Raw genomic sequence first — 57,671 nt, forward strand, 5'->3', positions numbered from 1 at the left:
AAGACAGAGGATTACCTTGAAACCAAATTAAAAGAGTTTGAAGAATCTGATCTGTTTTTAGATAAGAATATGTCTTTACCTAAATTGTTGGGCTTGTTAAATATCAATTCTAAATATTTTAGAAGGTTTCTTAAGAATAACAAAAACACAGATTACAATAATTATATTATTAGGTTGAGAATATATTACATTAAAGAAAAACTAATAACGGATAAAGAGTACTTGAATTATAAAATTAGTTATTTAGCGGAAGAGTGTGGTTTTTCTTCTCATAGTAAGTTCTCTGCAAGTTTTAAAAGTGTTCTTGGTGTCAGTCCTTCAGAATTTATTCATAATCTTAAAGATGATACTATTTCATCTTAAAAAAGTGTTTCAATTAATCTAGTTACACAAGTTGTTTTTATGCTAATTTTAGATAGAAGCAATTTTTCTGGTTTGCTTTGGTTTTTAGAATTCTTAATCGTCATTTATTGTGCTATTTTTTCTTTTAAATAATGGTTAGCTATTTAGTTATTGCTACGTTATTTAATTTGTCTTTTTAATCTTAGAAAAGATTCAAGTCTTCATTTTTTTATAAATAAAATAGCGATTAATAGTGCTGTAGTTAATTTCTAACTACAAATAGGTAATTACTTGTTTATTAATTGTTTGTATGGTGTCCGTTTTACGGAAAACAGCTATTCTGTAGGTTTGTAACAAGCATATGGTGCTATACTTTTGCGGAAAGTTTTTTTTAGAAGTAATTAAAAACAAAAATTTATTACCCCTTCAGCCCCATGGTATTTATGCAAGCAAACGAAGTGTTGTTTCATTTTAAAATGCTATAGGGGTTGTTTGGAGTGGAAATCAGAATAAAAACACAAGAACAGAAAAATCGCAATTTCATTTTGTGATCTAAATTTTACTATTGAATTAAAGAATAAGTTTTATGAAAAATAATTACGCAATACTTTTTTTTACGTTTTTAATAGCTTTTACCTTTTCACAAGGAGCCTATGCACAATGTAGTAGTTGTGATGCCGCTAATACTAATAGTAATAACCCTAATTTTATAGCAAATGAAGCTAGGTGTTTTACTACAGGTACTAGAACAATTTCTTCAGATATTACATTTGAAGGTGGTGGTTCTATATGTGTCGCTGCAGGTGCTACATTAAATTTAGGGGCTAATAATTATTCTGCATCTGGTTCAGGTACTTTTACAATATACGTAGAAGGTACATTAAATGTTCAGCAAAACCCAACTTGGGCAGGTAATATGGATATTACCATTGCCAATGGAGGAACCATGACCACCAATACATTAACCTTAAATGGTGGTGTAATGAATATAACCAATAATGGTACCTTTAACCCAGCAACATTACAATTTAATAATTCTAGTGCAGTAATTACCATTGAGAATAATGGAAATATAACCGTTGCTAATAATTTTAATATAGGTAATGGAACTGCACAATTTGTAAATTCTGGAAATCTTACTATAACGGGTAATTATAATTCAAATAGTGAATCTATATATATTAATTGTGGAATATATAATGGGAAATTTAATTTAAATGATGGAGGAGAGGTAATAAATACAGGAACCTTTACTACTGGTCAAATTGATTATGGAGGTGGAAAATCTAAAGTTAGCAACTACGGTACTTTTAATATTACAGGAAGTGTTAATTTAGGTAATGGTGGTATATTTTATAACCAAGGAGAGGTTTTGCTAACTAGTTCAGGAAATTTTACTTCTTTTGGAAGTCTTGTAGGGCCTTCAGATTCTAGTCTTCAAGGGTATTTTGAATGGGAAAATAATAATCAAGGAAACCTTGGGAATAGTACAATTGGGCCGAATTTAAATTTTACGGATCCAGTTGAAGGTGCAAGTACCGATCAAAGCAATATGTTTCAAAATTTTAATGGATCAATAGATTCTAGTGTTACTTTTGGAGGGGTAGCTCCAACAATAAATGCAATGAATTGTCCAGATGCAGATGGAGGTGTCACGTATTCTGGTACTATTTTTAATGACACGAGTGATAATGATACTGTAGATGGTACGGGTGTGGGGGCGCCTGTTACCACACAGTTATATCTAAATGTAGTTGATGAAACTAATAATGTAATTGGTGTTGCTACTGTAGAAAGTGATGCTACGTACACAATAACTCTAGGTGATGCTTTAGTAGATTATACGTTTCAATTAAGTACAAACCAAGGAACAATAGGTAGTACGGCTCCTGCAATTGCTTTACCAAGCGGTTGGGGATACAGAAATGAAGGTTTTGGTCCAGATGCAAGTAGTGATGGTGTTGCTAATGGAAGTTTATTTGTACCTAGTTTAAGTTCTGGTTCGCTAGATTTTGGTATTAAAGAAACTGTAGGCCCTTGTAATGATCCGGCTGGAGTAGACACTGATGGTGACGGAATAAATGATATTTGTGATTTAGATGATGATAATGACGGTGTTTTAGACATAGATGAAGATGGATGTGCTACTGAAAGTAAAGTAGATGTAGACGTGATATATTCTGAAGATTTTGGTACAGGTAATACGAGAACAAGTGATTCTAATGTTTCAAATCATGTTTATAAATCATCAGGTTCAATTGGAGATGGGTATTATGCAGTAGTATCATCAAATACTCCAGGTTTGAATCAACATTATAATAGAACAGATTTAATTGGACATATAGATGCAAATTTTGATGGACTAAATGGTCCTGCTGGTGGTTCAACTAATGGAAGGTACTTAGCTATTAATATGGATGGGAAGGGAAATTCTAATTATAACGGTCCAAGTGATTATATTTTTGAATTTTATAGAATAGACGGGTTAACAACTCAAGTAGGTGCCGATTATAGATTTAGAGTAGATTTAGCAGGGTTGTGTAATGGATGTAAAGATGTTCCTGAGTTTACTTTGCAAATCCAAGATGCTGGTGGTACTGTTTTAGCAACTACTAGCTCTGAAGATATTGGTGTAGCTAACGATGACATATGGAGACGTGTCACTCTTGATTTTACTGCAACTACAACAAGTGTTAGTATAGTACTTATAAATTCCCAACCTGAGGGTAAAGGTGGAAATGATGTTGGCGTTGATAATATTGTTTTAGCTTCAATTGGATGTGATACCGATTTAGACGGTATTCCTAACCGTTTAGACTTAGATTCAGATAATGATGGTATTCCAGATGTAACAGAAGCAGGAGGAACAGATGCCAACAATGACGGAAGAGCGGATGATGATAATGATAATGCAGATAATACAGGTTCAAACGGTATTCCAACTTCAGCAGGTACAGGTACTATTGTACCAACTAGCACAGATGGTGATGGTATTTCAGATTACTTAGACTTAGATTCTGATAACGATGGTATACCAGACAATATAGAAGCACAAACTACAACAGGTTATGTGGCTCCTTCAGGAAAAGATACTGATAACGATGGTTTAGATGATGCTTACGATCCAGATTGTACCGGATCAAACTGTTCTGGGGTTACCGGAGTTCTTATTGTACCGGTAGATACAGATGGCGATGATACAGCAGATTATTTAGATTTAGATTCAGATAATGATGACGTTTTTGATGTTATTGAATCTGGTAGTGGATTGGCGAATGATGGTGATGGAGTTGTTACAGGTGATGTAGACAGTAACGGATTGGTAGATGAAGCAGAAACCGGTGATACAGATCAAGGGTATAGTGATGTAAATGGAGAATATGACAATACACAAACAGATAATTTTACAGATAAAGATGAAGATGTACTTACTATTGGAGATGTAGATTATAGGGATACAGAACTTAATGGAACTCCAATGATTACACAAGTATATCAATTTGGAGCAGAAAGATGGATTGAGATTACCAATATTGGCGATTACGACATTTCTGCAAATTCTATTAAAGTGCAATTTTATAAGAATTTAACAGGAGATCAAACGGGTGTTGTTCCAGATGCTACTTATACAGTTGGTATCATATTGGAAGCAGGTAAATCGGTTTTATTTAAAAATTCTAATAATTCTATTATTAATAGTACAGAAATAGCATCAGATGCAACATCTGTAGAGGATAATAACTTAACTGATTTCTCTAGAGGAGATGATATGATTACGTTGTCAACAACAGAAGACGCTACCTCGTACGCTAATAGATATGATGTTATTGCATCTTTTTCAGACAATGCCTCTTATGTAAGAATAGATGAAACCTTAATGCCTAATAAAGACTATGAAGCTGATGAATGGGTGATTTTTATAGATGATGCAATTGAATCCTATTCTAATCCATCCGATACAGACCCAAATAATGAACGTCATGCACATGCACCTTTAATTTCTGAGATTAAAAATGCAAATACAGAAGCAAATATTAGATTAGGCTTACATAGAATTAAATTAACTGATAGAATTACTAAGTCAGGTACAAGTGTTTGGTCTAATGGATATCCTGATAGATCTAGAAATGTAAAGGTTTCAGAAGATTATAATCACAATGATAATGTCTTAAATAAATTAAGTGCAAGAAAGTTAGAGGTAAGAAACGGAAGTACACTTAGTGTTACGGATAATTTATTAGTAGTTACTAATAACATAGTAATAGCAACGGCTAATGATGAAATTAGATTAATTAGTTCTGATGATACTAACCTAGCTCAGTTAATACAAACGCATACAACTGCGTCTCAAGTAACAGGTGATGGTAAATTGTTGGTAGACCAAAACTCTACAATACCAAGTAGATACAGATATAACTATTTAAGTTCTCCTGTAAATACTATCGGAGTTACAACCTACTCTATAGAAGATGTTTTAAAAGACGGAACAACACCATTAAGTGCTACTTCTGCGATTACAGACATTACTTTTGTAGCTGGTTATGATGGAGATTATACAAAATCTCCTATAGAAATTGCAGATTACTGGATTTATAATTACACAGCATCTTCAGATGGAAGATCGAATTGGAACCACATGTATAAATCTGGGGATATCAAACAAACAGATGGATTTATCTTTAAAGGACCAGGGAGTTTAAATCAGAGTACAAATGGGCAAAACTATACGTTTGTAGGTACGCCAAAAGACGGTACTTTAAAAACTACTATTGGTACAGGAGAATCTTATTTGTTAGGAAATCCGTATGCATCTGCTATAAGTGTTAAAAAGTTTATAGAAGATAATTTAGACACAAGTACTGGTAGTTTATATTTCTGGGAGCATGAACAAAGTGTTTTAGGGGATAACGATATTAGAGGTCATTATTATGGTGGTTATATTGGAGGTTATGGAGTAAGAAACCTATCTATGGGAACTGCGGCTAATAATGTATCGATAAACGCTGATGACCCTAACGATGGTGCTCCGAGTTTAGGGAGTGGTTCTTATACAGCGCCAGAAGCTTTTATTGCTATCGGCCAAGGATTCTTTATAGAAGGAGATGATGCGGCCTCTATAGGTGTAGATAATATTAAATTTAACAATAGCCAAAGAGAGTATATACAAGAAGGTACAAATTCTCATTTCTTTAAAAGTGAAAACAAGGAATCTAGTGCCAAAACAACAACTTATCAAAATACGTTACCTATTATTAAATTAGGAATGGATTATGTTAATGATGATAATTTAGGACTGCATAGACAATTAGGTATTTCTTTTAAAAATAACAATTCATTTGAGTTTGATAAAGGATATGATACCGGAATTTTTGATATCGGAACTACGGATCTTTATTGGAAGTTTCCAGGTGATGATAGTAAATATGTAATTGCTGGTGTAGAAAGTATTTCTGATGATTTAGAAGTGCCTTTAGAATTGCTAATGTCTAAAAACGGAGAAGTAACGTTTGGTATAGATGAATGGAATGCAATTAATAAAAATGTTTATATAATAGATAAATTAACCAATACCTCTTATAATATTACAGATGGAAAAGTTACTGTAGCCATAGAAAAAGGTATTTATTCAGATCGTTTCGTACTTGCTTTTAGAGAGATTGGTGTGCTTGGTTTAGAAGGAAATGTTTGGTCCAATGGTCTTCATATTTATTCGGATAATAAGAACCATAGTATTGTAATTTCTAAAAATCTAGACTTAAACCTTCACAAAGTAGAATTGTTTGATATTCTAGGTAAAAAAGTAAGCTTTTGGAATATTAATGAACAGAAAACGTCTTACCAATTAGAGATTGAAAAGCAAATTCCAACAGGTATTTACATCGTAAAAATAAACACGGATAATGGTATCATAAATAAGAAAGTTGTAGTAGAATAAAAAAGTAGAGATAGTTTTTCTAAAAATACAAAAAACGAATAGAAATAAGGCTATAATAGAAAAGATTAATTAGAGAGGTTTTAAGTAAGTTTCTCCTTTTAATTGTAATTTTTAGTTCAATCCCCATAGAACTAAACTCTTTTCTATTTAGCCTTTTTAAAAAAAGAAGAATATATGATTTTTTTACAAGTACCACCACCAATGGGACCACCACCACCTCCAGGACTTCCTATTGATTCAGGGGTAATTATATTACTAAGTATAGCTGTTATTTATGGAATACTACTTATTAGGGCAAAATCCAGTAAGTACCATTCAAAAAATTGCCCTATTTGTAATTCAAAAAAAATTAATCGTTTACACAAAGGTTATTTTTATAAAGGAATACCTATTCTTACTAAAAGATATGCGTGTAATGAATGTAAAAATGTATTTGTAGTACTGCTGTTTTCTAAAGTAAAGCGTAAGGTTGTTTTTACAATTCAAAATAATAACAAAGTTAATTTTTAACTGATATAAAACAACATTGATGAGAAGTTTTTTATATATTCTATTTAGTGCTTTTATTATTACACAATCCTTCGGTCAATCTACCGAAAAAAACATCATAAACACAGACAGTACCGAAGTAAAAGGTAAGGACATTATTAAAGACAATAACACCTGGGCAATTGGTGGTGGGTTTAGTAATTTTATCATGCATGGAGATCTACGTTCTATAAGCGTTGCTGATGATTCTAATTATTGGAATTTCGGTGGTTATATTTATGTAGATAAAATGTTCAACCCAATCTTAGGTTTAGAGCTTAAAGCTACATATACTAAAATGTCTGGAGGAGTACAATCATTCTCAAACGGATATTCTCTTAGATATGTACCAAATAATGTTATTAGTGATGCTGATTTTCGCTTTGAAGGTAGATCTTACGGTGCTGAGTTAAATTTAATCGTAAGTTTTACAAATATGTTTAAAAGAGAGTCTACTAAATGGCATGCTGCTGGATATTTTGGAGTTGGATATCATCAATATGATTCTGCTCTTTATAAAACGGATCCAACAGGAGCAACTCCAGATGAACTTTTAGTTGACTTTGGTTACAACCGTGATAGAAATAGTGTAAATGAAGCAAGTTCTATCTTTTTATCTGCACAACTAGGGGTAAAAAGAAAAATAAGTAGAAGATTAGATCTAGAATTTAGAACAGGTATGTACTTTAATAATGAAGATCATTTAGACGCAGCTGTTTCTGATAAACAAACTTGGGAAAGCTTTTTTGTGACTAGTTTAGGAGTTGTTTTTAAATTAGGAAAGAAAAAAGAATACATTATATGGGCTGCTGAAGAAGCTCCTGGAGCACAATTTAAAATTGTTGACACAGATAACGATGGTGTAATGGATGAATTAGATGTAGAGCCAAACACTCCAAAAGGTGCAATGGTATATGGTAACGGTCAGGCTGTAGATACAGACGGAGATGGTTTACCAGATTACAAAGATAAATGTCCTTTAGAATATGGACCACTATCAAATGAAGGTTGTCCTTTAAATATAGATACAGACGGAGACGGTGTAATGGATGCAAAAGATTTATGTCCTAATACTCCAGGTCCAGTAGAAAACAGAGGTTGTCCTAAACAAGAAGCAGTAGCTCCTGTTAACATTACACAACAAATTGGATTGTTAGCTACTAGTATTTACTTTGATACCAATAAAGATGTAATTAAGTTAGTGTCTTATAGTACTATTGATGAAATCGTAGGACTAATGAAACAAGTACCAGATGTAAGATTTGTTATTGAAGGTCATACAGATGATAGAAATAGTGATAGATACAACTTATATTTATCTCAAAGAAGAGCAGAAAGTGTAAGAAAATACATGATCAAACAAGGTATTGCTAACGAAAGATTAGAACCTAAAGGTTATGGTGAATCTAGACCTAAATTCTCTAACGAGAATGCTGGAGGTAGACAATTAAATAGAAGGGTTGAAATTAAACCAATAAATGCGACAGTACCAGTAAAAAGAATTGATTGAAATAGATGAAAACTAAATGTTGTATCTAGTGAAAAAGGTAGTGTTAAAAAAGATTTTATTAAATGCTACCTTTATTTTGAAAGTGAGTAGGTGTTTTAGTAACAAAATTAATTAAATTATAAATTTAATGATGATAAGCTTAATAACTCCTAAAAGTGAAGTTTCTGGGAATTTTGGAATTATATTATTTTTTGTAATCATGTTAACTATATTGTTACTGTTTCGGAAAATATATGACAAAAACAAATAAAAAGGCAATATTAAATAAGAAATCTAGCGTTGTGTACTAAAATTACTTAAAAGGATTTAGAACGTATTTAAAATAAAAACTCCTAACAATTTAAATTGTTAGGAGTTTTTATTTTTATAAAAGGAACTTATTTGATTATTTCATCAAATAAGCCTTTAAATCTTCATAGCTAGAAGCTTTTATAGCAACTTTAGTATTGTTGATTACTTTTTTAATTTGTGCTGGTATTTCTACTTTAACGGGTAAGGTTTCTTCTACAACATCTAAAAACTTTACTGGATGAGCTGTTTCTAAGAAAACACCAAATTCGTTTTCTTTTAATCCATGTTTTTTTAATCCTAAATAACCAACGGCTCCATGAGGATCTGCAACATAACCAGAGTTTGAATAAATTTCTTTCATAGTAGCACGCGTTTCATCATCAGAAAAACTATACGAAGAAAAAGCACTTTTAAGAGCTTCTAAATCATTATTGAATAATTCTTGTATTCTGATAAAGTTACTTGGGTTACCAACGTCCATAGCGTTAGAGATGGTTGCTTTAGATGGTTTTGGTTTGTAAATTCCGTCTACTAAATAATTAGGTACGGTATCATTTACGTTTGTAGAAGCTACAAAGTGTTTGATAGGTAAACCTAATTTTTGAGCCATAATTCCTGCACAGATGTTTCCGAAGTTTCCGCTTGGTACAGAAAAGATTAAATCTTTGTGTTTTTTGTGTAATTCTTTATAAGCAAAGAAAAAGTAAAACATTTGTGGTAACCAACGTGCAACGTTTATAGAATTTGCTGAGGTTAATGTTTTTGTAATTTCTTCATCTAAAAAAGCAGTTTTTACCATTTCTTGACAATCATCAAAAACTCCATCAACTTCTAAAGCAGTAATATTCTGACCAAGAGTTGTTAATTGTTTTTCTTGAATGTCACTTACTTTTCCTGAAGGATATAAAATAACAACGTTTACGCCTTTTGCGCCTAAAAATCCGTTTGCAACTGCACCACCAGTATCTCCAGAAGTTGCTACTAAAACAGTAACTTCATCGTCATTATCTTTATTAAAATACTCTAAACATTGTGCCATAAATTTTGCGCCAACGTCTTTAAAAGCCATGGTTGGACCATGAAACAATTCTAAAGAAGCAATATTATCATCCACTTTTACCAAGGGAAAATCGAAAGAAACCGTTTTTGCAACAATGTCTTTTAATTTTTCAGCAGGAATTTCATCTCCTACAAACTGTTTAATTACTTCATAAGCAATTTCATGATTCGAATAATCAGAAATGTTTTCGATAAAATCTTTTGAAAGCTGTTGAATATTATCAGGAAAATAAATTCCTCTATCTTTTGCTAAGCCTTCTACAACTGCGTTTTTAAATGTTGATTTTGGCGATTTATGGTGTAAACTGTAGTAGTTCATTTTTTGTTGATTATTAGTCATTGCGAGAGGAACGAAGCAATCTGTTTGCTATAAAGAGATTACTTTTGTCATTTTCCCTTCGTAATGACGATTAATTTTGTTTTAATATTTTCATTCCTTCATGATTCACTTTAGAAATAAACATTTCAAAGGCGATTCCTGTGTTTTTATAGCTTTCTTCGATGCTTTTGTAAACCTTATTGGCAATTTCATCACCTTTACAAAGCGCGAAAATTGTGGGGCCGGAACCACTAATTCCTGCACCTAAAGCACCTGCTTTTATGGCTGCATTTTTAACATCGTCAAAATGTGGAATTAATTTTTTACGATGAGGTTCTATAATAATATCTACTAAAGAATTACTAATTAGTTCGTAATTTTCAGAATATAATCCGCTAATTAAACCACCAACATTTGCCCATTGTGTAACTGCATCTTTTAAAGCAATTTCTGTTGGTAAAACTTCTCTAGCATCTTTTGTCTTTACTTCTACCTGCGGATGAATTGCAACAACTCTTAATTCGCTAGGAACCGGTAATTTTATAATTTCTAAAGGATTGTAGCTTCTTACTAAAACAAAACCTCCATAAATTGCAGCCGAAACATTGTCGGCAATTGGAGTTCCGCAAGCTACTTCTTCACCAAACATGGCAAATTTTGTCAATTCTAAATCCGAATAAATATTACCTAATAATTGATTTGCGCCAAAAGCAGCGCCAGCAGCACTAGCGGCAGAACTTCCTAAGCCACTTCCTGGAGAAAAACCTTTGTGAATTGTTAATTCGATTCCAAAATCTGCATTTGCTTCATTCAGTATTTTTTTAACAACGGCACTTGCGGCATTTTCATCAACATTGTATGTTAAATTAGCGCCTGTAATATTTGTTATTTTAACGCCTTTTGCAGTTGTTTTTGTAAAGGTCATTTCATCTCCAATTGCATCAACGGCAAAACCTAGAGAATCGAATCCGCAAGAAACATTAGCAACAGTAGCGGGAGCAAAAATTTTTAAATAATCCATTTGTTTAAGTCTTCAGTATGCAGTCTTCAGTTTGTAGTCAGTATGTTTCTGAAAACTACGAACTAAAGACTTTTTTATTGTTAGTTTATGATTTTTAGAAACAGTTTTCGGTCAGTTTATGACTGCGTACTGCCTACTAAAAACTGCTTACTTATTTGCAATTCTAATTACATCAGCAAAAATACCAGAAGCAGTAACATCTGCACCAGCACCAGCACCTTTTATAATTAAAGGATTTTCTGGGTATCTGTCTGTAAAGAATAATACAATATTATCACTACCTTCTAAATTATAAAAAGGATGATCTGAAGCGATGTGTTGTAAACCAACATTTGCTTTTCCATCAGTAAATTCAGCAACATATTTTAAACGGCAATCTTTATCGTTTGCTTCTTTAAATATATTTTGAAAATGCCCTTCATTTTTAGTTAATGATGCGTAAAAATCATCATTATTATCTGTGTTTAAACTTTCTTCAGGCAAAAAGGCATTTTTTGCAATGTCTTCTAATTCCATTTTATAGCCACTTTCTCTGGCTAAAATTAAGATTTTTCTAGCAACATCAACACCACTTAAATCAATCTTTGGATCCGGTTCTGTATATCCTTCTTTTTGAGCAGCAGCAACCACATCATGAAAAGTTGAATCTGCATTAAAGTTATTGAAAACAAAATTTAAACTTCCAGATAATACTGCTTGAATTTTATTGACCCTATCGCCAGAGTTTACTAAATTCTTTAAAGTATCTATAATTGGTAAACCTGCACCAACATTTGTTTCAAATAAGAAAGAAGCATTGTATTTTCTAGAAACTTGTTTTAAGGTTTTATAATTGTCAAAGCTAGAAGCACAAGCAATTTTATTACAAGTTACAACAGAAATGCTATCACGTAAATATTTTTCATAGATTTCAGAAACTTGCTGATTTGCAGTATTGTCTATAAAAACACTATTAATATGGTTGCTTTCTTTTACTTTTTTATGAAAACTGTCTAAAGTTGTTGGTTCTCCGTTTTCTAAAGCTTCTTTCCAATTATTTAGATCGATACCATTATCATCGAAAGCCATTTTTCTAGAATTCGCAATTCCGATAACCTTAATACTTAATTTTAAGTTTTCTTTTAAGAACTTTTTTTGTTGATGTATTTGAGCTAAAAAGCGTTCGCCAACATTACCAACACCAGTTACAAACAAGTTTAGTTGTTTCGTTCTTTCTTCAAAGAATTGCTCATGTAATGTGTTTAAAGCCTTTTTTGCATCGTATTTATTAATAACTGCAGAGATGTTTTTTTCTGATGAACCTTGTGCAATTGCTCTAACATTTACATTGTTTCTACCTAAGGCGCTAAACATTTGTCCGCTTAAACCTTGGTAGTTTTTCATGCTTTCACCAACTACGGCAATAATTGCTAAATTACTTTCAACAATAATTGGTTTTATTTTTTTCTTGTCTATTTCTATACTGAAGGTATCGTCTAAAAGTTCTTTAGCTTTTGCTGCATCATTTTCAAAGACTCCTACACAAATAGAGTGTTCTGATGAAGCTTGAGTAATAAAAACAACATTTATTTTAGCGACAGAAAGAGTTTCGAACAAGCGTTTAGAAAAACCAGGAATTCCAACCATTCCACCACCTTCTAAAGTGATTAAGCTAATGTCTTCTATATGAGAAATACCTTTTACTTCATTTCCGTTTTCTGGATTCTTACAAATTAAAGTTCCTGCGCTTTCTGGTTCGAACGTGTTTTTAATACGAATAGCAATTCCTTTTCTTAAAGCAGGTTGAATTGTTGGTGGGTATAGAACTTTTGCACCAAAATGTGATAATTCCATGGCTTCTTCATAAGAAATTTCTGAAATAGGATATGCGTGCTTTACAACTCTAGGGTTTGCAGTGAACATACCAGAAACGTCTGTCCAGATTTGTAATTCATTCGCTTCTAAAGCAGCAGCATAAATGGCAGCAGTAAAATCAGATCCACCTCTACCTAAAGTAGTTGTTTCTTCAAAAACATTCGAAGAGATAAAACCTCCTAAAACAACAACCTGATGCTTATTTTCTTCAAAAAATGAAGTAATATTATTATTAGTAACTTTAAAGTTTACCTGCGCATTTAAATATTCATTGTTTGTAATAATTAAATCTCTACTTTCTTTATGAGCAGCGTCAAACAATTCTTTTGCAGCATTTGCAATAATGTAAGATGATAGTCTTTCTCCAAAACTATATACTTTTGCTAATGTTTTGTCAGATAATTCTTGCAATAAGAAAACGCCTTCGTAAATAGATGTTAATCTATCGAATAAATAGGTGATTTCTTCGTGAACTTCTTTTTTGTTTTTTACAATTAAATCATCAATTACTTCAAAATGAAGTTCTTTAATGGTTTCTAATGTTTCTTTAGCTGTGGTAATGTCTTCTAAAGCTTCATTAGCACCGGCTAATAATTTATCGGTAGTTTTTCCGAATGCAGAAACTACTACGGCTATTTTTTCTTTTTTAGATGCAGCCTCAACAATAGCTAAGACTTTTTGTATTTTCTCTGAACTTGCGACAGATGAACCGCCAAATTTTAATACTTTCATTTTTAATGAATAGTTTAAGTAATTAAATTTTTTTTGAGTTTGTTTCGTTTTTACCCGAAACAATATATAACCTGTGGTGATATGAATATAGTAGAACCCCTAAAGGGTAATTGTTGTAATCGTGCGTGTAATTGTGCGCATAGAAGTATAAACTACGTTGGTAGTTTTAGAAGAATTAATATGTGTATTAGATAAACTCACAAAGCAAAAATAGGAGTATTATTTAATATTTCCCCTTTTGATGGAGATTATTTCGTAAAATTTAATGATTTATGCAGTATTATTAAAAATAGGCTATTTCTAATATGGTTTTACGATTATTTGTTAATTGGTTTTATTTTTTCTTTAATAATTAAAGCAATCGGTTTATTTTGAATTTTGCTTTCTAACCAAGATAGGATGTCTAAATATAAGAAGGCTCTTTTTTCATACGGATGGTTCTCAAATGTTTTTAATTTGGCATGAATCTTCTTAAATTCATTTTTAATCTCATGTGGAAAAACATCACTTAAATCTCTAATGGAAGTTAGAAAAACCTTTTGTACTTCTTGTAGGTTTTCCATTTTTAGTAAGAACTTGTAGGTATCTACAAACTGTCTTTCTAGATCGTAATCTAATCCACATTCATAATGTGCAATCAAGTTTAAAATACGTGCAAAACATTGTAAGTCCTCTGCAGAACCTATGTTTTTAGAGCGAATTATTTTTTGTAAATAAATAATGCACAATTTGTTTTTACCCATTCCAAAATACAAGCAAGCTATTTTATAATAGAGTAAAACAATAAAATGACTGTCTAGTCTGTTTTTATACTTTTCAATTTTATTATTAATAATTTCAACAAGATATTCTCCTTTTTCAAAAGAACCTTCTAAGAAGTGTAAGTGTAGTTTGTTAGCGTACAAATACAAGAATATCAACAACTCTGTATTGGTATTCATTGGTACTTCTTTCCTGTCAATTTCCTCTTCAAAAGCGGTAAGTTCTTTTTTAAAGGTTGATACTTTTTTTACGAGAAAACAAGATTCTAATAGGTAGTTTTTAGATTTTAAATAAAAAACTGGGTGCGTGTTTATCAGTTTAGGGCAGTCAAATAAATCTACACATTTTTTAGCATATTTATAGCTTAATAAAAAGTCTTGCACCAAAAAACTATGCCATAAATGTGCCTTGTATAGCCATAATTTTTCACGAAATCCTAATTTTTGATAATCGTACTTTGGCATTCGGTCACTAAAATATTTATCAACAAACTGTAATTCCTCTTCATTTTTTACATAGCCGTTTTGTATTAAATGACTGTATAACTGTAGCGATAAATTAGAAAGTTTACTATGAATTACATTGTCTTGACTTAATTCTTTTGCTTGTACAGATAGTTGATTTGCTCTGTTGCTTAAACTTCTGGTAATGTATTGTGTTTCTATTACTTTTTCTAGTTCTACAATTTCATAAGCTATATTTTTTTCCTCATTATCCAAAGCCATGTTTTTGGCCTTTTCTAAAAGTTTCAAACTTTGTTTGTAGAGTCCTTTTTGATATAATACCGTTGCAAAATCTAATTGTTCTCTAATTTGAATTCGTACGTTTTTATGAGCAGGGTTTAAACGTAAACTAATTAAAATTTGTTTGTATAAATGCGCCTTTAAGTTAGAAAGTTGTTGTTTAGAAACAATTCCGCTGCCAATAATAACTTTTTCATCATATACCTTTAGTTTTTCTAAAAATTTAAATAAAGAAAAAAACTTAGCATCGATGTTTCCACCTAATCTTCCTACATATAAGTTAAACTGCCTCTTTTCTGATTTAGTTAAAGACTTAATTAAAACAAATAGAGCATCATTTTGTTGATTGGCTAATGTAACATTTTTACTCATAAAAAACTGGTAATTAGATATTTAAGTTTTTATAGGTGATATTAGAAATCGTACGGAGCTGTAAAAATAACTATTTATTTTAAGTTCGATATATACATTTGAGTTTAAATAAGATAATCTTTACAGATATTATGCAAGATAACAAGGTTCAAATTTTTGATACAACATTGAGAGATGGGGAGCAGGTCCCTGGGTGTAAGTTAGATACAAAACAAAAATTGGTAATTGCTGAAAGATTAGATTTGTTGGGTGTAAATGTAATTGAAGCTGGTTTTCCGGTTTCTAGCCCAGGAGATTTTATTTCAGTAACTGAGATTTCAAAAATTATAAAAAATGCTACAGTTTGTGGTTTAACCAGAGCTGTAGAAAATGATATTAAAGTAGCCGCAGAAGCACTAAAATATGCAAAATACCCAAGAATTCATACAGGTATTGGTACAAGTGATTCTCATATTCAATTCAAATTTAATTCAACAAGAGAAAAAGTAATAGAACGTGCTGTAAAAGCAGTTTCTTATTCAAAGTCTTTTGTAGAAGATGTAGAGTTTTACGCAGAAGATGCGGGTAGAACAGATAATGAATATTTGGCAAGAGTTTGTGAAGCTGTTATTAAAGCTGGAGCAACAGTTTTAAATATTCCAGATACAACGGGGTATTGTTTGCCAGAAGAGTATGGGGCAAAAATTAAATATTTACGTGAAAACGTAAAAGGGATAGATAACGTAATTCTTTCATGCCATTGTCATAACGATTTAGGTATGGCAACAGCAAATTCTATTGCAGGTGTAATTAATGGTGCTCGTCAAATTGAGTGTACTATTAATGGTATTGGAGAAAGAGCAGGAAATACAGCGCTAGAAGAAGTGGTTATGGTGTTAAAGCAACATCCGTATTTAAACCTAGAAACAAGTATTGATACAAAACTATTGTACGATACAAGTATAATGGTTAGAGAAAGTATGGGAATGCCGGTACAACCTAACAAAGCAATTGTTGGTGCAAATGCATTTGCGCATAGTTCTGGTATACATCAAGACGGAGTTATAAAAAACAGAGAAACATACGAAATTATGGATCCTGAAGATGTTGGTGTTACAGAAAGTGCAATTGTATTAACTGCAAGAAGTGGTAGAGCAGCATTGGCGTACAGAGCCAAAAAGATTGGTTATGAGCTAACAAAAGTTCAGTTAGATGTTGCTTATGATGCTTTTTTAAGTACAGCAGATAAGCAAAAAGAAGTAAAAGATGACGATATTCATGCTATTATGATAGAGGTTAGTAAAATCTCTAAAGTAGCAACAGTGTAAAAAGAAACTTTGTCTTCGAGGGTAGTTGTGAATTTTGATACAACAATTAAAAATAATCAACTACCTTTGATAACAGAATAATTTTAGATTACAAGTACAGAATGAAATATACAATTGCAATAATCCCGGGAGATGGTATTGGACCAGAAGTAACCACGCAAGCAAAAAAAGCTTTAGATGCGGTAGCAGAAGTTTACGACCATATATTTTTATATAAAGAAGCTCAAATGGGCGCTTGTGCAATTGAAAAAACGGGTGATCCATTACCGCAAGAAACCATAGAAATATGTAAAAATGCAGATGCAGTTTTATGTGGGGCTATTGGAGAGTTAAAATATGATAATGACCCAACCTTAAAAGTAAGACCAGAACAAGGTTTATTGCGTTTAAGACAGGAGTTAGAGTTGTTTTGTAATGTAAGACCTGTAAAAGCATATCCTAAATTACTTAAAAACTCTCCTCTAAAAAAGGAAATTATTTCAGGAACAGATATCGTTATTTATAGGGAGTTAACATCTGGAATTTACTTCGGTAAAAAAGAAATAAGCGAAGATGGTTTAAAAGCATCAGACGTTTGTTCTTATACGGTAGATGAAATTTCTAGAATTACACACTTAGCTTTTAAAGCAGCTCAAGACAGAAAGAAAAAAGTAACTTTAATTGATAAAGCAAATGTTTTAGCAACTTCTCGTTTATGGAGAAAAACAGTTGCAAAAATTGGAGAAGAATATCCAGATGTTGCTTTAGATTTTATGTTTATAGATAATGCAGCAATGCAAATTGTATTAAACCCAAAACGATTCGATGTTATATTAACAGAAAACCTTTTTGGAGATGTTATTTCAGATGTAGCCTGTGTAATCGGAGGTTCAATCGGTATCTTGGCATCAAGTTCAGTAGGAGAAAAAAATGCATTATTCGAGCCAATTCACGGTTCATATCCGCAAGCAGCAGGTAAAGATATTGCCAATCCTTTAGCGTCTATTTTATCAGCAGCACTTATGTTAGAACATTTGGGTTTACATGATGAAGCAGATGCAATACAAAGAGCTGTAGAAAAATCGTTAGATTTAGGTATTACAACACAAGATTTAAAAGGCAAAAACCAGTATTCGGCTTCCACTGCAAAAGTGGGCGATTTTATAGCAGATTATATTGCGAACCAAGAAGATAGTAATATGAATTTTAAAAATATTCATATGGGGCAAAGCACAATCATTTAAGTTTTTTAGAAGCTGTTTCCAGCTTTCATTACTTGCTTTTTTTGTAAAAAACAAAAAAGAGCTCAAACAGACCATTCAATCTGGGCTAGACTTATTTTCTAGCAATCATCAATAAAAAAATATTAGTTGCGTATTAAAATATAAATCGCAATATTTACACCAGTGAAAAAACAATTATTAAATATTATTTCTATTATCAACGTCATCGTAATTATTACGAATTGGTAAGGAAGTGATATTTATATTTTTTATAAACAAACCTTCCATTAAAATGGAAGGTTTTTTTATGAATTTATTTTAAAGATTGAGTATCATAATTAAGTAGGCTTAATTATCTTAAATTCAGTTGATTAAGGTGTTTTTTTAACACGTGAATTTAAAGTAAGTTATTGAATTTTATTCAATAAAAATGGAGAAACATAGTAATTTAGACAACAAATTGAAGAAAACATTAAATGAAACTAAATAAGCACAGTAGCAGATTAACACAAGACGAATCTCAACCAGCATCACAAGCAATGTTGTATGCGGTAGGTTTAACGGATGAAGACATGCAGAAAGCGCAAGTTGGTATTGCGAGCACTGGTTATGATGGTAACCCATGTAATATGCATTTAAACAATTTGGCTGCAGAGGTCAAGATTGAAAGCAAAATTGCAGGTTTAGTCGGTTTAGGATTCAATACAATAGGTGTTTCAGATGGTATTTCTATGGGAACCTCTGGTATGAATTATTCATTAGCTTCAAGAGATATTATTGCAGATTCTATAGAAACTGTAATGAATGCTCAAAGTTATGATGCTTTAGTATCAGTAGTTGGTTGTGATAAAAATATGCCAGGAGCCGTAATTGCAATGTTGCGTTTAAATCGTCCATCAATTATGATGTATGGTGGTACAATTGCATCTGGAAACTACAAAGGAAAAAAGTTAAATATTGTTTCTGCTTTTGAGGCTTTAGGTCAAAAAATGGCTGGAGAAATAGAAGAGGAAGAATATAGAGAAGTTATAAAAAGAGCAATTCCTGGAGCTGGAGCTTGTGGTGGTATGTATACTGCAAACACAATGGCTTCTGCAATAGAATGTATGGGGTTCTCTTTACCATATAACTCATCTATACCGGCAGAAAATCCTAATAAATTATCTGAAGCAGAAAGAACAGCTTTGGCAATCAAAAACTTATTAGAATTAGATTTAAAACCTTTAGATATTATTTCTAAAAAATCTTTAGAAAACGCAATCGCGTTGGTAAATGCTTTAGGTGGATCTACAAATGCAGTATTACACTTTTTAGCAATTGCGCATGCAGCAGATATTGAGTTTACATTAGAAGATTTTCAAAAAGTTAGTGACAGAACTCCGTTAATTGCAGATTTAAAACCATCTGGAAAATATTTAATGGAAGATGTACATAGTATTGGAGGAACACCTGCAATAATGAAATACTTATTAGATAAAGGATACTTACATGGAGATTGTATGACAGTTACTGGTAAAACATTAGCCGAAAACTTGGCGGATGTAGTAGCAATGGAATTTGATGAACAAGATGTAATTCACCCAACAGATAAAGCATTAAAATCTTCTGGTAATTTACAAATTTTGTATGGAAACTTAGCTCAAGAAGGAGCAGTAGCAAAAATTTCTGGAAATGAAGGATTACTTTTTGAAGGGAAAGCAGTGGTTTATGATGGAGAACAAGCAGCAAATACCGGAATTATAAACGGAGAAGTAGAAAGAGGAGATGTAGTCGTCATTAGGTATGTTGGACCTAAAGGAGGACCAGGAATGCCAGAAATGTTAAAACCAACTTCTTTAATTATGGGAGCAGGTTTAGGGAAATCTGTAGCTTTAATTACAGATGGTCGTTTTTCTGGAGGAACCCATGGTTTTGTGGTTGGACATATTACACCAGAAGGACAAGAAGGAGGAACTATCGGAATTCTTGAAACTGGTGATAAAATTAGAATTAGTGCAGAAGATAATTCAATTAATGTATTGCTTTCTGATGAAGAGTTAGCTGCTAGAAGAGCAAATTGGATTGCTCCTGCATTAAAGCACAAAAAAGGGATTTTATATAAATATGCAAAATCAGTGGCATCAGCATCTAAAGGGTGTGTTACCGATTTATAGTTTTATAATAAAATCAAGAAACAAGATAAAAAAAAGAGACAAGATATCCTACGAGGTTTCAATAGCCTTGTAGGTATTTAAAAATATAAAACTATGGAAACTCAAACCATACAAAATAAACAAAACACAGCAAAAGTTACAGAAAGGATTTCTGGTAGCGAAGCAATCGTTAGGTGCTTAATTGCAGAAGACACAAAAATAATTTATGGGTATCCTGGTGGAGCAATTATGCCAGTGTATGATGAGTTATATAAATATCAAGATAAAATTCATCACGTTTTAACACGTCATGAGCAAGGTGCAACACATTCTGCACAAGGGTTTGCAAGAATCTCTGGTAAAGTAGGTGTATGTATTGCAACTTCTGGTCCGGGAGCAACCAATTTAATTACTGGTATTGCAGATGCACAAATAGACTCTACACCAATGGTGTGTATTACGGGGCAGGTGTTTTCTCATTTATTAGGAAGTGATGCGTTTCAGGAAACAGATATTGTAGGTATTTCTACACCAGTTACAAAATGGAACTGTCAAGTTACCAAAGCATCTCAAATTCCAGAAATGATGGCAAAAGCTTTTTACATTGCAAAGAGCGGAAGACCAGGGCCTGTTTTAATTGATATTACAAAAGATGCGCAACAGGAAATGTTCGATTTTTCATATGAAAAATGTACAAAAGTTAGAAGTTATAATCCAGTTCCAAAAACAGATGCTTCCACTTTAGAAGCAGCTGCTAAATTAATTAATGCTGCTAAAAAGCCATTAGTGGTTTGGGGACAGGGAGTTATTTTAAGTGAAGCAGAAGAAGCGTTTAAAGCTGTAATTGAAAAAGCAGGAATACCTTCTGCTTGGACAATATTAGGAGCTTCTGCAATTCCTACTTCGCATCCATTAAATGTGGGTATGGTTGGTATGCACGGTAATTATGCGCCAAACGTTTTAACAAATGAGTGTGATGTTTTAATTGCTATTGGTATGCGTTTCGATGATCGTGTTACGGGTAGTTTAAATACGTATGCAAAACAAGCCAAGGTAATTCACTTTGAAATTGATCCTGCTGAGGTAGATAAAAACGTAAAAACAGATGTAGCTGTTTTAGGTGATGCAAAAGCTAGCTTAGAATTATTGTTACCAATGTTAAACGAAAATAAGCATCCAGAATGGCGTCAAAAATTTGCAGATTTATACGCTATTGAATATGAAAAAGTAATTAAAGACGATATTCATCCAACGAAAGAAGGTTTAACTATGGGTGAGGTTTTAAAAGAAATCAACATTCAGAGTAAAGGAAACGCGGCAATTGTAAGTGATGTTGGTCAACATCAAATGATTGCTTGTAGATATGCTGAGTTCAATCAGTCAAAAAGTAATATTACTTCTGGTGGTTTAGGTACCATGGGCTTTGGTTTACCAGCGGCAATTGGTGCTAAAATGGCAGCTCCAGAAAGAGATGTAGTTTCAATTTCTGGTGATGGTGGTTACCAAATGACGATTCAAGAATTAGGAACTATCTTTCAGCAGAAAGTTGCTTTAAAAGTAGTGGTCTTAAATAATGAGTTCTTAGGAATGGTACGTCAATGGCAGCAATTGTTTTTTGATAAACGTTATGCCTCTACAGAGATGACAAACCCAAACTTTGTGGCTATTGCAGAAGGGTATTATATAAAAGCAAAGAAAGTTACTAAACGAGAAGAATTGGCTGCGGCAGTTGAGGAGATGATGGCAAGTAAAGAAGCTTATTTCTTAGAGGTTTGTGTAGAAAAAGAAGGAAATGTTTTTCCTATGATTCCTACCGGAGCAAGTGTTTCAGACATTAGACTAGAGTAATAAAAAGAACAAGGAGTAGAGAACAAAGGGTAAAGGTTTATTAGAATAAAAGGCAATAATGGTCTATTTTCTATCATCTTTCTTCTAATATCTTTAAAAAAATGAGTACAGAAAAACAATTTTACACAGTATCTATTTATACTGAAAATAATATTGGATTGTTGAACAGAATTTCAGCAATTTTCCAAAGAAGACATATAAATATAGAGAGTTTAAATACATCTCCATCAGAAATACCTGGTGTTTCTAAATTTACCATTGTTGTAAGTATGACAGAGGAAAATATTAAGAAAATTATTGGTCAGATAGAGAAACAAGTAGAGGTTATTAAGGCGTATTATCATAATGATGATGAAACAATTTATCAGATTTCTGGGTTGTTTAAAATTAAATCTGAATTATTATTTGAAGAACCTCAAATTCAGAATATCATTAAAAAGAGCCACGCAAGAATTGTTACTGTAAATACTGAGTTTTTTGTGTTGGAAAAATCAGGGAAAAAAGAAGAGATAGTAGCATTATATGATCAATTAAGCGTTTTTGGTATTATGCAATATACACGTTCAGGACGTGTTGCTATTACTAAAGAAGAAATGAAAATATCAGCATTACTAGAAACATACAACAACTAAATAAAAAGAGTAAAGAGGCTAGAGGTTAGGTTATAGGTAATTACGTAAAGTTAATATGGTGTCTATATTCTAAAATCTTAATTCTAAACAACAAACAAAAACAATAAAAATGTCAAATTATTTTAACACATTAACATTAAGAGAGCAATTAGAACAATTAGGGAAATGTCGTTTTATGGACGCTTCAGAATTTGAAGACGGAGTAGAAGCGTTGAAAGGGAAGAAAATTGTGATTGTAGGTTGTGGTGCACAGGGTTTAAACCAAGGTTTAAATATGAGAGAATCTGGTTTAGATATTTCTTATACATTAAGACAGGCTGCTATAGATCAAAAAAGACAGTCTTATATTAACGCGTCTTCAAATAATTTTGAAGTTGGTAGTTATGAAGAAATGTTACCAAGTGCAGATGTGGTTATTAATTTAACACCAGATAAACAACATACAAATGTTGTAACTGCAGTAATGCCTTTAATGAAAAAAGGAGCTACATTATCGTATTCTCATGGTTTTAATATCGTTGAAGAAGGAATGCAGGTTCGTGAAGATTTAACCGTAATTATGGTGGCGCCAAAGTCTCCAGGTTCTGAAGTTAGAGAAGAATATAAAAGAGGATTTGGAGTACCAACATTAATAGCAGTGCATCCAGAGAATGATCCACAAGGAAAAGGTTGGGCAGAAGCAAAAGCATATGCAGTTGCAACAGGAGGTCATAAAGCAGGAGTTTTACAATCTTCTTTTGTTGCTGAGGTAAAATCTGATTTAATGGGAGAGCAAACTATTTTATGTGGTTTGTTACAAACAGGAGCAATTTTATCTTTTGATAAAATGGTTGAAGAAGGAATTGAACCAGGTTATGCTGCTAAATTAATTCAGTATGGTTGGGAAACTGTAACTGAAGCTTTAAAGCATGGTGGAATTACCAATATGATGGACAGGTTGTCTAATCCTGCAAAAGTGGAAGCTTTTAGATTGTCTGAAGAATTAAAAGACATTATGCGTCCGTTGTTTCAAAAACACATGGATGATATTATGACAGGTCACTTCTCTCAAACAATGATGGAAGACTGGGCTAATGATGATAAAAACTTATTAACTTGGAGAGCTGCAACAGGAGAAACTGCTTTTGAAAAACAAGAAATTACAAGTGATGAAATTTCTGAACAAGAATACTTCGATCACGGAACTTTATTAGTTGCTTTTGTAAGAGCTGGTGTAGAATTAGCTTTCGAAGCAATGACAGAATCTGGTATTATAGCTGCTTCTGCTTATTATGAATCTTTACACGAAACGCCATTAATTGCAAATACAATTGCAAGAATGAAATTAGCAGAAATGAACCGTGTAATTTCTGATACTGCAGAATATGGTTGTTATTTGTTTGACCATGCTTGTAAGCCTTTATTAACAGATTTTATGAAGAATGTAAAAACTGATATTATTGGTAAATCTTTTAGCTCAGAAAATGGAGTTAATAACCAAGAATTAATTAGAATTAATGCTATTATTAGAAACCATCCAGTAGAGGTAGTAGGAGCAAAATTAAGAGCTTCTATGACAGCTATGAAAGTTATAAAAACAGCTTAATATAGTTCGTTTTTATAATGAAATAAATCCTTGAAAGAGGTGTAATTTAGGTTTCTATAAATTATAATGTCCCCCAAAAATTGAGTTAAAAAAACCTGTTAGATTTCATAATCTGACAGGTTTTATTTTTACATTTGATCGATGCAAACAAACCAAATTTATTATCCAAGTTTAGAAAGTGTAAGAGAGGCTTTAGAGAACTTAAAAGGTGTCGCTTTTGAGACGCCGCTTAGTAAAAACTTTAATTTATCAAAAGAACTAGCAGCAAACATTCTTTTTAAAAGGGAAGACTTACAGGTGGTTCGTTCTTATAAAATTAGAGGAGCATATAATAAGATGTCTTCTTTAACTTTAGATGAAAAACAGCGAGGAATTGTTTGTGCAAGCGCTGGTAATCATGCACAAGGAGTTGCTTTGTCTTGTAAACTACTGCAGATTAAGGGAACTATTTTTATGCCGTCTCCAACACCAAATCAGAAAATTAACCAAGTAAAAATGTTTGGTGAAGATTTTATTGAAATTGTAATTGAGGGAGATACTTTTGATGATGCTTCTGATGCTGCAAAACTAGAATGTGACTCAAAGAACAAAACTTTTATCCATCCTTTTAATGATGAAAAGGTAATAGAGGGGCAGGCTACGGTTGGTTTAGAGGTTTTAAATCAAACTAAAGAAAAAATAGATTATGTTTTTGTGCCTATTGGAGGTGGAGGTTTGTCTGCAGGATTGTCTTCTGTTTTTAAATATCTATCACCAGAAACAAAAATAATTGGTGTTGAGCCAGAGGGAGCTCCTTCTATGCTGACATCTATTCAAAATAAAGAAAATACAACGCTAGATAAAATTGATGCTTTTGTGGATGGAGCTGCTGTAAAGAGAGTAGGCGATTTAAACTTTGCTATTTGTCAGCAAAACCTAGCGGAAGTAATTACAGTTCCCGAAGGTAAAATATGCCAGACCATTTTAGATTTGTACAATAAAGATGCTATTGTAGTAGAGCCTGCAGGTGCTTTAAGTATTGCTGCTTTAGATTTTTTTGCTGATAAAATTAAAGGAAAGAATGTCGTCTGTGTAGTTAGTGGTAGTAATAATGATATTACAAGAACTGCAGAAATTAAAGAACGTGCATTGTTGTATGCAAATCTTAAGCATTACTTTATAGTAAAGTTTCCACAAAGAGCAGGGGCATTAAAAGAGTTTGTAGTAGAGATTTTAGGGCCTAATGATGATATAACTCATTTTGAATATACTAAAAAGAATAACAGAACAAATGGGTCTGCAGTTGTTGGTTTAGAGTTAAAATCTTCTCAAGATTTGGCTCCTTTAATTCAAAGAATGAAAGAAAACAATTTCTTTGGCGACTACCTAAATGACAAGCCAGATTTATTTCAATTTTTGGTGTAATTACATTGAATATTTAAATTATAATAAAAATAGAACCTCGAAAACCATTTCGTGTTTAAAAGTGTAAATGAGGTGTTATACAGTTATTTTTAGTTAATTTTGGACTATAAATAATTAAACTATTTATTTTTAATTATTATTTTTTTTATACAATTTATAAAATTAATTTATGAAGAAACAATTTACAGAGATTCCAGAAGCATATAAGATAACATCACTATTGCACCAAAAAACATATTTAGTTAGTGGTGAGTTAAAAGAGTGGAAAGGTGAAACTACAGAAGTATATTCTACAATTTCATCAACAAAAGAATACAAACCAACCTTATTGGGTACTGTTCCTAATTTAACAGGAGAAGAAGGTTTAGAAGCATTAAATTCTGCTTATAGAGCTTATGATAAAGGGCAGGGTTTATGGCCAACAATGCGTGTTGCAGACAGAATTGAATGTATGGAGGAGTTTGCAGAGCAAATGAAAACTAAACGAGATGAAGTTGTAAAACTGCTAATGTGGGAGATAGGAAAGGCATTACCGGATTCTGAAAAAGAATTTGATAGAACCATCGAGTATATCTACGATACTATTGAAGACTATAAGCAAATGGATAGAGATTCTGCTAAGTTTGAAAAAAGTAGTGGAGTACACGCGCATATTAGACGTGGTCCTTTAGGTGTAGTTTTATGTTTAGGCCCTTATAATTATCCTTTAAACGAAACGTTCGCTTTGTTGATTCCTGCATTAATTATGGGGAATACAGCTGTTTTTAAACCTGCAAAACATGGAGTTTTATTATTATCTCCGTTGTTAGAGGCTTTTCAAAATAGTTTTCCAGAAGGTGTGGTGAATATTATTTATGGTAGAGGTAGGGTTTTAGCTACGCCTATCATGAAAACAGGTAAAGTAGATGTGTTGGCTTTAATAGGTAACAGTAAATCTGCGAATGCAATTCAAGCAAATCACCCTTTTAAAAACAGATTGCGTTTAGTGTTAGGTTTAGAGGCTAAAAATCCTGGAATTGTATTGCCGGATGCAGATTTAGACTTGGCAATAGATGAATGCCTTTCTGGAGCAACTTCTTTTAACGGACAACGCTGTACTGCATTGAAAATTTTATATGTACATGAGCATATTGTAGATAAATTTAACAAACGATTTGCAAAGAGAGTTGATGCTTTAAAATTTGGAAACCCATGGGAAGATGGTGTAAAATTAACACCTTTACCAGAACCAGAAAAACCAGCATATATTCAAGAATTAATTGACGATGCTACTTCTAAAGGAGCGAAAGTGATTAATAAAAAAGGAGGTAAAACTTCTGAAAACTATATTTTTCCAGCTGTTTTATATCCAGTTTCTAAAGATATGAGAGTTTTTAAAGAAGAGCAATTTGGACCAGTAACTCCTATTGTTTCTTTTAAAAATATTCAAGAGCCTTTAGATGATATGGCAGAATCTAATTACGGACAACAAGTAAGTGTTTTTGGTAGTGAAGTAAAAACTTTGGCACCGTTAATTGATACTTTGGTTAATTTAGTGTGTAGAGTAAACTTAAATAGTGCTGCGCAAAGAGGTCCAGATGTATATCCGTTTACGGGAAGAAAAGACTCTGCAGTATCAACTTTAAGTGTACATGATGCTTTGCGTTCTTTTTCTATTAGAACTTTTGTAGCTTCTAAAGACACACCTTACAACAATGCTATTTTAGAAGAGTTGTTAGATAAAAAGGCATCTAATTTTATCAATACAGATTATCTTTTGTAAAAAAAAGGTAGAAATTATATATTTAAAAAACCTCCAATTTTGGAGGTTTTTTTATTCTTGAAACCTACCTAAAAATTAAACCTTAATAGTTAACATTGGTTTTAAAGCATTTTTAGTCAAGTTTTTAATAACACTACCTGTAAATAAATGAGCCAGACCACTTCTACCATGGGTACTTAAGGTAATTAAGTCAGCATTAACATCTTTAGAAAAGTTTAAAATGCCTTTTTCTACTGAAACATCACTATACACGTTTATTTTATGTTTTGGTAAATTGTAATCAGAAATAAAATCTTTTATTTTTTGTTTTGCTTCCGAAGTTGATTGAAAGTTCGCGGGAGTATTTATTTTTAGTAAATGGATATTGCTATTAAAAATTTTTGAAAAATCAACAAACTTACCAAACACTTCCTTATTCTCTTCTTTGAAGTTAGATGCGAAAACTAAATTTTTTAATTTAAACTTTTTACTGTCTTTTTTTACAACAATAACTGGTCTTTTAGAATTTCGTACTACTTTTTCTGTATTAGAGCCAATAAGTATTTCTTCTAGTTCAGAATGACCTTTAGACCCCATTATTATTAAATCTGTATCAATTTTATCTGCATATTTTTGTATGCCCTCAAAAGGATTGTTCAGTTTTATAAAATACTTAACATGGGTGTCTTTACTAAAAAAGTTTTCTTTAAATTCTAGTATCTTTTCTCTAACTTTTCTTAAATACAACATGCTTTCAGGAATACTAAATTTACTTCCATATCCCATGTCTGTAATACCTTTAGGGAGTTCTATTAAATGAATAAGATAAACGGTGGCCTTTGTTTTTCTAGCCATTTTTTCGGCCATTTTACATGCGTATTCAGAAGTTTTAGAAAAATCTATTGGGACTAAAATTTTTTTCATAGTACAACAAATTAGAGGTTAAAGTGATTGTATATAAAGTTACAAAAAATAATTGACTTCAACTTAGTTTGGTAAATCCCAAACATTTAGTATATTTGCACCGAAATTTACAATAAATGGAGAAGGAAGGGGACTAAAGAGTCCCCTCTTTTTATATTTTATTTTAGGATTTAAAATGGACCAAACCAAAGTAAGAAATTTAGTAGAGGAAGCACTGGCCGAGAATGAGTCGTTATATTTGATAGATTTGTCTATCTCAGAAAACAACAAAATTCAGGTTACAGTAGATGGTGATAATGGTGTTCCTTTAAGTGAATGCATTAGAATTAGTAAAAGTGTAGATGGTAATTTTGACAGAGAAGAAGAAGATTTTTCTCTAGAGGTTTCTACACCAGACATAGCGCATCCACTAAAAGTAAAGAGACAATATATTAAAAACATCAATAGAATACTTAAAGTAAAAACTTCTGAAGAAGAATTTGAAGGAACTTTGGTAGAATCGGATGAGGATAAAATTGTTTTAAATTGGAAAGCAAGAGAGCCAAAGCCAATAGGTAAAGGGAAGGTTACTGTAACAAAAACAGCAACTTTAGCCTATAAGGATATTATAGAAGCAAAAGTGAAGATTGTATTTTAAGCAAAAAATGTAATGGAGAATATAGCATTAATTGATTCGTTTTCAGAATTTAAAGATAACAAGAGTATAGACAGAGTAACATTAATGTCTATTTTAGAAGAGGTTTTTAGAGCTGCCCTAAAACGTAAGTTTGGTTCGGATGATAATTTTGATATAATTATTAACCCAGATAAAGGAGATTTAGAAATTTGGAGAAATAGAGTTGTTGTTGCAGATGGTTTTTCTGAAGATGATAATGAAGAAATTGAATTAGCGGAAGCAAGATTAATTGAGCCAGATTTTGAAATTGGTGAAGATGTATCTGAAGAAGTTAAGTTGATAGATTTAGGTAGAAGAGCTATCTTAGCATTACGTCAGAACTTAATTTCTAAAATTTACGAACACGATAGTACAAATATCTTTAAACAATTTAAGGATTTAGAAGGCGAGTTGTATACTGCCGAAGTACATCACATTCGTCACAATGCAATTATTTTGCTTGATGATGAAGGAAACGAAATTGTATTACCGAAAAGCGAGCAAATCCGTTCAGACTTTTTTAGAAAAGGAGATTCTGTAAAAGGAATTATTAAAACGGTAGAATTAAGAGGAAACAAACCAGCGATTATTTTATCTAGAACATCGCCTGTTTTCTTAAATAAATTATTTGAGCAAGAAATTCCAGAAGTTTTTGATGGTTTAATTACTGTTGAAGGAGTTGCAAGAATACCAGGGGAAAAAGCAAAAGTAGCGGTAGATTCTTATGATGATAGAATAGATCCTGTTGGAGCTTGTGTAGGTGTTAAAGGTTCAAGAATTCATGGTATTGTACGTGAGTTAGGTAATGAGAATATAGATGTTATTAACTATACCAAAAACGAGCAGTTATTTATTTCAAGAGCATTAAGTCCTGCAAAAGTGACTTCAATGGAAATAGAAATGTTTGAAGAAGAACGAAATGGTAAAAAAGGACGTGTAAGCGTTTTATTAAAACCAGAAGAAGTTTCTAAAGCAATTGGTAGAGGTGGTGTAAATATTCGTTTGGCAAGTGAGTTAACCGGTTACGAAATAGACGTTAAGAGAGAAGGTCTAGAAGAAGAAGACGTAGAGTTAACAGAGTTTGGAGACGAAATTGAAGATTGGGTTATTGCTGAATTCAAGAAGATTGGTTTAGATACTGCTAGAAGCGTATTAGAAACTAGTGTTGCAGAGTTGGTAAAAAGAACCGATTTAGAAGAAGAAACAATTACGGATGTTCAAAAAATCTTGAAAGAAGAATTTGAGGACTAAGTATAGTAAAGAAGTAACGTAAAAAGCATATTTTTACAAGTATAAAGTTAAAAAGAATATATGTCTGTAGGCAAAACAATGAGGCTTAATAAAGTTTTAAGAGAATTAAACATTTCTCTTGATAGAGCAGTCGAATATTTAGCGGGAAAGGGTCACGAAATAGAATCGAGGCCAACCACTAAAATTACGGGTGACGTCTATCAAGTTTTACTTGATGGCTTTGAAAAAGATGCTAATAAGAAAGCTGCATCTAAAGAAGTTGGTGAAGAAAAACGAAAAGAGAAAGAAGCTATTCGTTTAGAGCATGAAGCTAAATTAGAGAAGAAAAGAGCGGAAGAGGTTAAGAAGGAAGAGGTTTTAAGAGCCAAAGCAGATAAATTAGAGTTTAAGACTGTTGGTAAAATCGATATTGATAATATTGGTAAAAAACCTGCTGAAAAAGTTGAAAAGGTAAAAGAAGAACCTGTAGAGGTTGTTGCAGAACCTAAAGCTAAAACAGAAGAGCCTAAAGTTGAAGAACCTAAAGTAGTAGCAGAAGCACCAGTTGTAGAGACTAAAGCAGAAGCTTCTAAGGAACAAGAAACTCCGGCTGTTGAAAAACCAGTTGAAGAAAAACCAAAGGTGGCAGCACCAGAGGTTAAGAAATCTGTTTCTGAAATAGAAAAAGAAGTTTCTAAAGTTGGTGATAAACCAAAAGGGAAAAAAGACGCTTCAAAATCAGAAGAGAAAGCTGAAGAGGTTACTGCAGAAAATGCAGAAGCTATCAAAACGCAATATAAAAAATTAGACGGTCCTAATTTTACAGGTAAGAAAATTGACTTAAAACAATTTGAAAGACCTAAGAAAAAGAAACCTGAACCTAAAAAAGATGCAAACGCAGACAAAAAGAAACGTAAGCGTATTGTAACTAAAGCTGGTGCACCAGGTTCTGCTACGGCAAGACCAAGTAGACCAGGTCAAGGAAATAGAGCAGGTGGAAGTAGACCTCCATTTAATAGAGGTGGTAGAGGTGCCGCTAGACCAGCAGCAGTTAAAAAAGAAGAACCAACTGAAGCAGAAATTCAAAAGCAAGTAAGAGAAACGCTAGAGAAACTGCAAGGAAAATCTTCTAGAGGTAAAGGAGCAAAATACCGTAGAAATAAAAGAGATGCACACAGAGAACATTCTGATGCTGAGTTAGAAGCTCAAGCATTAGACAACAAGATCTTAAAAGTAACAGAGTTTGTTACTGTAAGTGAAGTTGCTACAATGATGGAAGTTCCTGTAACAAATATTATTTCTGCATGTATGTCTTTAGGTATGATGGTAACAATGAATCAGCGTTTAGACGCAGAAACATTAGTTATTGTTGCTGAAGAATTTAACCACAAAGTAGAATTTGTTGGTGCAGAAGTAGAGGAGTCTATAGAAGAGGTAGTTGATAAACCAGAAGAATTAGAAAATCGTGCACCAATTATTACGGTAATGGGTCACGTAGATCATGGTAAAACATCTTTACTAGATTATATTAGAAAAGCAAATGTTATTGAAGGCGAAAGCGGAGGAATTACACAGCATATTGGTGCATACTCTGTAAAAGTTGGAGATCAAAAAATAGCATTTTTAGATACACCAGGTCACGAGGCGTTTACAGCAATGCGTGCACGTGGAGCTCAGGTAACGGATTTAGTTATTATTGTAGTTGCAGCAGATGATGATGTGATGCCGCAAACTAAAGAAGCAATTTCTCATGCGCAAGCTGCGGGAGTGCCTATTATATTTGCAATCAATAAAATTGATAAACCAAATGCAAATCCAGATAATGTAAAAACGCAATTATCTCAAATGAATTTGTTGATAGAAGAATGGGGTGGTAACATACAGTCTCAAGATATCTCAGCAAAACATGGAACAGGTGTTCCAGAATTATTAGAGAAAGTTTTATTAGAAGCTGAAATTTTAGAATTGAAAGCAAACCCTAATAAAAATGCAGTTGGTGCAGTAGTGGAAGCATTATTAGATAAAGGTAGAGGATACGTTTCTACGATACTAGTACAAGCAGGAACTTTAAAAATTGGAGATTACTTGTTAGCAGGTAAGCACAGTGGTAAAGTAAGAGCAATGTTTGATGATAAAGGAAACAATTTAAAAACTGCCGGACCATCAACACCAGTATCTATTTTAGGTTTAGACGGAGCGCCACAAGCTGGAGACAAGTTTGTAGTATTTGATGATGAAAGAGAAGCAAAACAAATTGCCTCTAAACGTTCTCAATTACAACGTGAGCAATCTGTAAGAACTCAGAAAACATTAACGTTAGATGAAATTGGACGTAGAATTGCGTTAGGAGACTTTAAAGAATTAAACATTATCTTAAAAGGAGATGTAGATGGTTCTGTAGAAGCTTTAACAGATTCTTTCCAAAAACTATCAACAGAAGAAATTCAAGTAAATATTTTACATAAAGGTGTTGGAGCCATTACAGAAAGTGATGTGTTATTAGCAACAGCTTCAGATGCAATTATTGTTGGGTTTAATGTACGTCCGCAAGGAAATGCAAGAGCAGTAGCCGATAGAGAAGAAGTAGATATTAGAACATACTCTATTATTTATGCAGCTATCAATGACTTAAAAGACGCCATGGAAGGAATGTTATCTCCAGAAATGAAAGAAGAAGTTACTGGTAATGTAGAGATTAGAGAAATCTATAAAATCTCTAAAGTTGGTAACATTGCAGGTTGTATGGTAATGTCTGGTAAAATCCAAAGAGATTCTCAAATTAGAATTATTAGAGACGGAATTGTAGTACACGACGGAACTTTAACAGCGTTAAAACGTTTTAAAGATGATGTTAGAGAAGTTACAAAAGGATTCGATTGTGGTATTCAAATTAAAAACTATAATGATATTATAGAAGGAGATGTAATTGAAGCTTACAAGGAAGTAGCAGTTAAGAAGAAATTGAAATAATAATTTCAAAACTTAGATATAAGATCGAGATTTCAGCATGCTGAAATCTCGATTTTTTTTTTATAACAATGAATTTAATCAGTGGTTTTGGTGTTTATTTGCTATTATACTTATTTTAGCATAAATAATCATAAACCTTTGTAAGGTTTTCACTTTTAAGAGGACTTGAATACTAATATTATAAATAAATATAACAAACCATGAAAAAATCTATTTTATCAATTGCAATTTTTGCTATTACATTAATTAGTTCAACAGGAACAAATGCACAAGACTTTAAAGGTTTAGATAAAAGCCCAATGGATGGTGCTGCATACCCAAGTAGTTATAAAATTTCAGACAAAGTTGTAAAAGTAACTTACGGAAGACCACAATTAAATGGAAGAGAATTAAGTAAATTAGCTCCTGTTGATGAAGTTTGGAGAACAGGTGCAAATGAAGCTGCAGAAATTACTTTCTACAAAGATGTTGTTTTTGGTGGTAAGGCTGTAAAAGCAGGAACTTATACGTTATTTACAATTCCTAAAACCGAAGGAGATTGGGTTGTAATTTTAAGTACAGCAAAAAATGTTTGGGGATCTTATTTTTATAAAGAAGACCAAGATGTTGTTAGAGTACCAGGTACGGTTTCTACATCAGATAAAAACATAGAAGCGTTTTCTATGATGTTTGCAGATGATATGACTTTAAAAATGGGATGGGCTAATACAATAGTTTCTGTTTCTATTAAATAATTTTCTTTAAGAAATAATTGAATCCGTCTAAAGAAATTTAGACGGATTTTTTATGTCATTTAATTTAAAGAAATGAATTTCTTGCTTACAAAGAATAAACGTAAATTTGTGCACTTTAATAAAAGAATCAAATGCAATATAATCACTTAGATATAGAAAAGAAATGGCAAAAATTTTGGGCAGAGAACCAAACTTTTAAAGCCAGTAATGAATCGGAAAAACCTAAATATTATGTTTTAGACATGTTTCCTTATCCATCCGGAGCAGGTTTACATGTTGGGCATCCTCTAGGATATATTGCCAGTGATATTTATTCACGTTACAAGCGTCATAAAGGTTTTAATGTACTGCATCCGCAAGGATATGATTCTTTTGGTTTACCGGCAGAACAATATGCCATTCAAACAGGTCAACATCCAGCTAAAACAACAGAAGAAAATGTTGCTACTTACAGAAGACAATTAGATACTATCGGTTTTTCTTTTGATTGGAGTAGAGAAGTAAGAACTTCTAGTCCGGAATATTATAAATGGACTCAGTGGATTTTTATTCAATTGTTCAATTCTTGGTACAATAAAGATTCGGATAAAGCGGAAGATATTTCTACTTTAGAAACAATCTTTAAAAAAGATGGAAATGCAACTGTAAATGCTGTTTGTGATGAAGAAATTAAATCTTTTTCTGCAGATGAATGGAAAGCGTTATCAACAAAAGAACAAGAAGAAATATTATTACAATACCGTTTAACATTTTTATCAGATACAGAAGTAAACTGGTGTCCTGCTTTAGGAACTGTTTTAGCTAATGATGAGATTGTAAACGGAGTATCAGAACGTGGAAGTCATCCTGTTATTCGTAAAAAGATGACACAATGGTCTATGAGAATTTCTGCATATGCACAGCGTTTGTTAGATGGATTAGAAAAAATAGATTGGCCACAACCATTAAAAGACTCTCAAACCAATTGGATTGGACGTTCGCAAGGAGCAATGGTTTCTTTTGATGTTGATAATGGTGCTAAAAATACTTCTTCGGAAGTAAAATTATCATACAAAGAATTAGAAGCATTAAAAGAATTACGTCAGAATTTATCGAAAGCAGAAGCAATTCTTTGGGATGAATTAAAGAATAAAAAAGGAGCATCAAAATTTAGAAAAAAATATACAATTGGTACCTTTTTGGTAGATTATGTATGTTTAGCTAAAAACTTAATTGTTGAATTTTCTGGTAAAGAAGATGAAGAAGCAAGAACAGCATTTTTTAATAATGAAAGTTTTAATGTTGTTCGTTTTAAAAACGAAGAAGTAGTTGAAAATGTATTAAAAGTTGTTGCTGCAATTAATACAGCAATTCAGTTTCCAAAAAAGATTGAAAAATCAGTAGAAACAGAAGTAGTTGTAAAAGACGAGAAGTCTTATAAGATTGATGTTTTTACAACAAGACCAGATACCATTTACGGAGTAAGTTTTATGACATTAGCTCCAGAACATGAGTTGGTATCAAAAATTACAACAGATGCTCAAAAAGCAGAAGTTGAGGCATATATTACAGCTACTGCAAAACGTTCTGAACGTGATAGAATGGCAGATGTAAAAACCATTTCAGGAGCTTTTACAGGTGCGTATGCAATTCACCCTTTTTCAGGTGAAAAGGTTCAAATTTGGATTGGAGATTACGTATTAGCAAATTACGGAACAGGAGCAGTTATGGCTGTACCTTGTGGAGATCAACGTGATTATGATTTTGCAAAACATTTTGGAATTCCGATTCCTAATATTTTTGAAGGTGTAGATATTTCTGAAGAAGCACACACTGGAAAAGACGGAACAAAGATTGCAAATTCTGATTTTTTATCAGGATTAAAATATAAGAAAGCTTTAAAATTAGCCATTTTCGAAATGGAAAAACGTGGCTTTGGTTACGGAAAAATAAATTACCGTTTGCGCGATGCTGTTTTTAGCAGACAACGTTATTGGGGAGAACCTTTCCCAGTTTATTATAAAGACGGTATGCCACAAATGATTGATGCAGAACATTTGCCAATCGTATTACCAGAAGTAGAAAAATACTTACCAACGGAAGATGGAAAACCACCTTTAGGGAACGCAACAGAATGGGCTTGGGATTCTCGAGGCAAGAAAGTGGTTTCTAACGATAAGTTAAAAAACAAAACTGTTTATCCTTTAGAGCTAAATACAATGCCAGGTTGGGCGGGTAGTTCTTGGTATTTTAACAGATACATGGATGCTACAAATTCTAACGAGTTTGCAAGCAAAGAAAACCTAGACTACTGGAAAGAAGTAGATTTATATATTGGAGGATCTGAACATGCAACTGGGCATTTATTATATGCTCGTTTTTGGCAGAAATTCTTGTTCGATAAAGGAATTGTACCTGTAGATGAGTTTGCTAAAAAGCTTATTAATCAAGGAATGATTTTAGGAACTTCTGCTTTTGTTTACAAAGCAACTGCTTTTGTAAAGAATGGTTGTGGTTGTTCTGATGAAAAATCTATGGATGATGTTTTAGAGAAAATACCAACCGTATTTGTGTCTAAAAATGCATTTACTTCTGATGATGAATTTGAAACGGTTGTTATAAATTACTTATTAGATAATAAATTCTTAGATCCTAATTTTGCGGATTTAGTAATGATTACTAAAACGGCTTTACATGCAGATGTTTCTTTAGTAAATGCTTCTGATGAATTAGATGTTGATGGATTTAAAAATCATGCTTTAAATGCTGATTATAAAAATGCTGAATTTGTTTTAGAAGACGGAGCTTATAAAGTAGGACGTGAAGTAGAAAAAATGTCTAAGTCTAAATACAATGTGGTAAATCCTGATGCTATTTGTGAAGAATACGGAGCAGATAGTTTACGTTTATTCGAAATGTTTTTAGGTCCTTTAGAACAAGCGAAGCCTTGGAAAACTTCTGGTATTTCTGGAGTTTCATCTTTCTTAAAGAAATTATGGAAACTGTACTTTAATGAAGAAGTATTTGAAGTATCTGATGCAGCAGCAACAAAAGACGAGTTAAAGACATTGCATAAAACCATTAAAAAAGTAGAAGATGATATAGAGAATTTCTCTTTTAACACATCGGTTTCTACTTTTATGATTGCTGTAAACGAGTTAACTGCTTTAAAATGTAATAAACGTGCAATATTAGAACCTTTAGCAATTTTGGTTTCTCCTTATGCACCTCACATTGCAGAAGAGTTATGGAGTTTATTAGGTCATAAAGAATCTATTTCTACTGCCGATTTTCCTGTTTTTGAAGCAAGTCATTTAGTGGAAAGTGCTAAAAATTATCCTATTTCTTTTAACGGGAAAATGCGTTTTACATTAGAACTTCCTCTAGATTTATCAAAAGAAGAAATAGAGAAAATAGTAATGGAAAATGAAAAAACAATTACTCAATTAGATGGAAAAGCACCTAAAAAAGTAATTATTGTTCCTGGTAAGATTATAAACATCGTAATCTAGTACACGTAACGTGTTCTTTTGTATTAGCTTGTTTTTGTCATTCCGAACCAAGAATTGAGGAGGAATCTTATAAAGATAGTAACTGTTTTTTATGAGATTTCTCAATCGCAAAAAAGCTCATTTCGAAATGATAAATTATGCAATTCATATATTAGAAAATATAAGTAAGTCAAACATATTTTAGAGATAATTAAAAGCCATTGCAATTTTGTGATGGCTTTTTTTATTTAACTATCTTGTGAGCTGAATGAGTGTAACAAAAGAGCAACTTTTTAAACGTCAAATTACTTTATCTGAGATTGGTGAAGAAGGTCAGGATCAACTACAAAAAGCATCTGTTTTAGTGGTTGGTTGTGGCGGATTAGGAAGTCCGATTGCTGTGTATTTGGCCGCAAGCGGAATTGGGAAAATTCATCTCGTAGATTTTGATACTGTTGATGTTTCTAATTTACATAGACAAGTTTTTTATAGTTTAGAAGATGTTGGCAAATCAAAAGCAGCAGTTTTATCAGAATTTATAAAAAAGAGAGCCGCTTTTACTGATGTTAGTTTTACTAATAAACCAATTACTAAAGAAAACGTTTTTGAGTTGATTTCTGAATTTGATATTATTGTAGATGGCACAGATTCTCTACCTACAAAATATTTGTTAAATGATGCTTGCGTCATTAAAAATAAGCCATTGGTTTATGGTTCTTTGTATAAGTTTGATGGATATGTAGCTACTTTTAATGTTTTACAAAATGACGGAAGTTATTCAGCCAATTTAAGAGATGCTTTTCCAGAAATGGCAACAGATGTTCCTAATTGTTCAGAAGCGGGAACTATGAACGCTATTGTTGGTCTCATTGCTACGCAACAAGTAAATGAAGTTATAAAATTGATAACAAGTATTGGAAAACCGTTAGCAAATGAATTATTGATTTACAATTCGCTTCAAAATACACAATTAAAAATGAAGTTAAAACCAACCGTTTTAAAAGATAAGATTGCTAAATTATTTGAAGTACAAGCGTATTTTGATGCAGTTTGTGAGCTTCAAAATAAGGATTGGCAAATATCATCAGAAGAGTTAAAAGAACGTTTGGCACTTCAAGAGCAATCGAAAAGTTTAGAATTGATAGCCGTTTTACCGAATTTAAAATTGCCTTTTAAGGTGGATCAAACAATTCCTATTCAAGAGTTTGATGTAGATGCTATTCAGGTAGATTTTAATAAAACCTATGTAATGGTTTGCCAAAGAGGGTTAAATAGTTACAGAGCGACCAGAATATTAAAGAAAAAATATCCAGCATTAACTGTTTTAAGTTTAACTGGAGGAATATCTGTTTATTAAGTTTTGAAGGATAAAAACTTAATTATTCACTTTGGCAAAAGATCTATTTTCAGTAGAGCTCTTGCGGCAATTTTCTACTCATTAACGTTGTTTTTAGTGTATAAATATTTTATTATAGAAAGTTCGTTTTCTCTTAATAAGTTAAGGTCAAATGTGTTTTCTATTACATCATTAATTATACTTGGTATTAAGTTTTCGGTTTTGGAAAGTCATCATTTTAATTTTCAAGAAATGAAATATAGAAAATTTTATTCTGTAGGACCTGTTGGCTTTGGAAAATGGAAAAGAATAAGAAAATTAGATAGAGTTTCTACATTTTTAAATGTAAGAGAAGAATGCGAAGTTAATATTTGGGATATTAGAAATAAAAAATATAGAATAGCTGTTTTTGGTGAGATTGATAACGCAGTTGATTATGGTAGAGATTTAGCCAAAAACTTAGAAATTAAATTTTTAGAAAGAAATTAAAAGAATGAAAACTCCTGTAGATTTTTATAGTCAAGAAAAGTTAACATTAGAAAAAGAAGCAACCATTTTAAAACGTAAATCGGTAAACTTAAGTGTTTTTAGATTTGCAGTTTTCTTAGCGACTTGCTTTTTAGTGTATTTAACTTTTGGTAGTTATCCCGATGTTTTTATCATCGCTTTTTTAGGGATTTTATTATTTGGTTTTTTAGTAGTAAAACAGGTTGGTTTACAAAGAAAACGAGCTATTGTTAAAGCTAAAATTAACATCAATAATACAGAACTAGAAGTTTTAAATAGGAATTTCCATCATTTAGAATCTGGAGAGGAATTTGTTAACCCAACGCATTATTATAGTAATGATATCGATTTGTTTGGTGTTGGTTCGTTTTTTCAATATGCAAATAGAACGGTAACAGGTGAAGGGAAGAAACTACTTGCAAATACGTTTACAGAAAATAAAACAGACGGAATTGTAGAGAAGCAAAATACTATTAAAGAATTAGCTACAAAAGTAACTTGGAGGCAGCATTTTTCCGCTTTGGCAAGTTTAATAACCACAAAAGATACGTCTGGTTTTATTGTAAATTGGATTCAGGAGTATACAGCAGTTTTACCTGCTTTTTTAAAGGGAGTACAAATTGGTTTTTCGGTAGTTTCTTTAGTTTTAATTAGTTTAATTTCTTTTGGATTTGTTTCGTTTACCTATTTAATTCTTTGGTTTTTTATAGGTCTATTCATCACAGCAGCTTATGTTAAAAAAACAGGTAACTTATATGCTGATACAGATAAAGTGAGAGAAACTTTTAAGCAATATCACGTATTATTAAATGAAATTGAAAGCGAAAAATTTACTTCTAAAGTTTTAGTAGAAAAACAAGCTATTATTAATTCCGAGAGTAAAAAAGCTTCTACAATTTTTAAAGAATTTTCTAAAGTTTTAGATGGATTTGATCAACGTAATAATATTTTAATTTCAGTGGTTGGTAACGGACTTTTTTTAATTGAAATTTTCAATGCTTGCAGAGTAGAAAAATGGATTACTACCTACAAACACACGGTAGATAAATGGTTTTCTGTGGTTGCTTTTTTTGATGCTCAAAATTCTTTAGCAAACTTTCATTTTAACCATACAAAATTTATTTTCCCAGAAATTACAGTTGAGAAAGGAGTTATAAAAGCTGCTAATTTAGGACACCCTTTATTAAAAGTTGATAAAAGAATTGACAACGATTTTACCATTGATAAAGAACAGTTTTTTATTGTTACAGGAGCAAATATGGCTGGAAAAAGTACTTTTTTAAGAACTATTTCTTTGTCTATTGTTATGGCAAATTGTGGTTTGCCAGTGTGTGCAGATAGTTTTAAATATGCGCCTATAAAACTGATTACAAGTATGCGAACAACAGATTCTTTAACGGAAGATGAATCGTATTTTTATTCTGAGTTAAAGCGTTTAAAGTTTATTGTTGATGAAATTAAAACTACAGATTACTTTATCATTTTAGATGAAATTTTAAAAGGAACCAACAGTAAAGACAAGGCAATTGGTTCTAAAAAGTTTGTTGAAAAGTTAACAAAATCTAAGTCCACCGGAATTATTGCAACCCACGATGTGAGTTTGTGTGAATTAGAAAACGAATTTTCGGGTATTAAAAACTATTATTTTGATGCAGAAATTATAGACGATGAATTGCACTTCGATTACACCTTAAAAAACGGAATTTGTAAAAACATGAATGCTTCTTTCTTATTGCAGAAAATGGAAATTGTTTAGTGTGTTAATTCGATGAAAAGTATAGAATTGTTACTTCAGCTTTAGGAGAAGTCTCATAAAGAGGAGAACGCAAAATGGAGCAACATTATGTGATTTCTCTCTGCGATCGAAATGACAAAAGAACGTAAAAAAAACACCCAATTGTCACTTCGAAGTATTGAGAAGTCTCATAACAGTGATAACACGACGTGAGCTACTTTATGCGATTTCTCCCAAAAGGTTGAAAAGACAAAACTGTATGGAAAGACAGGGTAGACTGAATCACTCAAACCCGTAACAATTGTCACTTCGAAGTATTGAGAAGTTGCATAACAGTGATAATACAACGTGAGCTACTTTATGTGATTTCTCCCAAAAGGTCGAAAAGACAAAACTGTGTGTAAAGACAGTGTAGACTGAATCACTTAAACTCGCAACAATTGTCACTTCGAAGTATTGAGAAGTCTCATAACAGTGATAACATAACGTGAGCTACTTTATGCGATTTCTCCCAAAAGGTCGAAAAGACAAAACTGTATGTAAAGACAGTGTAGACTGAATCACTTAAACCCGTAACAATTGTCACTTCGAAGTATTGAGAAGTTGCATAACAGTGATAACACAAAGTTGAGCTGTTTTATGCGATTTCTCCCAAAAGGTTGAAAAGACAAAACTGTATGTAAAGACAGTGTTGACTGAATCACTTAAACCCGTAACAATTGTCACTTCGAAGTATTGAGAAGTCTCATAACAGTGATAACACAAAGTAGAGCTGTTTTTATGTGATTTATCCCAAAAAGTCGAAAAGACAAACATGGTAAACAAAAGCGAGCAAACAAGTTTAGCCCTGATTGAAACGACATCCTTTTTGCTTTTTCAGCAAAAAGATATAGAGGAAAGCAGGAAATAGCTTCTAAAAAGATACCTAAACTTTTTGTAAGACTCCCAATGCGGTTTTTACAGTATCAATTCTAATAAAAGTAATTAATAAACGAATTCCGTTTTTGCTTTCTTTCTCTTTCATTACGCAACTTTTAGGGTTTAGTTGCACATATTTTAACATTCTTGTAAACGCATCTGTGTGATAAAAATCGCTTTGTTGATTTGCTACAAAATAACCCATCATTCTTTTTTGCTTTAGAATCACTTTCTCTAAACCAAGTTCTTTTGCCAACCATTTTATACGAACAGAATCTAATAAATCTTCTACTTGCGTAGGGATTTCTCCAAAACGATCTATAATTTCAGTTTCGAAAACCTGAATTTCATCCTCTGTTTTAAGTTCTCCTAATTTATTATACAAAGCCAATCTTTCTGTAATGGAGTTGATGTAGTCATCTGGGAATAAAATTTCGAAATCAGTATCAATTGTAACCTCTTTTACGTACTCTTTTGGTTTGGAATTATCTGTAGGATACAATTCTTTAAATTCATTCTCTTTCAGTTCTTCGATGGCTTCTTGCAATATTTTCTGATAGGTGTCAAACCCAATATCATTGATAAAACCACTTTGTTCTCCACCTAATAAATCTCCAGCTCCACGAATTTCTAAATCTTTCATGGCAATGTTAATTCCGCTTCCTAAGTCTGAAAATAATACCAAGGCTTCTATACGTTTTCTGGCATCATCCGTCATCATATGATAAGGAGGTGTTATAAAATAACAGAAGGCTTTTTTGTTAGAACGACCAACTCTACCACGCATTTGGTGTAAATCTGATAATCCGAAATTATTGGCATTGTTAATAAAAATAGTGTTGGCATTTGGTACATCTAAACCACTTTCTATAATGGTTGTAGAAACCAAAACATCAAAATCTCCATTCATAAAACCGAGCATTAAGCCCTCTAGTTTTTTACCTTCCATTTGTCCGTGACCAATACCTACTTTTGCATTTGGCACTAAACGTTGAATTAAACCTGCAACTTCTTTAATATTCTCTATTCTATTATGAATAAAGAAAACTTGTCCTCCACGGGAAACTTCGTAAGCAATAGCATCTCTTACTGTTTCTTCAGAAAAACGGATGACATTACTTTCTATAGGATGTCTGTTTGGTGGCGGTGTTTTTATAACCGATAAATCTCTTGCAGCCATTAAACTAAACTGCAACGTTCTAGGAATTGGAGTTGCGGTTAAGGTTAAAGTATCTACATTTTCCTTTAAAGTTTTTAACTTGTCTTTTACAGCAACACCAAATTTTTGCTCTTCGTCGATAATTAATAAACCTAAATCTTTAAATTGTAAGCGTTTGTTTGTAAGTTGATGCGTACCGATTATAATATCTACAGAACCATCATTTACACCATTTATAGCTTCTGTTTTTTGTTTTGCTGTTCTAAAACGGTTTAGGTAATCTATACGGACAGGGAAATCTTTTAAACGCTCGGTAAAAGTTTTATAATGTTGAAAAGCTAGTATGGTTGTAGGTACTAAAATTGCAACTTGCTTGCCGTTATCTACCGCTTTAAAAGCAGCTCTTACGGCAACTTCTGTTTTACCAAAACCAACGTCACCACAAACCAAACGGTCCATTGGTTGTTCTTTTTCCATATCTAATTTTACAGCTTGTGTAGATGTAAATTGATCTGGCGTATCTTCATACATAAAGCTACCTTCTAGCTCATGTTGAATGTGAGTATCTGGGCCAAAAGCGAATCCTTTTTGGAGTTTTCTTTTTGCGTATAATTGAATTAAATTAAAAGCAACATGTTTAACTCGGGCTTTTGTTTTTTGTTTAATTTTTTTCCAAGCACCAGAACCTAATTTATATATTTTAGGCGCTTTACCATCTTTTCCATTAAATTTAGAAATCTTGTGAAGCGAGTGAATACTTACATATAAAATGTCTCTTTCTCCATAGACCAATTTAATGGCTTCTTGCTTTTTACCTTGAACATCAATTTTTTGTAAACCACCAAATTTTCCAATTCCGTGATCCATGTGTGTTACGTAATCGCCAATTTCTAGTTTGTTTAAATCTTGAAGGGTAATGGCTTGTTTTTTAGCGTACCCGTTTTTTAATCGGAATTTATGATAACGTTCAAAAATTTCATGATCGGTGTAACAAACCAACCTATTATCTACATCTACAAAACCTTGGTATAATGGAAAAACAACGGTTTCGTAATGTACTTCTTGTTCTGCATCATCAAAAATATCGTGAAAACGTTTTGCTTGCTGATCGTTGGCACAAAAAATGTAATTAGTAAATTCTGCTTTATGATATTCTTCTAAATTCTCTATTAATAAATCGAACTGCTTATTAAATGAAGGTTGCGCAATGGTATTAAATTTAATTTCTGAAAGACCTTTCGTTTGTGTTTTAGTAGATATTTCTATGAGTGAAAAATCTTGTATTTGATTTTTGATATAACTTCCATCACAAAATAACTCACTTGGTTTTGCGTGTTTTATTTCTTTGGATAAATTTTGGAAAGCATCTTCTGCCTTTTGATAAAATTTATCTAGATTTCCGGTAATTAAATCAATGTTTTTTGCAAAAATGACTGTTTTTGAGGAGATGTATTTAAGAAAACTTTCTCTGTTTTCTTGTAGTGTTTTGTTTTCTACATTTGGCATAATAGAAACCTTTTTCAGTTTCTCATTAGAGAGTTGTGTCTCTACATCAAAAGAACGAATACTGTCTATTTCATCACCAAAAAATTCTACTCGATAAGGTTCATCATTAGAAAAAGAAAAGACATCTATAATTCCTCCACGTACAGAAAAGTCTCCAGGTTCTGTAACAAAATCTACACGTTTAAATTTGTATTCGAATAAAACTTCGTTAACAAAATCGAGTGATAAACTTTCGCCTACAGCTACTTTTAACGTATTTTTTTCTAATTCTTTTTTGGTAACCACTTTTTCGAATAACGCAGTTGGGTAGGTTACAATTACAACAGGTTTTTTACGAGAATTAATTCGGTTTAAAACTTCTGAACGTAGTAAGACATTAGCATTATCAGTTTCTTCAATCTGATAAGGCCTTCTGTATGATCCTGGGTAAAAAAGAACATTTTTTTCACCTAACAATTGTTCTAAATCGTTAAGGTAATAAGCTGCTTCTTCTTTATCATTGAAGATTAAAAGATACGGTTTATCTACTTTTTTAAAAGTTTCTGAAATAACAAAAGACAACGAAGATCCGACCAAATTCGATATTTGAAAATGGTTTTTATCTTGTTGAAGTTGGTTAATTATCTGCGATACATTCGCAGAGTTTTGATATTGATTTACAATGTTCTGCTTGCTCAACCCGAAATATTTTAGCAAAGATATTAATTTGAATTTGTTAAATATAAAATGTTTAAAAACTATTTTAAATAAGATATAATCTTTTATTAAAATAGTTTAGTGAAATTTACGTTTATATTCTATAATGAGGATTTAATTATCTTTGTTGCATCTTAAAATAGTAGATTATAATGTAAGGTATTCGTTTGTAAATTATCAATTTAGAATTTATTAGGTGTTATTTTTATCATTTTCGAATAAATAAAACTTTAACGCAAATAAAATATACAGCACTTTATTTTCTTCGTTAAATCAATATCTTTGCCAAAAAAAATATTAGAAATTGCAAATTGCTTTTCTTCTCCCTAAAAAAGAAAATTAAAATGAAAAATATAGTTCTTATTCTTGTTTTTTTATTCACATTAAATAGTTTCAGTCAGAATGAAGTTAATAAATGGGCTGTAACAATTGGTACCGGTTCTGTTCTTTATTCTGTAGAAAATGGCCCAGATATGGGAGGTAGGCTTATTCCTCAATTTCCTAGATTATCTGTTGCTACCTACCTTTTTAAGAATATAACTTTAGCTGGTAGTATTTCTAGTGATTTTAATGATAGTCAAAAATACACCACTTATGACGGTGAGGTTAGATATGATTTTGGTACTTCAGAAAACACAATAAATCCCTATATATTAATTGGAGGTAGTCTTGTAAAGTCTAAACATGTATTACCAACTTTAAATTTTGGTATCGGTGGTACACTTTGGATTTCTGATCATTTTGGTTTACAAGGTGTATTAATGCATAAGTATAATGAAGAAAGATTCCAAAGTCAACGTTCTCACACATTTGGATCAGTCGGTGTTACATATCGTTTTTCACTAAGTGGAGGGAATGGTCGTTCTACTTCTGGAAGAAAACGTATTTGGGAATCTAAGCATTAATTTCTTCTATTATCTTATGGTAATTTGCCATTATGATTTTTATTTGAGACTATGTAACTTGTTAATATTTTAGTGATTTCTTCTGCTGATAGAAATGAGTCTATCTGCTCATCAATAGTATTGTTTGTACTTATAATAATAGTAGAAGGATAGCTAATTGTGTTGTTTTTAGAAGCGAGCACTTCTACTATCTGATGAACTCCTGATTTATTTTTAAAAATTCTACCTTTTATGTTTATGGAGTCTTTACTTTCTGCATCAAAAGAAACAAAGTAAAAATGTTTGTTTAATAAATTTATAACTTTTTTATCGATAAAAGTATTCTTTTTCATAGCAAAACAATACTTACACCAGCTTGTGTGAAAAAAGACTATAATTGGCTTCTTTTCTTTTTCTTGTAATTTAAAAGCTTCTTCAAATGAATAATTTAGTAAAGTGTTGTTTTTCTGCCCATATAAAATACAGGTGGAAAGTATAAAAAAGAAAAGAAGCGTGTTTTTCATTATTGTATTTTATATCTAAGTCCTGCAAACATACGTATACCTTGGTTACCGGCATATACATAAGCTGGGTCGAATGCTAATTCTGGATTTGTTTCTGTATCTACTCCAACGTCAAAAGGATTGTCGCTATTTAAGATACTGTTAGCGGCAGGAGTGAAGTTTAATAAATTTTTTACCCCACCAAAAACTTCAAAAGTGTTGCTAATTTTTTTAGTAGCTTGTATGTTTTGTATACTATACCAAGGAGATGTTGGAGATCTAGGGTCATTTTCTCCCAATAAAGGTAAATCCATAGGTCCGTAAATGTTACCAGTGTAGTCAAGTAATAAATCGATAGATTTTATTCTGTAAGAAATACTCCAAGTACCACTAAAACTTTCTGTTAATAGCTGTCTTTCGGTAACTCCTTCTTCTGTTGTAGATACATCCATTAAAGTTGCACCAGCTATAATTGAAAGACCATTTCTAAAATTAATATCTGTATTTAGAGATATACCTTTAGATACTGCATAACCATCATCTAAGTTACCATAGATTATTTTGGAAGTATCAGTTTCATAATCTGCAACTATTTTATTGTTGAAATGCGTGTAAAAAACACTTCCATCTAAATTAATAATGGTATTATTTTTTGTAACTATTTTTTTAACATAGTTAATGTTTGCATTCCAAGAAGTTTCTGGAAGCAACTCATCTTCAAAAAATACGTCTCTGTTTCCTGTAAGGGCAGCATGGTCTTCTGTAAAAACATTAGCAACTCTAAAACCATTACCAATACTAACTCTTAAAACATCTTCGTTATTATCGGAATTCCATTTATAATTTACTCTTGGAGAAAAGACGCTTCCGTGTACATTATTATGATCATATCTTGCCCCTAACAAAAGTTTGCTTTTTGGTGCTAATGTAATTTCATCTTGAATAAAAACACCTGGTAAGTGAGTGATTGATGGATCGTTTTCTGTTTCACTGCCAGTTGCAGTGGTATTGTCGTCGTAATTTGTGTAACGATAAGCAACTCCCATTAATACATCATGGTTTTTTCCAAAAGTAGTGTCGTATGTTAATTGTCCAAAAGCAATAAATTGATCAGCTTTATAAAACGTATCTCCGTAGTAAGAATTTTGGTCATGTCCATTCGCACTAAATTGAAAATTTAATTTTTCATCTGTAGGTAATTGGTAGGTTCCAAAAGTTTCCCATCTACTTGTGTAAATACTTTCTCCATAAATTTCTGTTCCACCTCTAAATTCAGGTGTCCAATCCATTTCTCCACCCCATCTATCTTCGTAAACATAACGACCAGCTACCGTAAAAACACGATTGTTTTTTCTTTCGAAATCAAATTTATTAAAAATAGAAATTCTGTTTTGTAAGGTTAAATCTGTAAAACCATCATTGTTGTTATCAATTGGGTTTTGGTAATTAAAATAATTGATCCCTAATAAAGCATTCGTTTTTCCTAGCTTGTATTTTAAACCAATATCAGTATTCACTTCTCCCCAAGAACTAGCGTAAGAATCTATCGTAAACAAAGGTGAAGAAGATGGTTTTTTAGTGATAATATTAATGATACCTCCAACTGCCTCAGAGCCATATAAAGTTGAAGCGGGGCCTTTTACAATTTCTACACGTTCTATTAATGCTTGTGGAATTCCTGTTAGTCCATAAACCGTAGAAAGTCCGCTTACAATTGGCATTCCGTCAATCATAACAAATGTATAAGCACCCTCTAATCCGTTTATATGAATATCACCAGTATTGCAAACACTGCAGTTTACTTGTGGACGAACACCATTTACATTCTGCATTGATTCGAATATGGATGGTGATGGATTTTTTATAAAAAAGGTAGGAGAGTATACTTCTACGGGCACAGGGCTGTCTAATTTCTTAACAGGTTTCATGGTTCCAGAAATAACTATCTCATCTAAAGAGTTATCTTCTGATAGAGATAAATTTTGAGTAATTTTTTGATTTTCATCAATCGTTATTTTTATGAATTTAGATTGATAACCAACACTACTCGCAACAAGTGTGTAATTTCCTTTAGGGATATCTTTTAGTTTATAATAACCGTTTTCGTTAGAAGCTGTTCCAATTTTAGAGTTTTTTAAATAAACATTCACGTAAGCTAATGCATTTGAGCTATTCGTTATTTTTCCAGAAATAGAATTGTTTTGGGAAAAAATTGTGTTTAAGCTGATAAGTGCTGTAAATAATAGAAGTCTTTTTAGTTTCATTTGATAAATATTTTTGACAAATATAATTTATTTTTTAGACTTGTCTAAAAATATATTTATTAAATTAAAAAAGTATATCTTTGTAGTATAAAATTTATAGATGTTTACACTTTCTGAAGAAAATTATTTAAAAGCAATTTATCATTTAGAGTTAGATGCTGTTAAAGGAATCAGTACAAATGCTATTGCTAAAAAATTAGAAACAAAAGCTTCTTCTGTTACAGACATGATAAAAAAATTGTCTGAAAAGGAAGTTGTTGTGTATAAGAAGTATAAAGGAGTTAAATTAACTAGTTTAGGAAAGAAGACTGCTGCAAATATTGTACGTAAGCACAGACTTTGGGAAGTTTTTCTGGTAGATAAGTTAAATTTTTCTTGGGATGAAGTACATGATGTTGCGGAGCAATTAGAGCATATCAAATCTTCAAAATTAGTAGAGCAATTAGATGCTTTTTTGGGTTTTCCAACGCATGATCCTCATGGAGACCCTATTCCAGATAAAGACGGGAATTTAAAAACGATAGATAAAAGTTTATTATCAACTTTATTAAAAAATGAAAGCGGAATTTGTATTGGTGTTGATGATTCTTCTTCAGAATTTTTAAAGTTCTTAGACAAAAAAGGAATTACTTTAGGGCAACAGATTACGGTTTTAGAAAAAGAAGACTTTGATGACTCCGTTTCTATTAAGGTTGATGATAAGAAATTATCAATTTCAAATAAAATAGCTAACAATTTATATATAAAAAAAATATGAATACCTACAACCCAATAGTAGCGCTCTTAGTGTTTTTTGGCGTTATTTTAATCTTGTATTTTATATTTAATCCTAAAAAAGGACTCTTCTTTAAATATCTCAAGGCTCGTAAAGAAACAGAAAAAACAGCTATTGAAGATATTTTAAAGTTATTGTATCATGATCCTAAAACATCTATAAGTACCATTTTTGATGAATTAGATTTTAGTCATAGTTTGTTATTAGAAAGTATTGATACTATGCTAGAAACAAGATTGATAAAAAAAGAGCATGAGCTTTTTTCATTGACCGAAGAAGGAGATGAATATGCATTAAGAATTGTAAGAGCACACCGTTTATGGGAAAAATATTTATCAGAAAAAACGGGTTTTCATAAAACTGAATGGCATAGTAGGGCAGAGAAAAAAGAACACGAGTTATCTGGTGAAGAAGTAGAAGATTTATCTACACTTTTAGGAAACCCAAGGTATGATCCTCATGGAGATCCAATTCCAACTAAAGCTGGTCAAATTCCTGAGAAAAAAGGAATGCTACTTGCAGATTTGCCTATTTTAAATTTTGGGAAAATTATTCATATAGAAGATGAGCCTACAAGTATTTATAAGCAAATTTTAGCAAAACATATTCATTTACATTCTCAGGTGTATATGAAAGAGATAAGTGAAAATCGCATTGTTTTTGAATCTGAAGGAGAGCAATTTGTTTTGCCACCTATAGTAGCTAAAAATATTACCGTAATTTCTTTAGACAAAGCAGATGTTGTAGAAACAGATACGTTGCGTTTATCTAATTTAGAAAATAACCAAAAAGCAACAATTATAGGTGTTTCTAAAGAATGCCGAGGAGAAAATAGACGAAGATTATTAGACTTGGGTTTTGTAAAAGGAGCAACGGTTAGTATCGATTTATTAAATCCGTTAGGAGATCCAAAAGCATTTTTAATTAAAGGAACTGCTATTGCCTTAAGAAAAGATCAGGCAGTTAAAATTTTAATTACCAAAGCATAAAAAAATGAAAACAGCAACAAAATCAGCTTGTGACACTTGTGCACATCATACTTTAGAAGGTGTTAAAAAACTGGGTGTAGATACAGAGAATGTAGACTTTGTAATAGCGTTAGCAGGAAACCCAAATACAGGAAAAAGTACTGTTTTTAATGCATTAACAGGGTTGAGGCAGCATACAGGTAATTGGCCAGGAAAAACAGTAACTAGAGCAGAAGGAGCGTTTGAATATCAGCAACAAAAGTTTAAATTAATAGATTTACCAGGTACCTATTCTTTAATGTCTCGATCTGAAGATGAGGAGGTTGCTAGAAATTTTATCCTTTTTGGTAAACCAACATTAACGGTAATAGTTGTTGATGCAAGCAGGTTAGAGCGTAATTTAAATTTGGTACTTCAAATTTTAGAAATCTCTTCGAACGCAGTTCTTTGTCTAAACTTAATGGACGAGGCGGAAAAAAATAATATAAACATAGACTATAGAAGTTTATCTAGAGAATTGGGAATTCCTGTGGTACCAACTAGTGCAAGATCTAAAGAAGGAATTCCAGAATTAATTGCCGCAATTAGTGATTTGGCAAACGGAAAAATAGTTTGTAAACCTTATAAAATAAAAAGCATTCCAAAACATGTAGAAGATGCTGTGCAGAAATTGAGTGCAGCTATTCAAGAAGAGTATCCAACGGTTTCAAATAGCAGGTGGTTAGCTTTTAGGGTTTTAGAAGGAGATACGCATATTTTAGATGCCTTAAAAACAGGTGATTTTATTTAATTGAAGAGAATGGGAACAAAAAACATTGATAAAATTATAGAATTATCTAACGAATTGCGTTGGCAAATTGGCGATGATTTTCACGATAATTTAACGGAAGCAATTTATGCTGATACTTCTAAGATTGTTGAAAAAACAGTTGTAAAAGATAATAAAAAAGGAGCTTTTTATTTAAATGCTAAAATAGATAAAATAGTAACTAGTAAAATTTGGGGTTTTCCAATTATGCTATTGTTATTAGGTTTAGTACTTTGGTTAACTATTATTGGGGCAAATTACCCATCATCTATGTTGGCAAGTTTGTTGTTAGATACAATTCATCCTTTATTAAAAGAGGGTGCTGCATTCTTGAGTTTTCCTTGGTGGTTGTCTGGTTTTTTAATTGATGGTATTTATTTAGCAGTTGCTTGGGTAATTGCTGTAATGTTGCCGCCAATGGCCATCTTTTTTCCATTATTTACCCTATTAGAAGATTTTGGATATTTACCTAGAGTTGCTTTTAATATGGATTCACTTTTTAAAAAATCTGGAGCACATGGTAAGCAAGCTTTAACTATGACAATGGGTTTTGGTTGTAATGCGGCTGGAGTTGTAGCTACTAGAATTATTGATAGTCCGAGAGAGCGATTAATTGCAATTGTTACTAATAATTTTTCTTTGTGTAATGGTCGTTGGCCAACGCAGATTCTATTAGCAACGATCTTTATTGGAGCTGTTGTACCGTCATCATATTCAAGTTTAATTTCTTTGGTTGCTGTTGTAGGAATTGCCGTTTTAGGGATTTTTTTTATGTTTTTCTTTTCTTGGGCATTATCTAAAACAGTTTTAAAAGGAGAGGTTTCAACTTTTAATTTAGAGTTGCCTCCTTATAGAACACCTTTATTTTGGAAAACCATTTACACTTCTTTAATAGATAGAACATTAATAGTTTTATGGAGAGCCATTGTGTTTGCGGCACCTGCTGGAGCGGTAATATGGTTAATTTCTAATATTTTTATTGGTGATGAAAGCATTGCGTTGCATTTAATTGATTTTTTAGATGGCTTTGGATTTCTATTAGGCTTAAATGGTGTTATTTTATTGGCTTATGTAGTTGCTATTCCTGCTAATGAAATTGTAATTCCGTCTATATTAATGTTAACAGTAATGGTAACGGGAGCTGTTGGTGGCGCAGGAGCGGGTGTAATGTTTGAGTTAGATTCTGTTACAGCAACAGGTGATATTTTAAAAAGTGGTGGATGGACGCTTTTAACAGCGGTGAATGTAATGTTGTTTAGTTTGTTGCATAATCCTTGTAGCACAACTATTTATACTATTTATAAAGAAACAAAAAGTAAAAAATGGACTGTGGTAGCAACAATTTTACCCGTTATAGCAGGTTTTATAATTACGTTTCTGGTAGCACAAATTTGGAGAATTCTAAGTTAATCACTCTAAAATAAATATTGATATTTAACTGAAATTAATTGCTTAATTTGTATTTTGCAGTAAAATAAATTGTGCAAAATACATCATCCTTTCAGGTTTATAACGCTTCTGCGGGAAGTGGAAAAACCTTTACGCTCGTAAAAGAATACATTAAAGTTTTATTAACTTCTGATGATATTTTTTCGTTTCAGAAAATTTTAGCAATCACGTTTACCAACAAAGCAGCTGGTGAAATGAAAGAGCGTGTATTGTCTAGTTTAGAAGATTTTGCAGATGGTGAGGAAAATGATTTATTGAATATTATTGTTGATGAAATAAAGATTGATAAAGCAATCATTCAGGAAAGAAGTAAGAAAATTTTAGACGCAATTTTAAAAAATTATTCTGCTTTTTCAATTACTACAATTGATAGTTTTACACATAAAATAATTAAAAACTTCGCGTTCGATTTAGGTTTGTCACTTAATTTTGAAGTAGAAATGGATGCTGTTTCTCTTTTAAATGAAGCTGTAGATGTTTTAATTTCTAAGATTGGAACAGATAAAAAACTGACAAACCTTTTAATAGATTATTCACTAGATAAAACAGATGATGATAAGTCTTGGGATATTTCTAGAGATTTAAGTGAGTTTGCAAGAATCTTATTAAATGAAGATGATGTGCAACATTTTAGAAGCCTTGCGGATAAAAAATTAGAAGATTTTACAAACTTAAAGTCGAAGTTATATAATCAGCAAAAAGAATTAAAAGATTCCATTAAAAAAGTTGGTGAAGAGTGTCTTGAGTTAATAGAAAACAACGATTTAGAGCATAAAAATTTTATGCGAGGTACTATTCCTAAATTCTTTGCAGATTTAAGCACGAAATCTGTAGATATAGATTTTATCAAACGAAGTGAAACGATAAAAAAAGCAATCGAGAATAATCAATATTACTCAAAGTCTACCGCAGAGTTTATTGCAAGTTCTATAGATCAAATTGTTCCCGATATTGTTCGATTATTTAAGGAAGCTGAAGTTGTTTATCAGCAATTCTCCATGAATAAATTGGCGTTGAAAAGTATTATTCCTTTAGCCGTTTTAAATAATATAAATTCAGAGTTAGAAAATATAAAAGAAGACAATAATATTCGATTAAATGCAGAGTTTAATCAATTGATTTCAGATAATATAAAAGACCAACCAGCTCCTTTTATTTATGAAAGAATTGGGCAACGTTTTCAGCATTATTTTATTGATGAAATGCAAGATACTTCTGTGTTGCAATGGCAAAATTTAGTGCCGTTAATAGACAATACGTTGGCGCAAGAAAATAGTAATTTATTATTGGTTGGCGATGGAAAACAAGCCATTTATAGATGGCGTGGAGGAAAAGCAGAACAATTTATTGAATTAGGTTCAGACAGATTGAATCCTTTTCATGTTTCTAAAGAAATTAAGAATTTAGAAACCAATTTTAGAAGTTATTCAGAGGTTATTAATTTTAACAATTCTTTTTTTCAGCATACGGCAAATTTCATTCAGAATGAATCGTATAAGAATATTTTTATAGAAGGTAACAAGCAAATAGAAAATGCTAAAAAAGGAGGTTTAGTTTCGTTAACCTTCCTTGAAAAAAATGAAGACAAAGAGCTTGAAAAAGTAAAATATCCGCAGAAGGTTTTAGAGAAAATCCTCCAATTAAAGGAGAGTTTTTCTTTGAGTGAAATTTGCGTGTTGACTCGTACTAGAAAAGACGGAGTTGCAGTGGCAAATTATTTATCAGAAAAAGGAATTGATATTGTTTCGTCGGAAACCTTATTGCTTAAAAATAGTGCAAAAGTTACTTTTATTGTTGATGTTTTAAAGGTTTTACAAAACCCAAGTGATGAAGAAACACGTTTTGAAATGCTGTATTTTTTACATCAACATTTACAGATAGAAAAACCAAAACATGTCTTTTTTAATGAATTTGCAAAATCGGATAATCAAACTATTTTAGAATCTTTAAAAAACCTTGGTGTCACGTTTAATATTTCGGCATTTCATCAATTGCCGTTTTATGAGAAAATAGAAGAAATTATTAGAGGTTTTAATTTGATAAATTCTTCTGATGCATATCTACAATTTTTTCTAGATGTTGTTTTAGAACAGCAAAGAAACGGAACTGATGTTGGAGAGTTTTTAGAGTTTTGGGAACTTAAAAAAGAACGACTAAGTATTGTTGCTCCAGAAAGTGCTGGTGCAGTTCAGATTATGACGATTCATAAATCGAAGGGATTGGAATTTCCGGTGGTTATTTTTCCTTGTGATGTAGATATTTATCGACAGATAAAACCAAAATCATGGTTAGATCAATTGCCAGAATCATATGAAGGTTTCGACGAACTATTAGTTGATTATAGTAAAAGTTTAAGTATTGTTAGTGAAAGAGGTTTAGATATTTATAACAAGCAACGCGAAGAATTAGAATTAGATAATTTTAATTTATTGTATGTTACTTTAACAAGAGCTGTAGAGCAATTACATGTTATTACTGATAAAAAAATATCAGCTAAAGGAGAGGAGAATACTAATTTTTATTCAGGTGTTTTTATCAATTACTTAAAACAACAAAACCTCTGGAGTGATGATCTTTTTGAATATCTTTTTGGAGATGTGCAAAGGGTCAGTGAAAAGAAAGAAGAAAGTTCTGTTGCAGAAATCCATGAGAAATTTATTTCAACTCCTTGGCAAGAACATAATATTGTTTTGTTAGCAAATTCTTCTAAATTATGGAATACAGAACAAGGAAAAGCTATTGATTTTGGGAATTTATTTCATGAAATTTTATCTAAAATTATTACTTCAAAAGATGTTGAGAAGGTCATTTCTATGTATTATCAACAAGGGGTTATAAATATAGAACAGCAAATTTTTATTAAAAAAAGTGTTCTTAGTATTGTAAATCATCCTGAATTAGAACTTTATTTTTCAGATAAAGTTAAAGTTTTTAATGAAAGAGAAATTGTTGATGTAGATAATCAGATTATTATTTTAGATAGGTTGATTTTTATAGCAGATAAAAAAGTGGTTATTATTGATTATAAGACAGGAAACCCTTCGTCAGAACATCATCAGCAGTTATTAAGATATGAAAGAACTCTAAAATCAATGAATTTTAAAGTAGAAAAAAAACTATTGATCTATATTAATGAAGAAATTGACGTTGTTGAGGTGTGATTTGTAGAAAAGTATCAACTTAAAAATTAAGATAAATTTATAATTAAAAATAGTAATTTAACTGCTTAATTCTTTTCTCTTTAGAGCTGAAAAAAAAGTTAGAAAATAGAATTGGTTATCCTTTAGTTAATGCTAATGAGTGTCTTAAAGAACTTTATTAGAGTCTTTATAAAAAATATAGAGTGAATTCAAAGGGAATTAGAATTAATAAAACGTATTGTTTTAATAATATTTTGTAGATTTGTCTTTGTATATACGATTTAAGGATTTACTTTTGCGTATAATAATAACGAACTTTTAATTTAAAAATTTGATAATGAAACGATTAAGAATAGCTGTGATAGCTTTGTTTACGTTGGTAACAGTTGGTAACGTAAACGCACAAGATGAAAACAACCCTTGGGCTGTAGGTTTTGGTGTAAACGTAGTAGATTTTTACAATGGTGATGACTTTAGCGACCAAATAAAAGATTTATTTGGGAATAAAGATTGGAACATTTTACCTTCTATTTCTAGAATATCTGGAGAAAAGTATTTAGACAAAGGTTTCTCTTTACAATTAGCGGGGTCTTTAAATAAAATTGAAACAGTTACAATTGAAGATGATTCAGATTTTCTTTATTGGGCTGTAGATGCAGTTGTAAAGTATGACTTAAATAACTTAGTTGGACAAACAGGTTGGTTTGATCCTTATGTATATTTAGGTGGAGGTTATACTTCTGTAGATTCTAGTGGTGAAGCAATGTTAAATGGAGGTGTTGGTTTTAACACTTGGTTTAATGATAACTTAGGATTAAACTTTCAAACAGGAACTAAAAAAGGTTTTTCTGATAATGTAAGAGCGCATTACCAAACTTCTTTAGGTTTAGTGATTAAATTTGGAGGAACAGATACTGACGGAGACGGAGTATATGATAAAGATGATGCTTGTCCAGAAGAAGCAGGTTTAGTAGAATTTAATGGTTGTCCTGATGCTGATGGCGATGGAGTAAAAGATTCTGATGATGCTTGTCCTTCAGTTGCAGGTTTAGCAGCTATGAATGGTTGTCCTGATTCTGACGGAGACGGTGTAGCTGATAAAGATGATATGTGTCCTAGTGCTAAAGGAACTAAAGCTAATAAAGGTTGCCCAGATACAGACGGAGATAGTGTAGCTGATAAAGATGATAAATGTCCATCTGTTGCAGGACCAGCTGATAATGCAGGATGTCCTTGGCCAGATACTGACGGAGACGGAGTTTTAGATAAAGATGATAAATGTCCTGAGTTTGCAGGCGTTGCTTCTAATAATGGTTGTCCAGAAGACGCTATGACAGCAGAGCAAATTGCAGCTTTATCAGGATATTCAAAAGAAATCTTATTTAGTACAGATAGCGCTAAAATTAATAGAGCATCTGCTGGAAAATTAGATAAAGTTTATGATTTAATTAGTTCTGTAGATAATGTAATCTATGTAATAGAAGGTTATGCAGATAGTAGAGGAGCTAGTGCTTACAACTTATACTTAACTGAAAGAAGAGCAGAATCTGCTAAAGCTTATTTAGTTGAAAAAGGCTTTGACGCTAATAGATTAGAAACAGTTGGTCAAGGAGAGAAAGATCCTATTGCATCTAACAACACTAGTTTAGGAAGAAGTAAAAACAGAAGAGTAGTTATTAAGTTATCTGATAAATAATTTTTAACTACATTTTAATATAAAA

33 protein-coding genes and 1 pseudogene (1 of these 34 running past the window's edge) are annotated in these 57,671 nt (G+C 31.8%); 26 read left to right on the top strand and 8 right to left on the bottom strand.

Going from position 1 to position 57,671, the window contains the following annotated elements:
• The 4 genes from H0I29_RS08260 to H0I29_RS08275 form a co-directional block, all read left to right on the top strand.
• Positions 1-363, top strand: the end of a protein-coding gene (locus H0I29_RS08260) for a helix-turn-helix domain-containing protein (RefSeq protein ID WP_218755059.1). It extends 1,149 nt beyond the left edge of the window; the window shows 363 of its 1,512 coding nt (coding positions 1,150-1,512); its start codon lies beyond the left edge, outside the window; it ends in the stop codon at positions 361-363.
• A 565-nt stretch (positions 364-928) separates the two neighbouring features.
• Positions 929-6,277, top strand: coding sequence for a T9SS type A sorting domain-containing protein (locus H0I29_RS08265; RefSeq protein ID WP_218755060.1), 5,349 nt, complete (start codon positions 929-931; stop codon positions 6,275-6,277).
• Between the two features lie 174 nt (positions 6,278-6,451).
• A complete protein-coding gene (locus tag H0I29_RS08270) occupies positions 6,452-6,787 on the top strand; it encodes a hypothetical protein (protein ID WP_218755061.1) in 336 nt (111 codons plus the stop codon).
• A 19-nt stretch (positions 6,788-6,806) separates the two neighbouring features.
• Entirely contained in the window at positions 6,807-8,315 is a 1,509-nt protein-coding gene (locus H0I29_RS08275; RefSeq protein ID WP_218755062.1) for an OmpA family protein, read from the top strand.
• Between the two features lie 385 nt (positions 8,316-8,700).
• Here H0I29_RS08275 and thrC read toward each other — a convergent pair whose 3' ends face one another.
• The 4 genes from thrC to H0I29_RS08295 all read right to left on the bottom strand — a co-directional run bounded on the left by thrC (position 8,701) and on the right by H0I29_RS08295 (position 15,468).
• Complete coding sequence (thrC, locus tag H0I29_RS08280) at positions 8,701-9,984, bottom strand: threonine synthase (RefSeq protein ID WP_218732338.1); 1,284 nt, start codon at positions 9,982-9,984, stop codon at positions 8,701-8,703.
• A 91-nt stretch (positions 9,985-10,075) separates the two neighbouring features.
• Positions 10,076-11,005 (bottom strand): homoserine kinase, encoded by a 930-nt coding sequence (locus tag H0I29_RS08285; protein ID WP_218755063.1) that lies wholly within the window; start codon positions 11,003-11,005, stop codon positions 10,076-10,078.
• A gap of 147 nt (positions 11,006-11,152) precedes the next feature.
• Complete coding sequence (thrA, locus tag H0I29_RS08290) at positions 11,153-13,591, bottom strand: bifunctional aspartate kinase/homoserine dehydrogenase I (protein WP_218755064.1); 2,439 nt, start codon at positions 13,589-13,591, stop codon at positions 11,153-11,155.
• Positions 13,592-13,908: 317 nt separating this feature from the next.
• Positions 13,909-15,468, bottom strand: coding sequence for a hypothetical protein (locus H0I29_RS08295; protein ID WP_218755065.1), 1,560 nt, complete (start codon positions 15,466-15,468; stop codon positions 13,909-13,911).
• Positions 15,469-15,599: 131 nt separating this feature from the next.
• Between H0I29_RS08295 and H0I29_RS08300 the strand changes: the two genes are divergently transcribed.
• The 8 genes from H0I29_RS08300 to H0I29_RS08335 all read left to right on the top strand — a co-directional run bounded on the left by H0I29_RS08300 (position 15,600) and on the right by H0I29_RS08335 (position 27,340).
• Entirely contained in the window at positions 15,600-16,775 is a 1,176-nt protein-coding gene (locus H0I29_RS08300) for a 2-isopropylmalate synthase (RefSeq protein ID WP_218732342.1), read from the top strand.
• 101 nt (positions 16,776-16,876) lie between these two features.
• On the top strand, positions 16,877-17,998 hold the full coding sequence (leuB, locus tag H0I29_RS08305; RefSeq protein ID WP_218755066.1) for a 3-isopropylmalate dehydrogenase: 1,122 nt from the start codon (positions 16,877-16,879) through the stop codon (positions 17,996-17,998).
• 455 nt (positions 17,999-18,453) lie between these two features.
• The gene (gene ilvD, locus H0I29_RS08310) at positions 18,454-20,130 is read left to right on the top strand and encodes a dihydroxy-acid dehydratase (protein WP_218755067.1); all 1,677 of its coding nucleotides are present in this window, start codon (positions 18,454-18,456) and stop codon (positions 20,128-20,130) included.
• A gap of 93 nt (positions 20,131-20,223) precedes the next feature.
• Positions 20,224-21,957 (top strand): biosynthetic-type acetolactate synthase large subunit, encoded by a 1,734-nt coding sequence (gene ilvB / locus H0I29_RS08315; RefSeq protein WP_218732345.1) that lies wholly within the window; start codon positions 20,224-20,226, stop codon positions 21,955-21,957.
• 101 nt (positions 21,958-22,058) lie between these two features.
• The gene (gene ilvN / locus H0I29_RS08320) at positions 22,059-22,589 is read left to right on the top strand and encodes an acetolactate synthase small subunit (protein WP_165734284.1); all 531 of its coding nucleotides are present in this window, start codon (positions 22,059-22,061) and stop codon (positions 22,587-22,589) included.
• A 109-nt stretch (positions 22,590-22,698) separates the two neighbouring features.
• On the top strand, positions 22,699-24,174 hold the full coding sequence (gene ilvC, locus H0I29_RS08325; protein WP_218755068.1) for a ketol-acid reductoisomerase: 1,476 nt from the start codon (positions 22,699-22,701) through the stop codon (positions 24,172-24,174).
• 141 nt (positions 24,175-24,315) lie between these two features.
• A complete protein-coding gene (gene ilvA, locus H0I29_RS08330; RefSeq protein ID WP_218755069.1) occupies positions 24,316-25,578 on the top strand; it encodes a threonine ammonia-lyase IlvA in 1,263 nt (420 codons plus the stop codon).
• A gap of 169 nt (positions 25,579-25,747) precedes the next feature.
• Positions 25,748-27,340, top strand: coding sequence for an NADP-dependent glyceraldehyde-3-phosphate dehydrogenase (locus H0I29_RS08335; protein ID WP_218732347.1), 1,593 nt, complete (start codon positions 25,748-25,750; stop codon positions 27,338-27,340).
• A 75-nt stretch (positions 27,341-27,415) separates the two neighbouring features.
• Here the strand turns inward: H0I29_RS08335 and H0I29_RS08340 are convergent, their stop codons facing one another.
• A complete protein-coding gene (locus tag H0I29_RS08340) occupies positions 27,416-28,243 on the bottom strand; it encodes a universal stress protein (protein ID WP_218755070.1) in 828 nt (275 codons plus the stop codon).
• A 175-nt stretch (positions 28,244-28,418) separates the two neighbouring features.
• Here H0I29_RS08340 and rimP point away from each other — a divergent pair, with 175 nt between their 5' ends.
• The 8 genes from rimP (at position 28,419) to H0I29_RS08380 (ending at position 40,901) form a co-directional block, all read left to right on the top strand.
• Positions 28,419-28,880, top strand: a complete 462-nt coding sequence (rimP, locus tag H0I29_RS08345) for a ribosome assembly cofactor RimP (protein ID WP_218755071.1) — start codon at positions 28,419-28,421, stop codon at positions 28,878-28,880.
• A gap of 12 nt (positions 28,881-28,892) precedes the next feature.
• Positions 28,893-30,149: a transcription termination factor NusA gene (gene nusA / locus H0I29_RS08350; RefSeq protein WP_165734290.1), complete on the top strand. Its 1,257-nt coding sequence runs from the start codon at positions 28,893-28,895 to the stop codon at positions 30,147-30,149.
• A gap of 60 nt (positions 30,150-30,209) precedes the next feature.
• Entirely contained in the window at positions 30,210-33,098 is a 2,889-nt protein-coding gene (infB, locus tag H0I29_RS08355; RefSeq protein WP_218732351.1) for a translation initiation factor IF-2, read from the top strand.
• A gap of 200 nt (positions 33,099-33,298) precedes the next feature.
• Positions 33,299-33,832, top strand: coding sequence for a DUF2911 domain-containing protein (locus H0I29_RS08360; RefSeq protein WP_218755072.1), 534 nt, complete (start codon positions 33,299-33,301; stop codon positions 33,830-33,832).
• Between the two features lie 131 nt (positions 33,833-33,963).
• Complete coding sequence (locus tag H0I29_RS08365) at positions 33,964-37,323, top strand: class I tRNA ligase family protein (RefSeq protein WP_218755073.1); 3,360 nt, start codon at positions 33,964-33,966, stop codon at positions 37,321-37,323.
• Between the two features lie 247 nt (positions 37,324-37,570).
• Entirely contained in the window at positions 37,571-38,659 is a 1,089-nt protein-coding gene (locus H0I29_RS08370) for a HesA/MoeB/ThiF family protein (RefSeq protein WP_218755074.1), read from the top strand.
• 231 nt (positions 38,660-38,890) lie between these two features.
• Positions 38,891-39,127, top strand: coding sequence for a hypothetical protein (locus tag H0I29_RS08375; RefSeq protein ID WP_218732355.1), 237 nt, complete (start codon positions 38,891-38,893; stop codon positions 39,125-39,127).
• Positions 39,128-39,131: 4 nt separating this feature from the next.
• Positions 39,132-40,901, top strand: coding sequence for a DNA mismatch repair protein MutS (locus tag H0I29_RS08380; protein WP_218755075.1), 1,770 nt, complete (start codon positions 39,132-39,134; stop codon positions 40,899-40,901).
• A gap of 904 nt (positions 40,902-41,805) precedes the next feature.
• Here the strand turns inward: H0I29_RS08380 and mfd are convergent.
• A complete protein-coding gene (gene mfd, locus H0I29_RS08385) occupies positions 41,806-45,141 on the bottom strand; it encodes a transcription-repair coupling factor (RefSeq protein ID WP_218755076.1) in 3,336 nt (1,111 codons plus the stop codon).
• Positions 45,142-45,503: 362 nt separating this feature from the next.
• Between mfd and H0I29_RS08390 the strand changes: the two genes are divergently transcribed.
• The gene (locus tag H0I29_RS08390; protein ID WP_218755077.1) at positions 45,504-46,064 is read left to right on the top strand and encodes a hypothetical protein; all 561 of its coding nucleotides are present in this window, start codon (positions 45,504-45,506) and stop codon (positions 46,062-46,064) included.
• A gap of 14 nt (positions 46,065-46,078) precedes the next feature.
• Here the strand turns inward: H0I29_RS08390 and H0I29_RS08395 are convergent, their stop codons facing one another.
• On the bottom strand, positions 46,079-46,567 hold the full coding sequence (locus H0I29_RS08395; protein WP_218755078.1) for a thioredoxin family protein: 489 nt from the start codon (positions 46,565-46,567) through the stop codon (positions 46,079-46,081).
• Complete coding sequence (locus H0I29_RS08400; RefSeq protein ID WP_218755079.1) at positions 46,567-48,810, bottom strand: TonB-dependent receptor; 2,244 nt, start codon at positions 48,808-48,810, stop codon at positions 46,567-46,569. The genes H0I29_RS08395 and H0I29_RS08400 overlap by 1 nt, the downstream gene beginning before the upstream one ends.
• A gap of 100 nt (positions 48,811-48,910) precedes the next feature.
• On the opposite strand from H0I29_RS08400, the gene H0I29_RS08405 reads away from it, so the two are divergent.
• The 5 genes and pseudogenes from H0I29_RS08405 to H0I29_RS08425 all read left to right on the top strand — a co-directional run bounded on the left by H0I29_RS08405 (position 48,911) and on the right by H0I29_RS08425 (position 57,646).
• Positions 48,911-49,567, top strand: a complete 657-nt coding sequence (locus tag H0I29_RS08405; RefSeq protein ID WP_218732361.1) for a metal-dependent transcriptional regulator — start codon at positions 48,911-48,913, stop codon at positions 49,565-49,567.
• Complete coding sequence (locus tag H0I29_RS08410; protein WP_218755080.1) at positions 49,564-50,574, top strand: DtxR family transcriptional regulator; 1,011 nt, start codon at positions 49,564-49,566, stop codon at positions 50,572-50,574. Before H0I29_RS08405 ends, H0I29_RS08410 begins: the two co-directional genes overlap by 4 nt.
• 4 nt (positions 50,575-50,578) lie before the next feature.
• A pseudogene (feoB, locus tag H0I29_RS08415) lies at positions 50,579-52,771 on the top strand (ferrous iron transport protein B).
• A gap of 71 nt (positions 52,772-52,842) precedes the next feature.
• Positions 52,843-55,971, top strand: coding sequence for an exodeoxyribonuclease V subunit beta (locus tag H0I29_RS08420; protein ID WP_218755081.1), 3,129 nt, complete (start codon positions 52,843-52,845; stop codon positions 55,969-55,971).
• A 316-nt stretch (positions 55,972-56,287) separates the two neighbouring features.
• Positions 56,288-57,646 carry an OmpA family protein gene (locus tag H0I29_RS08425; protein WP_218732364.1) on the top strand — a complete coding sequence of 453 codons (1,359 nt, stop codon included), beginning with the start codon at positions 56,288-56,290 and terminating at the stop codon, positions 57,644-57,646.
• Positions 57,647-57,671: the final 25 nt, after the last annotated feature.

Origin of the sequence: Polaribacter sp. R2A056_3_33, from assembly GCF_019278485.1 — a bacterium.
Lineage (GTDB): Bacteria > Bacteroidota > Bacteroidia > Flavobacteriales > Flavobacteriaceae > Polaribacter.

Bases quoted from the DNA above. Each gene is read 5' to 3' on its own strand.
- ilvC (WP_218755068.1), top strand. From the start codon at position 22,699: ATGTCAAATTATTTTAACACATTAACATTAAGAGAGCAATTAGAACAA.
- H0I29_RS08375 (WP_218732355.1), top strand. From the start codon at position 38,891: ATGAAATATAGAAAATTTTATTCTGTAGGACCTGTTGGCTTTGGAAAA.
- H0I29_RS08285 (WP_218755063.1), bottom strand. From the start codon at position 11,005: ATGGATTATTTAAAAATTTTTGCTCCCGCTACTGTTGCTAATGTTTCT.
- H0I29_RS08400 (WP_218755079.1), bottom strand. From the start codon at position 48,810: ATGAAACTAAAAAGACTTCTATTATTTACAGCACTTATCAGCTTAAAC.
- H0I29_RS08410 (WP_218755080.1), top strand. From the start codon at position 49,564: ATGAATACCTACAACCCAATAGTAGCGCTCTTAGTGTTTTTTGGCGTT.
- H0I29_RS08405 (WP_218732361.1), top strand. From the start codon at position 48,911: ATGTTTACACTTTCTGAAGAAAATTATTTAAAAGCAATTTATCATTTA.
- ilvD (WP_218755067.1), top strand. From the start codon at position 18,454: ATGAAACTAAATAAGCACAGTAGCAGATTAACACAAGACGAATCTCAA.
- H0I29_RS08395 (WP_218755078.1), bottom strand. From the start codon at position 46,567: ATGAAAAACACGCTTCTTTTCTTTTTTATACTTTCCACCTGTATTTTA.
- infB (WP_218732351.1), top strand. From the start codon at position 30,210: ATGTCTGTAGGCAAAACAATGAGGCTTAATAAAGTTTTAAGAGAATTA.
- H0I29_RS08300 (WP_218732342.1), top strand. From the start codon at position 15,600: ATGCAAGATAACAAGGTTCAAATTTTTGATACAACATTGAGAGATGGG.
- thrC (WP_218732338.1), bottom strand. From the start codon at position 9,984: ATGAACTACTACAGTTTACACCATAAATCGCCAAAATCAACATTTAAA.
- leuB (WP_218755066.1), top strand. From the start codon at position 16,877: ATGAAATATACAATTGCAATAATCCCGGGAGATGGTATTGGACCAGAA.
- ilvN (WP_165734284.1), top strand. From the start codon at position 22,059: ATGAGTACAGAAAAACAATTTTACACAGTATCTATTTATACTGAAAAT.
- ilvB (WP_218732345.1), top strand. From the start codon at position 20,224: ATGGAAACTCAAACCATACAAAATAAACAAAACACAGCAAAAGTTACA.
- ilvA (WP_218755069.1), top strand. From the start codon at position 24,316: ATGCAAACAAACCAAATTTATTATCCAAGTTTAGAAAGTGTAAGAGAG.
- H0I29_RS08295 (WP_218755065.1), bottom strand. From the start codon at position 15,468: ATGAGTAAAAATGTTACATTAGCCAATCAACAAAATGATGCTCTATTT.
- H0I29_RS08335 (WP_218732347.1), top strand. From the start codon at position 25,748: ATGAAGAAACAATTTACAGAGATTCCAGAAGCATATAAGATAACATCA.
- H0I29_RS08425 (WP_218732364.1), top strand. From the start codon at position 56,288: ATGAAACGATTAAGAATAGCTGTGATAGCTTTGTTTACGTTGGTAACA.
- H0I29_RS08265 (WP_218755060.1), top strand. From the start codon at position 929: ATGAAAAATAATTACGCAATACTTTTTTTTACGTTTTTAATAGCTTTT.
- H0I29_RS08270 (WP_218755061.1), top strand. From the start codon at position 6,452: ATGATTTTTTTACAAGTACCACCACCAATGGGACCACCACCACCTCCA.
- H0I29_RS08365 (WP_218755073.1), top strand. From the start codon at position 33,964: ATGCAATATAATCACTTAGATATAGAAAAGAAATGGCAAAAATTTTGG.
- H0I29_RS08275 (WP_218755062.1), top strand. From the start codon at position 6,807: ATGAGAAGTTTTTTATATATTCTATTTAGTGCTTTTATTATTACACAA.
- H0I29_RS08370 (WP_218755074.1), top strand. From the start codon at position 37,571: ATGAGTGTAACAAAAGAGCAACTTTTTAAACGTCAAATTACTTTATCT.
- H0I29_RS08390 (WP_218755077.1), top strand. From the start codon at position 45,504: ATGAAAAATATAGTTCTTATTCTTGTTTTTTTATTCACATTAAATAGT.
- H0I29_RS08380 (WP_218755075.1), top strand. From the start codon at position 39,132: ATGAAAACTCCTGTAGATTTTTATAGTCAAGAAAAGTTAACATTAGAA.
- nusA (WP_165734290.1), top strand. From the start codon at position 28,893: ATGGAGAATATAGCATTAATTGATTCGTTTTCAGAATTTAAAGATAAC.
- H0I29_RS08340 (WP_218755070.1), bottom strand. From the start codon at position 28,243: ATGAAAAAAATTTTAGTCCCAATAGATTTTTCTAAAACTTCTGAATAC.
- thrA (WP_218755064.1), bottom strand. From the start codon at position 13,591: ATGAAAGTATTAAAATTTGGCGGTTCATCTGTCGCAAGTTCAGAGAAA.
- H0I29_RS08360 (WP_218755072.1), top strand. From the start codon at position 33,299: ATGAAAAAATCTATTTTATCAATTGCAATTTTTGCTATTACATTAATT.
- rimP (WP_218755071.1), top strand. From the start codon at position 28,419: ATGGACCAAACCAAAGTAAGAAATTTAGTAGAGGAAGCACTGGCCGAG.